Source organism: Streptomonospora alba, from assembly GCF_000826685.1.
GTDB lineage: Bacteria > Actinomycetota > Actinomycetes > Streptosporangiales > Streptosporangiaceae > Streptomonospora > Streptomonospora alba.
Genome location: NZ_JROO01000023.1, coordinates 57672 through 110667, shown reverse-complemented (window position 1 = coordinate 110667; position 52996 = coordinate 57672). Strand labels below are relative to the sequence as shown.

Annotated in this window: 42 protein-coding genes (1 of these 42 running past the window's edge); 15 read left to right on the top strand and 27 right to left on the bottom strand. The window is 72.7% G+C overall.

The window, feature by feature from the left end:
* Positions 1 to 358: 358 nt before the first annotated feature.
* Positions 359 to 2566: a S9 family peptidase gene (locus LP52_RS12830; RefSeq protein WP_084723154.1), complete on the bottom strand. Its 2208-nt coding sequence runs from the start codon at positions 2564 to 2566 to the stop codon at positions 359 to 361.
* Positions 2567 to 2882: 316 nt separating this feature from the next.
* On the opposite strand from LP52_RS12830, the gene LP52_RS12825 reads away from it, so the two are divergent.
* From LP52_RS12825 to miaB, 4 genes are all read left to right on the top strand, one after another.
* Positions 2883 to 3881, top strand: a complete 999-nt coding sequence (locus tag LP52_RS12825; RefSeq protein ID WP_052809785.1) for a TAXI family TRAP transporter solute-binding subunit — start codon at positions 2883 to 2885, stop codon at positions 3879 to 3881.
* Positions 3882 to 3927: 46 nt separating this feature from the next.
* Positions 3928 to 4455 carry a DUF1850 domain-containing protein gene (locus LP52_RS12820; RefSeq protein ID WP_238580892.1) on the top strand — a complete coding sequence of 176 codons (528 nt, stop codon included), beginning with the start codon at positions 3928 to 3930 and terminating at the stop codon, positions 4453 to 4455.
* A 58-nt stretch (positions 4456 to 4513) separates the two neighbouring features.
* On the top strand, positions 4514 to 6796 hold the full coding sequence (locus LP52_RS12815) for a TRAP transporter permease (protein ID WP_052809784.1): 2283 nt from the start codon (positions 4514 to 4516) through the stop codon (positions 6794 to 6796).
* 194 nt (positions 6797 to 6990) lie between these two features.
* The gene (gene miaB, locus LP52_RS12810; protein WP_274518810.1) at positions 6991 to 8460 is read left to right on the top strand and encodes a tRNA (N6-isopentenyl adenosine(37)-C2)-methylthiotransferase MiaB; all 1470 of its coding nucleotides are present in this window, start codon (positions 6991 to 6993) and stop codon (positions 8458 to 8460) included.
* Between the two features lie 63 nt (positions 8461 to 8523).
* On the opposite strand, the gene LP52_RS12805 is transcribed toward miaB, so the two are convergent.
* A complete protein-coding gene (locus LP52_RS12805; protein ID WP_052809783.1) occupies positions 8524 to 9813 on the bottom strand; it encodes a cytochrome P450 family protein in 1290 nt (429 codons plus the stop codon).
* A 21-nt stretch (positions 9814 to 9834) separates the two neighbouring features.
* A complete protein-coding gene (locus LP52_RS12800; RefSeq protein WP_040273562.1) occupies positions 9835 to 10587 on the bottom strand; it encodes a TetR/AcrR family transcriptional regulator in 753 nt (250 codons plus the stop codon).
* A 170-nt stretch (positions 10588 to 10757) separates the two neighbouring features.
* Here LP52_RS12800 and LP52_RS12795 point away from each other — a divergent pair, with 170 nt between their 5' ends.
* Positions 10758 to 11438, top strand: a complete 681-nt coding sequence (locus LP52_RS12795; protein WP_040273561.1) for a class III extradiol ring-cleavage dioxygenase family protein — start codon at positions 10758 to 10760, stop codon at positions 11436 to 11438.
* Positions 11439 to 11469: 31 nt separating this feature from the next.
* Here the strand turns inward: LP52_RS12795 and LP52_RS12790 are convergent, their stop codons facing one another.
* Together LP52_RS12790 and miaA are read right to left on the bottom strand one after the other, a co-directional pair.
* A complete protein-coding gene (locus LP52_RS12790; protein WP_040273558.1) occupies positions 11470 to 12219 on the bottom strand; it encodes a VOC family protein in 750 nt (249 codons plus the stop codon).
* Positions 12220 to 12312: 93 nt separating this feature from the next.
* Positions 12313 to 13242 (bottom strand): tRNA (adenosine(37)-N6)-dimethylallyltransferase MiaA, encoded by a 930-nt coding sequence (gene miaA, locus LP52_RS12785; RefSeq protein ID WP_040273599.1) that lies wholly within the window; start codon positions 13240 to 13242, stop codon positions 12313 to 12315.
* Positions 13243 to 13448: 206 nt separating this feature from the next.
* On the opposite strand from miaA, the gene dapF reads away from it, so the two are divergent.
* Complete coding sequence (gene dapF, locus LP52_RS12780; RefSeq protein WP_040273556.1) at positions 13449 to 14273, top strand: diaminopimelate epimerase; 825 nt, start codon at positions 13449 to 13451, stop codon at positions 14271 to 14273.
* A gap of 27 nt (positions 14274 to 14300) precedes the next feature.
* On the opposite strand, the gene LP52_RS27265 is transcribed toward dapF, so the two are convergent.
* From LP52_RS27265 to aceB, 5 genes are all read right to left on the bottom strand, one after another.
* Positions 14301 to 14468, bottom strand: coding sequence for a hypothetical protein (locus LP52_RS27265; RefSeq protein ID WP_157036311.1), 168 nt, complete (start codon positions 14466 to 14468; stop codon positions 14301 to 14303).
* 174 nt (positions 14469 to 14642) lie between these two features.
* Positions 14643 to 15971, bottom strand: a complete 1329-nt coding sequence (locus LP52_RS12775; RefSeq protein ID WP_040273554.1) for a (Fe-S)-binding protein — start codon at positions 15969 to 15971, stop codon at positions 14643 to 14645.
* 43 nt (positions 15972 to 16014) lie between these two features.
* Positions 16015 to 17265 (bottom strand): FAD-binding oxidoreductase, encoded by a 1251-nt coding sequence (locus tag LP52_RS12770; RefSeq protein WP_052809781.1) that lies wholly within the window; start codon positions 17263 to 17265, stop codon positions 16015 to 16017.
* A 121-nt stretch (positions 17266 to 17386) separates the two neighbouring features.
* On the bottom strand, positions 17387 to 18850 hold the full coding sequence (locus LP52_RS12765) for an FAD-linked oxidase C-terminal domain-containing protein (RefSeq protein ID WP_040273552.1): 1464 nt from the start codon (positions 18848 to 18850) through the stop codon (positions 17387 to 17389).
* A 137-nt stretch (positions 18851 to 18987) separates the two neighbouring features.
* Complete coding sequence (aceB, locus tag LP52_RS12760; protein ID WP_040273551.1) at positions 18988 to 20592, bottom strand: malate synthase A; 1605 nt, start codon at positions 20590 to 20592, stop codon at positions 18988 to 18990.
* 440 nt (positions 20593 to 21032) lie between these two features.
* On the opposite strand from aceB, the gene hflX reads away from it, so the two are divergent.
* Positions 21033 to 22523: a GTPase HflX gene (gene hflX, locus LP52_RS12755; protein ID WP_040273549.1), complete on the top strand. Its 1491-nt coding sequence runs from the start codon at positions 21033 to 21035 to the stop codon at positions 22521 to 22523.
* Between the two features lie 284 nt (positions 22524 to 22807).
* Positions 22808 to 24016, top strand: a complete 1209-nt coding sequence (hutI, locus tag LP52_RS12750) for an imidazolonepropionase (RefSeq protein WP_040273547.1) — start codon at positions 22808 to 22810, stop codon at positions 24014 to 24016.
* 82 nt (positions 24017 to 24098) lie between these two features.
* Here hutI and LP52_RS12745 read toward each other — a convergent pair whose 3' ends face one another.
* The 8 genes from LP52_RS12745 to LP52_RS12710 form a co-directional block, all read right to left on the bottom strand.
* The gene (locus tag LP52_RS12745; RefSeq protein WP_052809780.1) at positions 24099 to 24908 is read right to left on the bottom strand and encodes a GNAT family N-acetyltransferase; all 810 of its coding nucleotides are present in this window, start codon (positions 24906 to 24908) and stop codon (positions 24099 to 24101) included.
* Positions 24909 to 24980: 72 nt separating this feature from the next.
* The gene (gene holA, locus LP52_RS12740) at positions 24981 to 25949 is read right to left on the bottom strand and encodes a DNA polymerase III subunit delta (RefSeq protein WP_040273545.1); all 969 of its coding nucleotides are present in this window, start codon (positions 25947 to 25949) and stop codon (positions 24981 to 24983) included.
* Positions 25950 to 26008: 59 nt separating this feature from the next.
* Positions 26009 to 26893: an LLM class flavin-dependent oxidoreductase gene (locus LP52_RS12735; RefSeq protein ID WP_040273543.1), complete on the bottom strand. Its 885-nt coding sequence runs from the start codon at positions 26891 to 26893 to the stop codon at positions 26009 to 26011.
* A gap of 79 nt (positions 26894 to 26972) precedes the next feature.
* Complete coding sequence (locus LP52_RS12730; RefSeq protein ID WP_084723151.1) at positions 26973 to 29468, bottom strand: ComEC/Rec2 family competence protein; 2496 nt, start codon at positions 29466 to 29468, stop codon at positions 26973 to 26975.
* A gap of 64 nt (positions 29469 to 29532) precedes the next feature.
* Positions 29533 to 30249, bottom strand: coding sequence for a ComEA family DNA-binding protein (locus tag LP52_RS28365; protein WP_040273542.1), 717 nt, complete (start codon positions 30247 to 30249; stop codon positions 29533 to 29535).
* A 1179-nt stretch (positions 30250 to 31428) separates the two neighbouring features.
* Positions 31429 to 32439, bottom strand: coding sequence for a hypothetical protein (locus LP52_RS12720; protein WP_238580888.1), 1011 nt, complete (start codon positions 32437 to 32439; stop codon positions 31429 to 31431).
* 193 nt (positions 32440 to 32632) lie between these two features.
* Positions 32633 to 32905 carry a 30S ribosomal protein S20 gene (rpsT, locus tag LP52_RS12715; protein ID WP_040273541.1) on the bottom strand — a complete coding sequence of 91 codons (273 nt, stop codon included), beginning with the start codon at positions 32903 to 32905 and terminating at the stop codon, positions 32633 to 32635.
* Positions 32906 to 33113: 208 nt separating this feature from the next.
* Entirely contained in the window at positions 33114 to 34127 is a 1014-nt protein-coding gene (locus LP52_RS12710) for a hypothetical protein (RefSeq protein ID WP_238580887.1), read from the bottom strand.
* A gap of 186 nt (positions 34128 to 34313) precedes the next feature.
* Between LP52_RS12710 and lepA the strand changes: the two genes are divergently transcribed.
* Complete coding sequence (gene lepA, locus LP52_RS12705) at positions 34314 to 36161, top strand: translation elongation factor 4 (protein ID WP_040273539.1); 1848 nt, start codon at positions 34314 to 34316, stop codon at positions 36159 to 36161.
* A gap of 207 nt (positions 36162 to 36368) precedes the next feature.
* On the opposite strand, the gene LP52_RS12700 is transcribed toward lepA, so the two are convergent.
* The 5 genes from LP52_RS12700 to LP52_RS12680 all read right to left on the bottom strand — a co-directional run bounded on the left by LP52_RS12700 (position 36369) and on the right by LP52_RS12680 (position 42883).
* Positions 36369 to 36806: a nitroreductase/quinone reductase family protein gene (locus LP52_RS12700; protein ID WP_040273538.1), complete on the bottom strand. Its 438-nt coding sequence runs from the start codon at positions 36804 to 36806 to the stop codon at positions 36369 to 36371.
* A 414-nt stretch (positions 36807 to 37220) separates the two neighbouring features.
* A complete protein-coding gene (locus LP52_RS12695; protein ID WP_040273536.1) occupies positions 37221 to 38126 on the bottom strand; it encodes a sugar ABC transporter permease in 906 nt (301 codons plus the stop codon).
* Positions 38126 to 39742: an ABC transporter permease subunit gene (locus tag LP52_RS12690; protein ID WP_040273535.1), complete on the bottom strand. Its 1617-nt coding sequence runs from the start codon at positions 39740 to 39742 to the stop codon at positions 38126 to 38128. Before LP52_RS12690 ends, LP52_RS12695 begins: the two co-directional genes overlap by 1 nt.
* Positions 39743 to 39744: 2 nt before the next feature.
* Positions 39745 to 40977 carry a sugar ABC transporter substrate-binding protein gene (locus LP52_RS12685; protein WP_040273534.1) on the bottom strand — a complete coding sequence of 411 codons (1233 nt, stop codon included), beginning with the start codon at positions 40975 to 40977 and terminating at the stop codon, positions 39745 to 39747.
* Between the two features lie 253 nt (positions 40978 to 41230).
* The gene (locus LP52_RS12680; protein WP_040273533.1) at positions 41231 to 42883 is read right to left on the bottom strand and encodes a glycoside hydrolase family 13 protein; all 1653 of its coding nucleotides are present in this window, start codon (positions 42881 to 42883) and stop codon (positions 41231 to 41233) included.
* A gap of 111 nt (positions 42884 to 42994) precedes the next feature.
* On the opposite strand from LP52_RS12680, the gene LP52_RS12675 reads away from it, so the two are divergent.
* Genes LP52_RS12675 through hemW form a run of 3 tightly spaced genes read left to right on the top strand, consistent with a single transcriptional unit; the run spans position 42995 to position 46021 of the window.
* Positions 42995 to 44035: a LacI family DNA-binding transcriptional regulator gene (locus tag LP52_RS12675; RefSeq protein ID WP_084723150.1), complete on the top strand. Its 1041-nt coding sequence runs from the start codon at positions 42995 to 42997 to the stop codon at positions 44033 to 44035.
* A 35-nt stretch (positions 44036 to 44070) separates the two neighbouring features.
* Positions 44071 to 44730 carry an MOSC domain-containing protein gene (locus LP52_RS12670; RefSeq protein ID WP_040273531.1) on the top strand — a complete coding sequence of 220 codons (660 nt, stop codon included), beginning with the start codon at positions 44071 to 44073 and terminating at the stop codon, positions 44728 to 44730.
* A 58-nt stretch (positions 44731 to 44788) separates the two neighbouring features.
* Entirely contained in the window at positions 44789 to 46021 is a 1233-nt protein-coding gene (gene hemW, locus LP52_RS12665) for a radical SAM family heme chaperone HemW (RefSeq protein ID WP_040273529.1), read from the top strand.
* Between the two features lie 109 nt (positions 46022 to 46130).
* On the opposite strand, the gene LP52_RS12660 is transcribed toward hemW, so the two are convergent.
* The 3 genes from LP52_RS12660 to LP52_RS12645 all read right to left on the bottom strand — a co-directional run bounded on the left by LP52_RS12660 (position 46131) and on the right by LP52_RS12645 (position 48947).
* Positions 46131 to 46715 (bottom strand): DUF4870 domain-containing protein, encoded by a 585-nt coding sequence (locus LP52_RS12660; RefSeq protein ID WP_040273527.1) that lies wholly within the window; start codon positions 46713 to 46715, stop codon positions 46131 to 46133.
* Positions 46716 to 46938: 223 nt separating this feature from the next.
* Entirely contained in the window at positions 46939 to 48045 is a 1107-nt protein-coding gene (locus LP52_RS26555; protein ID WP_084723149.1) for a DUF4870 domain-containing protein, read from the bottom strand.
* A 98-nt stretch (positions 48046 to 48143) separates the two neighbouring features.
* Entirely contained in the window at positions 48144 to 48947 is an 804-nt protein-coding gene (locus LP52_RS12645; protein ID WP_040273526.1) for a DUF3097 domain-containing protein, read from the bottom strand.
* 215 nt (positions 48948 to 49162) lie between these two features.
* On the opposite strand from LP52_RS12645, the gene hrcA reads away from it, so the two are divergent.
* The 3 genes from hrcA to LP52_RS12630 all read left to right on the top strand — a co-directional run bounded on the left by hrcA (position 49163) and on the right by LP52_RS12630 (position 52249).
* Positions 49163 to 50176, top strand: coding sequence for a heat-inducible transcriptional repressor HrcA (gene hrcA / locus LP52_RS12640; RefSeq protein ID WP_040273524.1), 1014 nt, complete (start codon positions 49163 to 49165; stop codon positions 50174 to 50176).
* Entirely contained in the window at positions 50177 to 51328 is a 1152-nt protein-coding gene (gene dnaJ, locus LP52_RS12635; protein WP_040273523.1) for a molecular chaperone DnaJ, read from the top strand.
* 141 nt (positions 51329 to 51469) lie between these two features.
* Entirely contained in the window at positions 51470 to 52249 is a 780-nt protein-coding gene (locus tag LP52_RS12630; protein WP_040273521.1) for a 16S rRNA (uracil(1498)-N(3))-methyltransferase, read from the top strand.
* A 112-nt stretch (positions 52250 to 52361) separates the two neighbouring features.
* Here LP52_RS12630 and LP52_RS25765 read toward each other — a convergent pair whose 3' ends face one another.
* Positions 52362 to 52996, bottom strand: the 3' portion of a protein-coding gene (locus tag LP52_RS25765; RefSeq protein WP_052809777.1) for a hypothetical protein. The gene runs 100 nt beyond the window's last position; only the last 635 of its 735 coding nucleotides appear in the window; the start codon falls outside the window, past its right edge; it ends in the stop codon at positions 52362 to 52364.

The window sequence follows — 52996 nt, the reverse complement described above, 5'->3', positions numbered from 1 at the left end:
GGGCCGGTACCGCGTAATCCGTGCCGCCGTGCGCCGGCGAGGCGGCGGCAAAGGTGAGATTACGGCCGGGCGGCAGCGCCCACAAGATCTCGGGTGTGGCGGTGTCGGCGCGTGGTGGTTCCGGGGTTGACAGCGTTTTCCGTGAGACCGGGGGCCTGGCGGGGCGGGGCCGTACCGGTGTCCGGCGATGATGGGGATCGGGCGTTCTCGGGTGTTTGGGCGCTGGCTTCGGGGTCAGTGGATCTGGTTTGGGTTGTTCGGCCTGCGCGTCGGCCCGTGTGGCCGGATGCGGTCAGGGGTGCGGCGGTGGATCGGCCGCCCCGGCCCCGGGGCGCCGGGGCCGGGGCGGCAAGCCGGGTCATGCGCGGCGGGTCTGCTGCTCCTCGGCCCGCTCGCCTTCGGCCGCGCCGTGCCCGTCCAGCGGCGGCAGCGGTTCGGCGACCAGGTCGGTCTCGGACCTCCCGCCGGGTTCGCCGGGCTCCGGGGCCTCTTCGGACTCGGCGGCGTCGGAGGCCTCCGGTACCCGCTGCTCCTCGCCGGCCTCGGTCCCGGCGTTTTCGCCCGTGTATTCGGTGACCAGCGCGATCGGTTCCACGTCGGGCGGGGTGAAGCCGAACACCTCGCCGTAGAAGGCCAACTCGGCTTCCAGGGCGCGCTGCTGGTTGTCGGGCGAGCGCAGGCCGTGCCCCTCGCCCTCGAACTCCAGCAGCGCGTGTCGGATCGAGCGTTCGGCCAGGCTCGCCGCCAGTGCGCGGGCCTGGCTGGGCGGGACGACGGGGTCGTCGGTGCCTTGCAGGATCAGCACGGGCACCGCGAGGTCCTCGACGCGGTTGATGGGGGAGCGCTCGCGGTAGGCGGCGGCGTAGCCGGGAAGCGGGCCCACGAGCCCGTCCAGGTAGCGCGACTCGAAATCGTGGGTCTCGGCGGCGAGTCGCAGCAGGTCGGTCACGCCCCAGGAGGAGGTCCCGCAGGCGAAGGTGTCGCCGCACAGTGCGAGCAGGGTGGTCAGGCCTCCGGCGCTGCCGCCGCGCACGGCCAGCCGCTCGGGGTCGGCGGTGCCCTCCTCGACCAGGGCGCGGGCGACGGCGGTGGCGTCCTCCACGTCGACGACGCCCCATTGGCCCTGCAGCCGTTCGCGGTAGGCGCGTCCGAATCCGAGGGAGCCGCCGTGGTTGACGTCGACGACGCCGATTCCGCGGCTGGTGAAGTAGGCCTTGGCGAGGTCGAGGGCGCCCATCGCCTTGCCGACGGGGCCGCCGTGCACCCATACGACGTAGGGGGCGGGGCCTTCGGCTGCCGCGTCGGGGTTGGCGGGCGCGTACACGGTGGCGTGGACGGTGCCGCCGTAGCGGCCGCTGACGGTGGTGTGGCGCGGGGCGGGCAGGTGGTCGGCGCCGGGCAGGTCGTCGCGGGAGCGCCGCAGCACCTCGGTGCGGCCGGTGCCGACGTCGAGTCGGACCAGGCTCTGGGGGGTGCGGTGGCCCGCGGCCAGGCCGACGACGGTGGCGCCGTCGCTGGCGAGGGTGAACCAGGTGTCCAGTCCCGTGTCGAGCGGGGTGAATTCCGCGGTGGCGGGGTCGTAGACGCCGGGGGTGAGGTCGGTGTGGCCGTGCAGGGCGACCAGGTGGCCGTCGTCGAGGCGCCGGTAGGGCCGCAGGCCCAGGAAGAAGCCGTGGGTGAACTCCTCCTCGGCGGGGTAGAGCGCGATGGCCGGTCCGGTGAGTCCGATTTCGTAGAGGTTCCACCAGCCCGACCAGTCGGTGAGGAAGAGGATCGTGCTCTCGTCGCGCCAGGTGGGCGAGAGCACGGACTCGGACACGCCGCCTTTGAGCGTGTAGGCGTCGGTCACGGCGCCGGCTGCGGCGTCGAGCGAGCCCACGCGCAGCTCGGTGCCGTCCCAGGGCATGCGGGGGTGGTTCCAGCAGATCCAGGCCAGGTGGCGTCCGTCGGGTGCGGGGACGGGGGAGGCGTAGAAGTCGGCGCCGGAGACCAGTTCGGCCACTGCGGCGGGGTCGTCGGCGGCGCGGCCGGTAAGCGGGAGGGAGACGATCGAGCGGACGGGCCGGCGGTCGTCGGGGTTCTGTGTCGCCTCGCCGGGGGCGGGGTGGCTTTCCCGGACGCAGACGATGCTCTGGCCGTCGGGGCCGAGGGCGAGGTCGGCGTAGCGCAGGGCGCCGGGGTGCTCGGGCTCGGGGGTGAGGGGCACCGGCGCGGCGGCGTCCTTCTCCAGCAGGTAGAGGCGCTGGTCGCCGCGGTTGGAGAACACGATGCCGTGGCGGGTGGCGTCCTGGCCGTCGCGGCCGGGTACGGGCAGGTAGGAGCATCCGCCGTACTCGTGCACACGGGTGCCCGCGTCCCATTGGGGGCCGAGCAGTTCGGTCAGGGCGCCGTCGGCGCCGCGGTGCATCACGGTGGTGCGCCCGTCCTCCTCGGGACGGGACTCCTCCCACCAGATCTCGTCGCCGACGACGCTGGGATGGGCCATCCGCCGCTCTCCTCGGGCGACGTCACTGGCTGCGATCGGCGATGGCCAGGCGCCGTAGGGGGCCGTCACGCGGTCGGTCATGTGGACACTTCGCACTCGGTGGTCTGCCTGTGGATGACATGTCGACCTTAGTGGTATATGGCCAGTAGCGCAGTAGAAGCGGCACACCTTGAGCGGCTCACCGCCCGCGCGTGTGCGGTGTCGCACAACGGGCGGGCTCGGTTCGCCGGGCAGCCCATTCGTTCCCTAGTTGTAACCGGCCGAAAGCGACTGTGTATCTGCACGCTGTCTATAGTCCGGGCCAATGTTCAAGGCCGGTAACCGGACTAGACACTTCAGAGGCTCGCGCCGGTGCTACAGCACCGCCGCAGCGCACTCTTCAAGGAGGACTCGCGCAATGAGGACGAGACTTCGGACCGGGCGACTGGCGGGCGCCACCGCGGCTGCCGCCGCAGGGGTCATCGCGCTCGCGGGCTGCGGTGTCGGCGACTCCGGCGCCGGCGGTGCCGGCGGGGAGTTCACCATGGCCACGGGGAGTACAGGGGGGACCTACTATCCCCTCGGCAGTGAGATCGCCAAGATCTGGTCGGACAACATCGAGGGCGTCAACGTCAGCACCCAGTCCAGCGGTGCGTCGGTGGAGAACATGCGCCTGCTCGACCAGGGCGAGAACGAGTTGGTCATGGCGATCAACGGGGTGGCGGCCAACGCGGTCGAGGGCAGCGCGGACTTCGAGGACGAGCCGCTGTCCAACCCCGGCGAGGTGCGCACGCTGGGCAACGTCTACCCCGAGGTGCTGCAGATCGTGGCCACCGAGGAGTCGGGGATCGAGACGATCGAGGACCTCGAGGGCAAGCGGGTGGACATCGGCCCGCCCGGTAGCGGTACCGCGGTGGCGGCTCAGGCCGTCCTCGAGGCCTACGGGATGAGCACGGACGACGTCGAGACCTTCAACAGCACGTTCGAGGACGCCGCTTCCAAGCTCAGCGACGGCCAGACCGACGCGGCCTTCGCGATCCTGGCGCTGCCCGCGGGCAGCATCGAGCAGGTGGCCACCAGCACCGACGTCCGGTTGGTCGACATCACCGGCGACGGCCTGGACCAGCTCACCACCGACAACCCCAGCTACAGCCCGCTGACGATCGATGCGGGCACCTACAACGGCCAGGACGAGCCGGCCGAGACCGTCACCAACTGGGCGACGCTCTACGGCACGTCGGAGCTGGACGAGGACACGGCGTACAACCTGGTGAAGGAGATGTACGAGCGTGCCGACGAGATCGGGCACGACGTCGGCAGCCAGGTCAAGCTGGAGACCGCGACCGACGGCAGCGGGCCCATCGACTTCCACCCGGGTGCGCGCCGCTATTACGAGGAGGAGGGCGCCCTCGAGTAGCGGCGCCCGGCCGCCCGAGGAGCAGACGGCGGAGGCGCGCGGGCCGGTGCTCGCGCGCCGCCGCGCCCTTCGCGCGGGCGGCGGGTTACTCGCTGTGGGCCTGCTGGGCGGGCTCGCAGCCGCGGCGCAGCCGGGTGGACGCCGGCTGCGCTTCGTGGCCGCCGACGCCGGCAGCGGCCGCGTGGTGCTGTCGGTCCCGGTGGCCGCCGGTGAGCGTGTGACGCTGCGCTACACCCATTCGGTGAGCAAGCGCCCGGTCGAGGAGGAGTTCTCGATCAGCGCCACGGGCGGGCTGCTCATGCAGGAGATGCGGTTCGACACCTTCGGGGCGAACCTGCCGGCGGGTCCCGAGCACATCGGCTCGACGACCACCACGTTCCTGCGCGAGCGCGACGGCTACCGGGTGCTGCACCACGGGCGGCCGCTGGGCGACGTCCAGTTGATGGTCAACAGTTCCCGCTCGGGCCAGGTGCTCCTGCTGCCGGGCGGTGAGCGGGTGCGCCTGCTGGACGTGGCCGACTACGGCACACGGGTGGAGTTGAGCGTCCGGGGCGGGCCGAGGGCCTGGCCCTGACGCCGGCGGCGCGCACTGACGGGGAGCGCCGCCTGATCGACGAAGAAGGGGATGGGCGATGACGAGCGACTCGCGGCCGGCCGCGCCGCCGGGCGAGGGCGCCGACTTCGGCGACATCGAGGCGCAGAAGGAGGTCGCCGAGCTCGAGCAGTACAACGTCGCCGCCGAGACGGCGGGGACACGGCGCGACCTGCGCCCGCTGTGGCGCTGGGTGGTGTTCGGTGTAGGGCTCGCGCTGAGCCTGTTCCACCTCTACACCGGCTACTTCGGCACCCTCCCGGGCCTGCAGCAGCGCTCGTTCCACCTGGCGCTGGGGCTGGGGATGGTGTTCCTGCTCTACCCGAGCACGCGCCAGGAGACCCGCCCGCAGCGGTGGTACGGCTTGTCGCTGGCGGCCGGCGGGATCGGCATCATCGTCTACACGATCGTCGAGGGCATCGCCGAGTGGTACGTGCTGGCCCCCGCGGTCGCGGTGCTGGCTCTGGTGCAGGCGGCGCGCTATGTGCCGCTGCGGCCGCTGGGCATCCCGGCGGCCGATGTCGTGCTGGCGGTGCTGGGCGCGGGTTCGGGGCTGTACCTGTTCGTGAACTACGAGGACGTCGTCAGCACCCAGGGCATCATCGACCCCGCCCAGGTAGCGGTGGGCACGGTGGGGATCCTGCTGGTGCTGGTGGCGGCGCAGCGGACGCTGGGCCCGGCGCTGGTGGTGCTGTCGGGGCTGATGGTGGCCTACGCGTTCTACGGGCGGTGGCTGCCGGGCTTCCTGCACCACTCGGGCTACACCATCGACCGGATCGTGGTCGAGCTGTTCGTGGGCACCGAGGGGGTGTTCGGCACCCCGCTGGGGATCTCCTCGACGTTCATCTTCCTGTTCTTGATCTTCGCGGCGATGCTGACGCGCACGGGCATGGAGCGGTTCTTCACCGACCTGGCGCTGGGGCTGACCGGCGGCGCTACGGGCGGCACGGCCAAGGTCGGCATCGTCACCAGCGCGTTCTCGGGCACGATCACCGGAAGCTCGGTGGCCAACACCGTCAGCAACGGCGCCTTCACGATCCCGATGATGAAGCGGTCGGGCTATCCGGCCAACTACGCGGGCGCGGTGGAGGCGGCCTCCTCGACCGGCGGGCAGATCGCGCCGCCGATCATGGGTGCCGCGGCGTTCATCATGATCGAGTTCACCGGCATCCCCTACCTGCAGATCCTGCAGGCGGCGATCATCCCGGCGGTGCTGTTCTTCGTCGCGCAGTTCGTGGTGGTGCACTACGACGCCAAGCGGCTGGGCATCCGCGGGATGCCGCGCGGTGTGCTGCCGAACGTGCGTCTGCTGATGGCCACCCGGGGGTACCTGCTGGTGCCCATCATCGGGCTGTTCACGCTGCTGTCGATGGGCTATTCGCCGATCTTCTCGGCGATGGGCGCGATCGGGCTGACGGTGGCGGTCAACCTGCTCACGCAGATCGTGATGTTCGCGCTGCGGCGCTGGCACGGCATGGAGGACCGGCTCACGCTGTGGAGCCTGCTGGACGGCCTGGTGGACGCGGCGCGGGTGGCTCTGCCGATCATCGTGGCGTGCGCGGCGGCGGGCATGATCGCCGGCGTGATCACGCTGACGGGGCTGGGCCAGAAGCTCAGCGACGGCCTGGTGGGCGTGGCCGAGTCCGTGCTGGCTCCGGCGCTGCAGGTGGTCACCTTCGACCTGATGGCTCCGAACACGACGCTGCTGCTGTGCACGCTGGTGCTGACGATGGTGGCGTGCCTGATTCTGGGCATCGGGGTGCCGACCACGGCCAACTACGTCATCACCGCCACGCTGGCGGCTCCGGCGATCATGGCGATCCTGGAGCCGGACGCGGCTCAGAACACGGTCGCGGTGCTGCTGATGGCGCACATGTTCGTGTACTACTTCGGCGTCATGGCCGACATCACGCCGCCGGTGTGCCTGGCGGCCTATGCGGCCTCGGGCATCTCGGGCGGCAATCCGATCATGACGGGCGTGAACGCGGTGCGTATCGCGGTCTCCGGGTTCCTGGTGCCCTACATGTTCGTGTTCTCGCCGCAGTTGCTGCTGCAGGACGTGACGTGGCTGTCGGGTATCGGCGTGGTGGCCACCGCGCTGCTGGGTGTGTGGCTGGTGGGCATCGCCGTGGTGGGCTACGTGCGCACCGGGCTGCACTGGTCGCTGCGCCTGGTGGTCGGCGCGGCCGGGCTCGCGATGGTGAACGCGGGCTGGGAGAGCGATGTGGCGGGTTTGCTGGTCGCCGCGGCCGTGGTGGGCTGGCAGTACTGGACGGGCCGCGGAGCCCCCTCCGACACCCGCGAGGTCCCCGCGGTGCCCTGACAGCCGGGGCCGCCCCGTCCACGGCGGGGCGGCGGCCGTCGCCCCGCTTGGGCCTCACGCCGGTTCGGGGGCGCGGGACCGGGGCCGGTCCGCGCACGCGCGCGGGCCGGCCTCACTGCGCTTCGGCGGGCGGGTCGGTAGGAGCCCGCACAGGCACTAGCCTGGGGTGCGTGAGCCAGAGTCGTACCTACCAAGTGCGGACCTACGGCTGCCAGATGAACGTCCACGACTCCGAGCGCCTCTCCGGCCTGCTGGAGGACGCGGGCTACGAACGCGCAGCCGAGGACACCACCGCCGACGTCGTCGTGTTCAACACCTGCGCGGTCCGGGAGAACGCCGACAACCGCCTCTACGGCAACCTCGGGCACCTGCGCCCGGCCAAGGACGCCCACCCGGGTATGCAGATCGCGGTGGGCGGGTGCCTGGCGCAGAAGGACCGCGGCGAGATCGTGCGCCGCGCTCCGTGGGTGGACGTGGTCTTCGGCACGCACAACATCGGCTCGCTGCCCGTGCTGCTGGAGCGCGCCCGGGTGCAGCGCGAGGCGCAGGTCGAGATCGAGGAGTCGCTGGAGACCTTCCCCTCCACCCTGCCCAGCCGCCGCGAGTCGGCCTATGCCGCGTGGGTGTCGGTCTCGGTGGGCTGCAACAACACCTGCACGTTCTGCATCGTGCCTTCGCTGCGCGGCACGGAGAAGGACCGCCGCCCCGGCGACGTGCTGGCCGAGGTGCGGGCCCTGGTCGACGAGGGCGTGGCCGAGGTGACCCTGCTGGGGCAGAACGTCAACGCCTACGGCAGCGAGTTCGGCGACCGGCAGGCGTTCTCCAAGCTGCTGCGGGCCTGCGGCGAGGTCGAGGGATTGGAGCGTGTGCGGTTCACCTCGCCGCACCCGCGCGACTTCACCGACGACGTCATCGAGGCCATGGCCGAGACCCCCAACGTGATGCCGCAGCTGCACATGCCGCTGCAGTCGGGTTCCAGCCGCGTGCTCAAGGCGATGCGGCGCTCCTACCGCCAGGAGCGCTTCCTGAGCATCGTGGGCAAGGTGCGCGAGGCCATGCCCGAGGCCGCGATCAGCACCGACATCATCGTGGGCTTCCCCGGCGAGACCGAGGAGGACTTCGAGGAGACCCTGCACGTGGTGCGCGAAGCCCGCTTCGCCAGCGCGTTCACCTTCCAGTACTCCAAGCGGCCGGGCACCCCGGCCGCAGAGATGGAGGGCCACCTGCCCAAGGAGGTCGTCCAGGAGCGCTACGAGCGCCTGGTGCACCTGCAGGAGGAGATCTCCGCCGAGGAGAACCGCAGGCTGGTCGGCAGCGAACTCGAGTTGCTGGTGTCCGAGGGCGAGGGCCGCAAGAACGGCGAGCGGCGCCGGTTGTCGGGGCGCGCCCCCGACAACCGGCTGGTGCACTTCGCCGTCGACGACGACACGGCCGAGCGGCTGCGCCCGGGCGACTTCGCCACGGTCGAGGTCACCTACGGTGCGCCGCACCACCTCGTGGCCGACTCCGGAGTGCGTGCGGTGCGCCCCACGCGGGCGGGCGACGCCTGGGCGGCGCGCAACGGCCGCGAACCGGAGCAGCCGGGCGTACTGCTGGGCATGCCCACCGTCGGCGCGCCGGCTGAGCCCCAACCGGCCGCATCCGGGGGCTGCGGGATCGGTTGAGCCGGTACGCCGGGCCGCCGCCGCACCGGCGGCGGCCCCTGCCGTACCTCGCGCGGCGCCGCGTCAGTCTCTGCCCAGTCGCAGCGGCAGCCGGCGCAGCGCCCGCAGGCCCGGCCGCGGGATCCACTCCAGCTCGTCCCCGGCCGCGGCCAGGCTCAGACCGGGGTAGCGCTCGAAGAGCCGGGTGAAGGCCACCTCGCCTTCCTGGCGGGCCAAGGCGGCGCCCAGGCAGTAGTGCATGCCGTGGCCGAAGCCGGTGTGCTGCTCGCCGCGGGTCTCGTAGGTGCGGGTGATGTCGAGCCGGTCGGGGTCGTCGAAGCGCTCGGGGTCGCGGTTGGCGCCGACGATCATGGCCATGACCGGCTCGCCCTGAGGGATGCGCTGCCCGCCGAGGTCGATGTCCTCGGTGGCCCAGCGCGGCCGGGTGCCGAGGATGGGGCCGCACCAGCGCATCAGCTCGTGCACGGCGCGCGGCGCGAGTTCGGGGTCCCGGCGCAGCCGTTCAAGCTGGCCGGGGTGGGTGAGCAGGGCGGCGGTGCCGTTGCCGATGAGGTTGGCGGTGGTCTCGTGGCCGGCGATCACCAGAGTGAGCACCATCGTGATGAGCTCTTTCTCGGTCAGCCGGTCGCCGTCCTCCTCGCGGACCGCGATGAGGGCGTCGAGCAGGTCGTCGCCGGGAGTCTCGCGCCGCTGCGCGATCATGCCGCGGATGTGCTCGACCATCTCCACGAGCGCGCTGCGCATCCGGTCGGGCGCCTGCATCTGGACCAGTTCGGCTCCCCAGCGCCGCCACAGCGGCCGGTCCGCCTCGGGGACGCCGACCATCTCGCAGATCACGGTGATGGGCAGCGGGTAGGCGAAGTGCTCGATGAGGTCGACGGAGCCGTCGTCGCCGGCGTGGTCGGGCAGGGCGTCGAGCAGGTCGGCGGTGATCTGCTCGACGCGGGGCCGCAGTCCGCTGACGCGGCGCACGGTGAAGGCGCGCGAGACCAGTTTGCGCAGGCGGGTGTGGTCGGGCGGGTCGGTGTCCAGGACGGTGTCGGCGATGTAGGGCACGTACTCCTCGGACAGGCCCATGTTGACGAGCAGCTCGGCGCGCTTGTCGGAGTCGATGCCCGGTACGGAGAGCGGGTTGTTGGCGAAGCGGGGGTCGTCGAGGACGGCGCGGACCTCGTCGTGGCGCGTGACGACCCACATGGGCGAGCCGTCGAGGTTTCGGGCGCGGGCCACGGGCGCGGTCTCGCGGAGCCGGCCGAACCCGGTGTAGGGGTCGGCGATGAGTTCGGGGTCGGTCAGCTGGACGTCGTCGCGGCCGGTGGCGGCGGCCGGGTCGGGGCCGGTGGATGTGCTCATGGCTGGGCCCTCCTCGGGGTGTCAGGTCCGCTTCTGCTTGGCGATCTCTTCCCGTACACGGGTGAGCAGGCGTTCGAACTGGTCGACGACGGCGGGTGCGGCAGCGCGGGCGGGAGCGGGGTCGTCTCCGGGGGCCTCCAGGGAGGCGCGGACGATGTGGGCGATCATTTCGGCGTCGGTCCCGGTGTGGTCTCCGGTGACCCTGCGCACGGCCTCGGTGGCGGGTTCGGAGGCGATGTAGCCGAAGAACACGCGGAAGTAGGCCTGCATCTGCAGGTCCGGCGGCGTGTCGGGCTGCAGGAGGCCGTGTTCGTGCAGCGTGCGGAAGTACTCGGTCATCACGGCGATCCGGACCTGCATGAACTCGCCGAGTTCCCGGACGCCGCTGGTGATCAGCGATCCGAGGGTTTCGCTGTCGCCGAGGAGCATGGCGCGGGCGATGGGGTCCTCGGCGACCATGAGGTAGTTGGTGCGCGCGAGCGCGCTGGGCCGGATCTGCTGGGGATCGGCGCGGAAGGCGTGGATGAGCCGTTCCAGCATGGCCGCCTGGGCGCGCATCAGCACCGTCAGGAACAGCAGTTCCTTGGTGTGGAAGTGCAGGTAGACGGTGCCTTTGCCGACGTCGGCGCGCTTGGCGACGTCCTCGACGGTGACACGGCGGTACCCCCAGGAGACGAGTAGTTCGGCCGCGGCGTCGAGGATGCGCTCGGCGCGCGCGTCGCGTTCGGCGTCGGTGGCCTGCGGGCCGGTCGCGGTCCGGTCGGGCTGGGGCACGTCGTCCTGCTCCTGATCTCGTGTACGCCTGGGCCTGACCGTGTGACCACAATTGAAATCCGGTCACACGGTCATGCTCTTACCGTAGGCACCGCAGCTGCGGCGCACAAGGACGCCCGCCGCAAGGAATCCGCAAAGACCCGGGCCCGGCGGCCGGTAGCCTCGCGCGTGTGCTGATCGCCGCGGCCGTGTGCCCTCCTTCGCCACTGCTCGTTCCGCAGGTCGCTCAGGGCGCCGCCGGCGAGCTCGCCGGCCTGCGGGCGGCCTGCGAGAGGGCCGTGGACGGGCTGGCGGCGTCCGGTGCCGACACCGTCGCGGTCGTGGGGTGCGGAGGCGCCGACCGGGTGCACGGGCCCGACGCCGCCGGCGGCCTGGAGGCCTACGGTGTGCCCCTTCGAGTGGGGGAGGGCCCTCCGGTTCTCCCGCTGCCGCTGACGGTGGGGCGGTGGCTGTGCGAGCGGGTCGGCCTGCGCCCGGACCGGTACGTGGAGGTGGCGGCCGCGGCCGCGCCGCGGGAGTGCGCTGAGCGCGGCGCCGACCTCGCCGCGGCCGCCGACCGGGTGGCGCTGCTGGTCATGGGCGACGGCAGCGCCCGCAACGGCGAGTACGCGCCGGGCACCGCCGACGAGCGCGCCCCCGAATTCGACGCCGCGGTCGCCCGAGCGCTGGCCGGGGCGGACACGGCGGCGCTGGAGCGGGTGGAACCCGCCCTGGCGGAGGAGCTCATGTGCGGGGGCCGGGCGGCGTGGCAGGTACTGGCGGGCGCGGCCAAGGGGGCGGGGCTGTGCGGTGACCTGCTGGCGCACGAGGCGCCCTACGGCGTGGGTTATTTCGCGGCGCTGTGGCGCTGAGCCCGGCCTCGCCGTGCCGGGCCGGCCGCGGTCAGGCGGCCTCGGCAGGCTCCACGGCGGCCAGCCGCGCGCCGAAGGGGTCGGCGAGCAGGCACCAGCGTCCGTAGGGGGAGTGCGAGGCCGGGCGCACCACGCTGCCGCCCGCGCTCGCGGTGTACTCGGCCGCGGCGTCGGCGCTGCGCACCGAGAAGTAGGTGTGCCAGGCGGCGTGGCCCAGGCGGGGGCGGTCGTCGCCGCCGTAGACCCCCAGCACGGGCGTTCCGCCGCTGTAGAGGGTGACGAAGTCGAAGCCTGCCACCCGTTCGGGCTCGCAGCCGAAGACCCGCGTGAAGAACGCGCCGGTGGCCTGGACGTCGGAGCTGGCGATCTCGTTCCAGACCGGTGTTCCGGGCCCGGAGGCCTCGCAACCGGGCAGCGTGCCCGCCTCCCACAGGCCGAACTCCGCGCCGGTGGGGTCGCGGGCCAGAGCCATGGCGCCGAGGTCGCCGATGTCCTGGCGGGGACCGCAGCGGCGCCCGCCGGCCTCCGCGACGGTGCTCAGTGCCGAGTCGAGGTCGTGCGTGGCCACGAAGACCGTCCACGCGGCGGGGTCGGCGTCGGTGCCCCAGCGCTGGCTGATGCCGGCGACCCGGAGGCCGCCCAGCCGCGCCGTGGTGTAGGGCCGGTCGTCGAAGGCCCACCCGAACAGCCCGGCGTAGAACGCCGTGGCGCGGCCCAGATCGGGCACGGAGAGCTCCATCCAGCAGGGCGCCCCCGCCGGGTACTCCACCGCAGTCGTCATGGCGGGGTCGTACCCGTGTTCGCAAACCCGCATTCGGGCGGTTTCGGGCGGGCAGCGGCGGACGTGTGATCCGGTCGGCGCCGGGCGGGCGGATCAGCCGGTGCGCGGGGCGGCCTCGGCGGCGCGGATCAGCTCCAGCGCGTGTTCGACGAGCTCGGGGTCGTCGTGGTCGAGCCAGTGCACCCGCGGGTCGCGGCGGAACCAGGACTCCTGGCGACGGGCGAAGCGGCGGGTGGCGCGCACGGTCTCCGCGCGCGCCTGCTCCTCGTCCCACTCGCCCTCGAGGTAGCGCAGCACCTGGGCGTAGCCCAGCGCCCGCGAGGCGGTGCGGCCGTCGGCGAGCCCGCGCTCGCGCAGGGCGCGCACCTCCTCGACCAGTCCGGCGCGCCACATCCGCTCCACGCGCACTTCGATGCGGGCGTCGAGCTCGGGGCGCGGAACGCGCACGCCGATCTGCACGCAGGGGTAGCGCGAGGTGTGTTCGGGCAGCGTGGCGGTGAAGGGCCGCCCGGTCAGTTCGATGACCTCCAGCGCACGCACGATGCGTCGGCCGTTGCCGGGCAGGATGGCCTCCGCCGCGCGGGGATCGCGCTCGGCCAGCCGCGCGTGCAGGGGCGCGGGGCCGCGGTCGTCCAGCTCGGCCTCCAGGCGGGCGCGGATGGCCGGGTCGGTGCCGGGGAAGTCCAGCTCGTCCAGTGCCGCGCGCACGTACAGTCCGGATCCGCCCACCAGGACGGGCGCCGCACCGCGGCGCCGCAGTCCGTCGATGCGGGTGCGCGCCAGCTCCTGGTATTCGGCGACGTTGGCCGTGCGGGTGACGTCCCAGATGTCGAGCAGGTGGTGGGGCACTCCGCGGCGCTCGCCCGGGTCGAGTTTGGCGGTGCCGATGTCCATGCCGCGGTAGAGCTGCATGGAGTCGGCGTTGATGATCTCGGCGCCGCCGGAGGCCGCCCCCAGGCGCAGCGCCAGCTCCACGGCGAGGTCGGACTTTCCGGCGGCGGTGGCCCCGACCACGGCGATCACCGGGTTGCGGGCACCGTGTTGCCGCCCTTCCACCGCGTGTGCCTCCTCGTGTTCCGTCCGCTGCGCCGCCGGCCGCGCCGGCGCCTCCCGGTTCCAGTGTGGCAGCGGTGGCGGGCCGCGCGGTCCCCGCCCGGTGCCGGATGACCGGGAGGGCGCGGCAGCTCAGCGGCACCGGGCGGGTGCGCCACCGCCTTAGGATGAGGTCCATGCGATTCGCCAAGGGGCACGGCACCGAGAACGACTTCGTGATCATCCCCGACCCCGACGGGGCGCTGGACCTGCGCCCTGCCGCGGTGGCTGCGCTGTGCGACCGCCGCGCCGGTATCGGCGCCGACGGGGTGCTGCGCGTCGTGCGCACCGCCGCCCTGGGCGAGGCGCTGACCGGCCCGGCGGCCTCGGCCGCGGAGTGCGAGTGGTTCATGGACTACCGCAACGCCGACGGCAGTCTGGCGGAGATGTGCGGCAACGGGGTGCGGGTGTTCGCCCGCTACCTGGCCGACCGGGGCCTGGTCTCGGGCAAGGATCTGGCGGTGGGCACGCGGGCCGGGGCGCGCCGTGTCGTGCTGGAGGACGAAGGCGAGGTCACCGTGGACATGGGCCGCCCCGAGGTGGGCGGCGAGGCACGCGCGGTACTGGCCGGCGGAACCGTGACGGGCGCCCGCGTGCACGTGGGCAACCCGCACCTGGCCTGCCGTATAGAGGGCAGCCCTGCCGAGGTGGACCTGAGCGGGCGGCCGCAGCTGGACGCCGCGGAGTTCCCCGACGGCGCCAACGTCGAGGTGTTCACCGAGGCCGCCCCCGGGACGCTGGAGATGCGCGTCAACGAGCGCGGATCGGGCGAGACCCGCTCCTGCGGCACGGGCATCGTGGCGGTGGCGGCCGCGGCGACCGCGCCCGGCCAGGACGCCACCTGGCGGGTGCGCGTCCCCGGCGGCGAGTGCACCGTCGTCCTCGACGCAGACGGCGCCCGCCTGCGCGGCCCCGCCGTCATCGTCGCCGAGGGCGAGATCCTGATGGACCTGGGCGCGTAGCCGCACCCGGTCTGCGATATCGGGTTCTCAGGTGATGAGTCGGTCGGCGGTATCGGCGGAGCCGGCGGTGACTGCGCGCTGGAGCCAGGCAACGAGTGTGGTGGGGCGAGTGCAGGCGGTGATGTCGGCGCGGTCGTCCTCCGACGTGCTGATGCCGCGGGTGTCCAGTACGTGGAGGACGAGGTGACGGAGCACGCACGTGGCGCTACACAGGCGAGCGGGCGGCTGTCGGCCCACGGCTTCGGCGATGACCTGCGCGAACCGCTCGGGCAGTGCGCTGAGGAACCGCGCTGAAGCGCCGGGCGGGCGCGCGTGCCCGTGACCTCGGGACGGACCGAAAGCTGGGCCCGGAGCGTCGGCCGCCCCTGTTCAGCGGGAGAGCAGCGTGGCGGGGTCCAGGCCGCGGATGGAGGCGTCGAGGATCTGGGCGGTGTGGGCCACGGAGATCGGTGTGCCGGAGCGTTCCATGGCCGAGGCGATCTGCAGCGTGCAGCCGGGATTGCCCGCCACCAGCAGTTCGGCGCCGGTGGAGCGCACGTCCTCGCTCTTGCGGTCGCCCAGCTCGGCGGCCGGTTCGGGGCGCAGCAGGTTGTAGACGCCTGCCGATCCGCAGCAGATCTCCGGGTTGGGCAGGTCGGCGACCTCCAGTTCCGGGATCGCACGCAGCAGCTCGCGCGGCTGGGAGGTGACGCCTTGGCCGTGCGAGAGGTGGCAGGCGTCGTGGTAGGCCGCGCTCAGCGGCAGCGGGTGGCGTGGCGCCTGCGGGCCCAACCGGACCAGGTACTCCGACAGGTCCACCACGCGCCGCGACAGCTCCTCGGCGCGGCGGATCTCCTCGGCGCCGGCGCCGGCGTCCTCCAGCAGCCGCCCGTAGTGCTTCATGGTGCCGCCGCACCCGGCCGAGTTGACCACGACGGCGTCCACTCCGGCGTCGGCGAATACGGACACGGTGGCGCGGGCGAAGTCGGCGGCCTCCGCGGAGCGTCCGGCGTGGGAGGAGAGCGCTCCGCAGCATCCCTGGTCGCGGGGGATCACCACGTCGCAGCCCTCGCTGGCCAGCACGCGTGCTGTGGCGGTGTTGACCTGCGGGAAGAAGGCGCCCTGGACGCACCCGGTGAGCATGCCCACCACGGCTCGGCGCCGCCCGCGCGCCGGGACGACCTCGGGCAGTTGCGGAACGGGGCCGCTCAGCGGCGGTGCGACGCGCTCCATGGTCGCCAGGGAGGGCGAGATCCGCTCCAGCACCCCCGAGCGGCGGACCAGCCGGTCGAGCCCGCTGGCCTGGTAGGCCTTCAGCGGGCCGCGCATCAGCTCCAGCCGCTTGCGGTGGGGGAACAGCGAGAAGATCGCAGTCCGCAGCAGCCGCTCGGCGGGGGAGCGGCGGTGCTCCTGTTCGACGGTGGATCGGGTGGACTCGATCAGCGCGTCGTAGGCCACCCCCGAGGGGCAGGAGCTGACGCAGGCCAGGCAGCCCAGGCAGTTGTCGAAGGCGCTGACGGCGGCCTCGCTGAGCACGTCGTCCTCGCGCATCTGGCCCATCAGGTGGATGCGCCCGCGCGGGGAGTCCATCTCCTCGCCCCACAGCACGTAGGTGGGGCATGTGGGCAGGCAGAATCCGCAGTGCACACAGTCGCCGAGCAGGTCGTCGAAGGAGCGGGCGCCTTCGTGGGCGCCGGGGGCGGTCTCGCTGTCGGTCACGGCGTCGTCCTATCCTTCCGCGCGGTGTGGCCGGGTCAATGCCTCAGATCCCGCCGGCGAAGCGGCCGGGGGCCAGCAGGCGGTCGGGGTCGAACCGCTGCTTGACGGCGCGCATCAGTTCCAGTCCGGGCACGTCGCCCCAGCGGTCCAGCTCGGCGTCGGCGAGAGCGGGCGCGGTACGGGCGACGGTGACGCCGCCGTCCAGGGCCGTGCGCAGGCCGCGGGCCACGGCGTCGACGGCTGCGGCTCCGGCCGCGGTCGGCAGCGCGGCGAAGAGCACGCCCGCGCCCGCCGAGCCGCTGACGGCGGCGGTGGTGTTCTGCTGCCGGGCGGCCTCGTGCACGAGGTGCGCGGCCCGGGCGACCTGCCCGAGCGGCGTCGAGATCTTGAGCAACGTGTCGTCGGGGTTCCCGGGCAGCGTGCTCCACCGGGCGGGCGGCCCCTCGGCGACGGCCGCGCCGTCCATGAGTTCGGCCACGGCCTGGGCACGGGCGCCGATGCCGCCTTCGGCGCCTTCCAGCAGCACGCTCAGTGTCAGCGGGCCGGCCTGGTGCGAGTCGAGCTCCACGGCGGCGGGTACGGCCCCCGAGCCCAGGACGGCGTGGGTCCACCGCTGCGCCGTCTCGGCGTCGGGCGCTTCGGCGCTGACAATGCGCAGCGCCTCGGGCAGGGGGTGCAGCCGGAAGGTGACCGAGGTGGTCAGCCCCAGCGTGCCCAGGGCGCCGGTGTGCAGCTTGCCCAGGTCGTAACCCGCGACGTTCTTGACGACGCGGCCGCCGGAGGAGGCGGTGACGCCGTCGGCGCGCACGGTGGTCATGCCGATGATCAGGTCGCGCAGCGGACCGTGCAGCAGGCGGCGGGGTCCCGACAGGCCGGTGGCGACGGCGCCGCCGACCGTGCCGCCGGCCACGAGCGGGTCCAGGGTCAGCCGCTGCCCGGCCGCGGCCAGCCGAGTCTGCAGGTCGGCCAGCGGGGTCCCGGCGCCGACCTGGACGACGAGGTCGCCGGCGGCGTGCTCGACGCTTCGCAGCGCGGTGGTCTCCAGCACCAGGTCGACCCGGCTGGGCGGGGCACCCCAGTCGGAGGCGGTGCCGTTGCCGCGCATGACGGTGGCCAGGCCCAGGCGGTGGGCGGTGGCCAGCAGTTCCGCAGCCGCGGCGGTGTCGGGCGGGCGGGCGACGTAGCGGGGGACGCGCCCGCCGACGGCGTCGGCGGGGGTGGCCTCGCGTACCACCGCGCCGCCCGCGCTGAGGGCTTCGGCCGGAGGGGTCGTTGTCGTCTCGTCCTGTGTCACCGGTGTGCTCCCGCGTCGTGGGCCGCCGCACCGCACCGGCGCCGGGGCGCCCGTCGCGCGCGGGTGCCGCCTGCCGCCGCGGCCCCGGCGGCCTGGCGCCCGGACCGCGTGTGGGTGCGCATCAGAACTGCTCCGCCGTGCCCTCGGCGACCAGGGGGTGCACATCCTTGCGCACACCGGGTCGCTCGCCGCACAGGCGCGGCGTGGGCAGCAGCTTTTCGGGGTTGGCGATTCCGCCGGGGTCGAAGGCCGAGCGGAACAGGTCCATGGTCTCCAGGTCGGCGGGGGAGAACATCTCCGGCATCTGGCAGGCCTTGTCGACGCCGACCCCGTGTTCGCCGGTGATGGAGCCCCCGTGCTCGATGCACAGGTCCAGGATCTTTCCGGAGACCTCGGCGGCCTTTTCCGAGGCTTCGGGCGCGGAGTCGTCGAACAGCACCAGCGGGTGCAGGTTGCCGTCGCCGGCGTGGAAGACGTTGGCGACGCGGATGCCCGACTCGGCTGAAAGTTCGGCGATGCGGCGCAGCACCTCGGGCAGGGCGGTGCGCGGCACGACACCGTCCTGGACGATGTAGGCGGGGCTGATGCGGCCCACCGCGGCGAAGGCGGACTTGCGGCCCTTCCAGATGCGGGCGCGTTCGTCGGCGTCGGCGGCGGTGCGGATCTCGAAGGCGCCGGCGTCGCGGCACAGCTGCGTGGCGTGGTCGAACTGGGCGTCGACATCGGCGGCGGGGCCGTCGAGTTCCACGATGAGCACCGCGCCGGCGCCGGGCGGATAGTCGCAGGCCACCGCGGCCTCGGCGGCTTCGATGGACAGTGCGTCCATCATCTCCACGGCGGCGGGCAGCACGCCGGCGGAGATGATGGCGGAGACGGCGGCGCCGCCGGCGTCCATGGACTCGAATGCGGCCAGCAGGGTGCGGACCTTCTGGGGTGCGCGCAGCAGCCGCACGGTGATCTCGGTGGCGATGCCCAGCGTGCCCTCGGAGCCGACGAAGGCGCCGAGCAGGTCGTAGCCGGGCGCGTCGGCGGACTTGCCGCCCAGGCGCACGGTCTCGCCCTGCGGGGTGACGACCTCCAGGCCCGTGACGTGGTTGACGGTGAACCCGTACTTGAGGCAGTGGGCGCCGCCGGAGTTCTCGGCGATGTTGCCGCCCACCGAGCAGACCTGCTGGCTGGAGGGGTCGGGGGCGTAGTAGTAGCCGTGCGGGGCGGCGGCGCGGGTGACTTCGAGGTTGGCCACGCCGGGCTGGACGACGGCGCGCTCGTTGGCGATGTCGATCTCCAGGATGCGCCGCATCCGGGAGGTGACGATGAGAACGCCCTGGCTGTGGGGAAGCGCGCCCGCCGACAGGCCGGTGCCGGCGCCGCGCGGCACGAACGGTACGCCGGACTCCGAGCACAGCCGCACCACGGCGGCGACCTGCTCGGTGCTGGTGGGCAGCACGACCACCCCGGGCGTGCCGGCGTGGTAGGTGATTCCGTCGCTTTCGTAGGTGCGGCGGCGGTTGGGGTCGGTGATGACTCCGTCGTCGCCGCAGATCTCGCGCAGCCGCGGGATCAGCGCGGTGACCGGTAGCGGCATTGGGGTCGCCCTCCCCGTGCTCGAACGCCGCGGCGGGCCGCCGCGGTAGGTCCGTACTCTCCCCCACGTTCCCGCGCGGGAGCAAGGGGAACCGGGCGCGATGGCATACCGTGTGCCATCGCGCCCGGCCGCGGCGCCTAGGGCATGCGCTCGTAGGCGGGCAGCGTCAGGAAGTCGACGTACTCGCCTGCGAGTGCGACCTCCGTGAACAGTTCCCGGGCGCGGTCGAAAAGCTCGGCGTCGTAGGCGGCGCCGTGCTGTTCGCGGATGGCGGCCATCTCCTCGTCGACGAGCCGCAGCACCAGGTCGCGGGTGACCTTGGGGCCGTCGTCGAGGGTGACGTCGTTGTGCAGCCACTGCCAGACCTGGGAGCGGGAGATCTCGGCGGTGGCGGCGTCCTCCATCAGGTTGTGGATGGCCGCGGCGCCGTTGCCGCCGATCCAGGAGGCGAGGTACTGCAGGCCGACGTTGATGTTGGCGCGCAGGCCGGCTTCGGTGATGCCGCCTTCGGCGGAGTCGATGGCCAGCAGGTCGGCGGCCTTGACCGAGACGTCCTCGCGCTTACGATCGATCTGGTTGGGCTTGTCGCCCAGGACGTCGTCGAAGATCTCCTTGGCCACGGGGACCAGGTCGGGGTGGGCCACCCAGGAGCCGTCGAACCCGTCGCCGGACTCGCGCGACTTGTCGTCGCGGACCTTGGCCAGTGCGCGCTCGTTGACCTCGGGGTCGCGGCGGCTGGGGATGAACGCGGCCATGCCCCCGATGGCGTGGGCGCCGCGCCGGTGGCACGTGCGCACGAGCAGCTCGGTGTAGGCGCGCATGAACGGCGCGGTCATGGTCACCGCGTTGCGCTCGGGCATCAGGAAGCTGCGTCCGCGGGTGCGGTGGACCTTGATGATGCTGAAGAGGTAGTCCCAGCGGCCGGCGTTGAGGCCGGCGGAGTGCTCGCGCAGTTCGTAGAGGATCTCCTCCATCTCGAACGCGGCGGGGATGGTCTCGATCAGCACAGTGGCGCGGATGGTGCCGCGCGGGATGCCCAGGTGCTCCTGCGCGGCGACGAAGATGTCGTTCCACAGCCGCGCTTCGAGGTGGCTTTCGAGCTTGGGCAGGTAGAAGTAGGGGCCCTTGCCCTTGTCGAGCTGGCGCTGGGCGCAGTGGAAGAGGTAGAGCGCGAAGTCGACGATGCCGCCCGCGGTGCGGTCGCCGTCGACGAGGATGTGCTTCTCGTCCAGGTGCCAGCCGCGGGGGCGCACGACGATGGAGGCGAGTTCGGCGTCGTCCTTGAGCGCGTAGGACTTGCCCTCGGGTGTGGTGAAGTCGATCGTGCGGTCCAGCGCGTCGCGCAGGTTCAGGTGGCCGCCGATCATGTTCTCCCACAGCGGGGTGTTGGCGTCCTCGAAGTCGGCCAGCCACACCTTGGCTCCGGAGTTGAGCGCGTTGACCGTCATCTTGCGGTCGGTGGGGCCGGTGATCTCCATGCGCCGGTCGGTGATGCCGGGCGCGGGCGGAGCGACCTGCCAGGAGTCGTCCTCGCGGATGTGGCGGGTCTCGGGCAGGAAGTCCAGGTCGGCGCCCGCGGAGATCTGCTCCTGGCGGCGGGTGCGCGCGGTCAGCAGCTCCTGGCGGCGCCCCTCGAACCGCCGGTGCAGGTCGGCGATCAGTGCGAGTGCGTCCTCGGTGAGGATCTGGTCGAAGCGTTCGTGCATGGGGCCGGTGATCTCGACCCCGGTGGTGGCGGCCATCGGAATCCTTCCACGAAGCGGAACAAACTTCTGTTATGTGGAATTTACGTTACTGGTGGGTTCGATCCTGGTCAACGTCGGGCGCGTCGAGTGTGGGGGCACTCTTTCCGCAGGTGGAAAGGTCGATGCTTTTTGCCGACGGTTCCGCGTGCGGGGCGTCGGTGCCTCCACTGCCCACCCGACCGCCCTCGCCCCCACCCTCCACCGCCCGCACCGGAGACGCTACGGGCCGGGCCGCTGCCGCCCGCCTTCGTCGAGCGCGTCCGCACCGTGTCGCCGCCGCCCCTTCCCCCCCGGCGCCGCCGTGCCCTGCGCGCCGCGGGGCCGTCCGGCGCCGTGCGCCCCCGGCGAAAAGGGGGTGCCCACGCGCGCTGCGGCGTGCAACCATCGAGCAGCGGGAACAGGCTCCCGCGGCTCGGCGTTACACCCACCGGAGGGATATGAATACTTTCGTTGATCGCGGTTCGCTCGACTCCGCCGAGGAGATCTTCGCGGAGGCCGCCGACCGCACGGCCGCAGTCCGGCCGTACACCGCTGAGGACGCCGTCGAAGCCGGGTCGCCCGACCAGGGGGAGCTCGAACTCGCCGAACGCCACGCGCTCCGCCGCGTCGAAGGGCTCTCCACCGAGCTCACCGACGTCAGCGAGGTCGAGCAGCGCTCGCTGCGCCTGGAGCGCGTCGTGCTGATGGGTGTGTGGACCAGCGGTACCCAGCAGGACGCCGACAACTCGCTGATCGAGCTCAAGCACCTCGCCGAAACGGCCGGGGCGGCGGTACTCGAAGGAATGACGCAGCGGCGCCGCAAGCCGGACCCGGCCACCTACATCGGCCGCGGCAAGGCCGAGGAGCTGCGCGAGGCCGTCGAGAGCACCGGCGCCGACACCCTCGTCTGCGACGGTGAGCTGGCCCCCGGCCAGCTGCGCCAGCTCGAGGACATCGTCAAGGTCAAGGTCATCGACCGCACCGCGCTCATCCTGGACATCTTCGCCCAGCACGCGCGCAGCCGCGAAGGCAAGGCCCAGGTCGAGCTCGCCCAGCTGAGCTACCTGGTGACCCGTCTGCGCGGTTGGGGCACCACGCTCTCCCGCCAGGCCGGCGGCCGCGCCGGCGGCGGCAACGGCGGCGTGGGTCTGCGCGGACCCGGTGAGACCAAGATCGAGACCGACCGGCGCCGCATCAGCGCCCGCATGTCCAAGCTGCGCCGCCAGATCTCCCACATGGCGACCTCGCGCGACGTCAAGCGCGACAAGCGCCAGACCCGCCAGGTCCCGGCCGTGTCCATCTCGGGATACACCAACGCCGGCAAGTCCAGCCTGCTCAACCGGCTGACCAACGCCGGAGTGCTGGTCCACGACGAGCTGTTCGCCACCCTCGACCCCACCGTGCGGCAGGCGCGCACGCCCGACGGCCGGGCGTTCACGCTCAGCGACACCGTCGGGTTCGTCCGCCACCTGCCCCACGAGCTGGTCGAGGCGTTCCGCTCCACGCTGGAGGAGGTCGCCGACGCGGACCTCATCCTGCACGTCGTCGACGCCTCGCACCCCGACCCCGAGCAGCAGCTCTCCTCGGTGCGCGAGGTCTTCGCCGAGATCGGCGCCGAGGACGTGCCCGAGGTCGTGGTCCTCAACAAGACCGACGCCGCCGACCCGCTGGTGCTCAAGCAGCTGCGGGCCAAGGAGCCGCACGCCCTTGAGGTCTCCGCGCACACCGGCGCCGGGATCGAGGAACTGATCGCGGCCGTGGCCGACGCGCTGCCCGACCTCGACCGCGAGGTGCGGGTGATGCTGCCCTACGACCGGGGCGACCTGGTCTCGCGCGTGTACGAGGAGGGCCGCATCGTCGAGAAGGAGCACACCGGCGAAGGCACCCGGATGCACGCATACGTGCCCCGGCTGCTCGCCGGAAAGCTCGACGAGTACGCGGCTGTGTAGCGCCACCGCGCGAAAACCCGTCCACGACGGCGGAACCCCGCGACGGGGTTCCGCCGTTGTACTGCGCGAGGGGTGAATCGGCGGGCGGAGAGGTGTACACGGCGTCGGCGGATGAACTACGGTTTTACAACCACTGGCACCCAGCCCCGTGAGTGCCCGCCTTCCCGGCCGCACCACCTCCCCCGCCAGTTGAGTCGAGATCGAGGTCGCCTATGTCCGCTCGCGTGTTCCGGTCCGCACCCGCGATCCGGCGGCCATGACTACTGGGGCGGGCCGGTGAGACGATGACAGTACGACTGCTGACCAACATCGGGCGCCTGTGGACCGGTACCGATCTGCTCAGTAACGCGGCCATGCTCGTGCACCACGACCGCATCGCCTGGGTGGGGCCTGCCGCCAACCTCCCGCAGAGTCTGCCCGGGGTCATCGACGACATCGTCGACGTCGACGAGGTCGACAACCTCGGCGGCGGCCTGGTCACACCCGGCCTGATCGACGCCCACTGCCACCCCGTCTACGCCGGCAACCGCTACGCCGAGGTCGCCATGCGCGCCAGCGGCGCCTCCAAGTCCGAGATCACCGGCGCCGGCGGGGGCGTGGCCTCCACGGTCACCGTCACCCGCGGAACCGACCCCTGGACCCTGTGCAACGCGGTGCGCGAGCGGCTGCGCCACTGGGTCCTGTCCGGCTGCACCACGGTCGAGGCCAAGACCGGCTACCACCTCACCCGCGACGGCGAGCTCTCCGACGTGCGCCTGCTGCGCGCCCTGGAGGAGGAGCCGGGCATGCCGCGGCTGCAGGTGACCTTCTTCGCCGCCCACGCGGTTCCCCCCGAGTACTTCGGCCGCCCCCACGACTACGTCGACGCCGTGGCCTCCTGGTTGAGCGACGCCGCCCAGGCCGGTGCCCACGGGGTCGACGTCTACTGCGACAACCAGCAGTTCACCCCCGACGACGCCGCCCGGCTGCTGGCCACCGGGCGCGGGGTGGGCCTGGCCACCCACATGCACGCGTGCGCCAAGCCCCGCCACGGCGCGGTGCGCATGGGCGCCGACATGCAGTGCTCGTCGGTCGACCTGCTGCACGAGACCGACGAGGACGACGTCCTCGCGCTGGCCAAGACCTCCACGCCGGTGGTCGTGTGCCCCACCACCTCCCTGCACGAGCGCCGCACTCCACCCGTGCGCCAACTGCTGGACCACGGCGTCCCGGTCGGTCTGGGCACCGACCACAACCCGGGCCAGTCGGGCACCATGTCGCTGCCGCTGGCGATCAGCATGGCCGTGTCCATGTTCAACATGAGCGTCCTCGAAGCTCTGCGGGCGGCCACGGTCGGCAGCGCCTACGCCCTCGGTCTCACCGACCGCGGCTTTCTGGCCCCTGGCCACTACGCCGACATCGTCCAATGGGACGCCGACCACGAAGGCGCCTTCGCCTGGTCCTACGGCCTCAACACCATCCGCGTCTGGCGCGGCGGGGAGACCATCCGCTAGCGAAGCGCGCGCCCGGGCTTTCCCCCGTTGATCTTGTACCTACGGTCACATGTGATCGCTCACAATGACCGTAGGTACAAGATCAACGCTGATGCGCGGGGCCGGCGTCGGGAACGCGGTAGTGGTAGCCGCAGACCTCCGTGAAGCCGGCCCGCTGGTAGAGCCGCAGAGCCGCGGCGTTCGCGCGTTCCACCTGCAGGTACATGCGGTGCGCCCGCTGCGTCCGGGCCCACTCCGCGAGCGCGGCCAGGACGCAGCCGGCCGCGCCGTTGCCCCGCGCCTCAGGGAGGGTCGCCATGTTGAAGACCCCCGCCCAGCCGGTGTCGGCGGCGGCGCGGCCCACCGCTACCGTCACGCTTCCGGCGAGCGCGCGGGCGTAGGCGGACCGGCCCTGTACCCGGGCGAGCGTGGCTTTCTCGGGTCCGGCTCCATCAGGCGTCCGACTGTGCGCGGCGGTCCACGCGTCGAACCAGGGCTGTGTCGGGCGGCGGTCCACCCGCACGTGCAGTGGTGACGTCGGCGCCCGTCCGCGGACAGCGGAGGTCGGCGCCGTCTGCAGCGACAGTGAGCCGCGGCGGCTGTAGCCGCGCTCGGCCAGGACCCCGTCGAGCTCCACGGGGCAGGCACCCGGGCTGATCTGGAACAGAGCGGCCCCGCCGCGTCGGGAGTAGAAGTCCTCCGCCCGCGCGATCCTGTGCTCCAGTTCCTCTGCCCCGCCGGCCCCGGCCGGGCCGTGCGGCAGCACGGCTGAGAGCCACCAGTCGCAGCCGGGGGCGTGGCGCAACCACCATCCCCCGAGGGTCTCGACGTGCTCAGCGGGCTGGGCGCGGGCCGCGCGCTCCTGCAGGGCAGTCACCACGGCCGGGCCGCCGGCTTCATCCGGGAGCGGCATCGCATCTCCCATCCGCAGCGGACCCCCGCGCCGGCCGGGAGCGGACCGGCCCGCCGAGCCTCGCGGCCGTGCTCAGCGCTGGTTGCGGGCGTTGGCGATCTCGATGACCGCGCGTTCGAGTGCGTAGGCCGGGTCGCGGCCGGCGCCTTTGATGAGGGCGTCGGTCTCGGCGACCACCCCCATGGCGTGCGTCACCGCCTGCGGCGACCAGCCGCGGGCCTGCTGGCGCAGCGTCTTCATCTTCCACGGCGGGATCTTGGCCCGCTTGGCGAGATCGGCGTCGGCAGCACCGCGCTCCGGTTGCGCCACCACCGCCAGTCCGCGCACCGCGCCCGCCAGCGCGCTGTTGATGAGCACGGGAGCCGTGCCGATGGCCAGGCACCACCGCAACTGCTCCAGCGCCTCGGGCAGTTGGCCCTCCACGGCGCGGTCGGCCACGGCGAAGCCCGTGGCCTCGGCCTTGCCGCTGTGGTAGCGGGCCACGGCGGCGGCGTCGACGCGCCCGTCGGTGTCGGAGACCAGTTGGGTGCAGGCGGCGGCGAGATCGCGCAGGTCGTTGCCGACCGCGTCCAGCAGTGCCTGGGCGGCGTCGCCGGTGATCTGGCGCCCGGCTCGGGAGAACTCGCCCTTGATGAACTGGAGGCGCTCGTTGGCCTTGGTGGGCTTGGCGCAGTTGAACCTGTGGGCGCCGGCCTTCACCGCGGCGTCCAGAAGCGCCTTGCCCTTGTTGCCGCCGGCGTGGACCAGCACCAGCAGGACGTCGTCGGCCGGGTTCTGCAGCAGGTTCGTGACCTCGGTGGCCAGGTCCTTGGTCAGGTCCTGGGCCGAGCGCAGCACCACCACGCGCCGCTCGCCGAACAGGGAAGGCGAGGTGGCCTCGGCGAGCTTGCCCGACGTGACCTGTGCGGGCATCAGGTCGTGCACGTCGACGTCGGGTTCCTGCGCACGCGCCGCGGCGACGATCTCGGCGACGGCGCGATCGGCGAGCAGTTCCTCCTCGCCGACGACGACGGACAGAAGGGGCGCGGACGTTGAGGCCATAGCTGCAGGATGCCACGCCGCAGTGACCGTTCCGCCCGCCAGCCGGAGGCTCGGCGGTGTCAGCGTCCCGGCCGCAGTCGCGATGCGGCCTCGGCGAGGGAGGCCGCCTGCTCGGGCCAGGAGTCTCCGTCGAGGGGGAGTGTGACGGCGTGCGCGCCGGCGTCGGCGTAGTCCGCGAGGCGTTCCGCGACCCGGTCCGGGCCTCCGGTAACCGGGATGCGCGACGCCTCGTCCTCGGAGACCCCGTGCATCCGGCTCACGTTGTCGACGAACGCCTGCACGGTCTCCGTGGAGCCGTTGAGTACGCCGTGGCCGCCGACGCTGATCGCGGGGACCGGCCGGTCGAGCTCCGCGGCGATCGTCCGCAGCCGTTCCGCCTTCGCGGCCAGGTCGGCGGGGGTGATGAGGGAGGGCGCCCAACCGTCGCCGTAGAGGACGGCGCGGCGCATGGCGGCCTCGGAGTTCCCGCCGACGTAGATCGGCGGGGCGGTGGCAGCGGGGGCGAGGGTCCCGGTTTCGCCGTCCACGGCGGTGGGTTCGCCCCGGACGAGGCCCGGCAGGGCCGCGAGCGCGGCGTCGGCACGCCTGCCCCGCCCACCGAGGGGAGCGCCCGCGGCCCGCCAGAAGGGCGAGCCGGGGAAGCCGCCGAGGCCGGCGCCCAGGACGACGCGCTCGCCCGAAAGGTGCTGAAGCGTCTGGATCTGCGCGGCGACCGGTGCCACCGGGCGTAGCGGCAGGCTGAGGACCCCGAACTCCAGACTGATCCGGCTCGTGCGTTGCGCCGCGGCGGCGAGGGCGACCACGGGGTCGGCCCCCGGTGTCCCGTCGCCGAAGAGGAGGTCGGGCATGGAGACTCCGTCGAACCCGAGGTCCTCAAGGTGCTGTGCCATGGCGGTGTCGGGGACGCCGGTATGGGCGGTGGGCAGGGCGGTGCTGATGCGCATCCGGAGGCTCCCAGGGGTCGGTCGCGCGGTTAGGGGTCCGTTTCCGCTGATCACGCTAGAACCTCAACTTAAGTCGAGGTCAATCCCGCTCCGTGTTGAGTCGGCGCCGGGCCGCCGGCCGGGTCCGGATTCGGGCACGGCATCCCCGGACGGAGCGCCGCAGGCGGCGGCCTCCCGCGGCCCGGCGGAAGCGGCTCCGGCGCGGTCGGCGGCGGGCGCCGGGGTCCCGGCAGACGACCTCCGGGGCGGTGGGGCCTGGAACGACGGCGATGTCGCCGTGGACGTCGGTGCGATAGTTGGCCGGCGCAACCGATCGCAGCAGGGACCACGTCGCGGGTTCGGGATGGCCGTAGGTGTTGTCCGCGCCGACCGACGTGAGTGTGACGGCGGGGCGGGTGGCGGCGATGAACTCGGGGTCCTGGGAGCCCGCACCGTGGTGGGGGACCTTGAGGACGTCGACGCCGCGGACGGCGTGCGTGGTGCGCAGCAGGGTCCGCTGGGCGGACTCCTCGATGTCACCGGTCAGCAGCACCCGCATCCGGGCACCCGCCCGGCCCGGGGGCGGCGACCAGTGCGCCAGCAGCACGATGCTGCCGTCGTTTCCGCCCGTGGAGCCGGGCGGCGGCCAGACCACGTCCAGCGTCCACGGCGGAAGGCTCCACCGCTGGCCCGAGGAGCCGGTCCGGATCGGAACCGCGTCGCCGCGCAGCAGGCGCACGGTCGGAGGGTGGTCGAAGCCCGGAGGCAGCAGCGCGGCCTGCACGCTGCGGCCCGAGAGCGCCCCCGCGGTGCCGCCCGCGTGGTCGGCGTCGCCGTGCGTGATCACCAGCAGGGCGATCTCGCTGATGCGCAGATCGGTCAGACAGCGCGCCACCGCCACCGGGTCCGGCCCGGTGTCGACCACCACCGCCCGCCCGTCCTCGGCGCGCAGCACCAGCGCGTCGCCCTGCCCGATCCGGCACGCCACCAACGCCCAGCCGGCAGGAGGCCAGGCCGGTACGAGCCAGTGCAGGGTGAGGGCCGTCAGTGCCGCCGCCAGCCCCACCGCGCAGACCGCCGACCGGACCCGGCCGCGCAGCGCCAGCAGCAGTACCAGCAGGAGAGCCAGAACCACCGCTCCCGCAGCGGTGGCGGGCCAGGGCACGGCACGCCCCGGCAGCCGCGCCGCAGTCGAGGCCACCGCGGCGATCCACAGCACCGCGGCACCCGGGACCCAGGCCGCCGCTGCCGCCGACGCCGGCCACACCAGCGCGAGCCCGGCCACCGCGAACCCGCCGACCGTCGCAACGGGTACGGCCGGGGCCGCCAGGATGTTGGCGGGCACCGCTACCCAGCTGACCTCGGCCGAGATCACCGCGAGCAGGGGCAGGCAGGCGACGTGCGCCGCCAGCGCCACCGCCACGGCTTCGGCGGCCCAGCGCGGCATATGCGCCGACCAGCGGTCGCGCCACTTCGGCGCCAGCGCCATGATCCCGCCGGTGGACAGCACCGACAGCGCGAAGCCGTACGAGCGCGCGAGACCGGGATCGAACAGCAGCAGCCCCAGCGCCGAAGCCGCCAGTGCGGTCAGACCGATGCGCTGGCGCCCCGAGGCCAGGGCCGCCAGCGCGATGGCGGCCATGAAGGCGGCCCGCAGCACGCTCGGCTCCGCGCGCGCCAGCAGCACGAAGACCGCGATGGTTACGGCGCCGACCACGGCCGCGGTCCACCCCGGCCGACCGAGGCCCCGGCACACCGCCAGCGCCACCCCGGTCATGATCGCGAGGTTGGAGCCGCTGACCGCGAGCAGGTGCGTCAGACCGCTGTCCTCGAACGCGGCGACGGTCTGCGCACGCAGAGCGGAGGTGTCGCCTACGACGAGCGCGGGAAGCAGCCCCGCCGCCGGATCCGGCAGGTCGGACGACGCGCCGCGCAACCGGGCCCGCGCGTCTCCGGCCCAGCCCTGCCAGGGCGAAGGCGGCCGAACCCCCTCGGGCGGTCCCCGGACCACCAGCAGCGCGGCCGTCAGGCCGCGGCCTGCGGGAACGACGGTGCCCGACGTCCGCACGCGCTGGCTGGGCAGCAGGGAGCGCCATGCCTCCCCGGAGGCGAGCACGACGACGGGGACCCGCGTGCGGACGGGCGCGGCCGCCGTCGGCCCGCCCGCATCCCGTGCACGCACGGTCTCCGCGCGGGCCTCGACGACCAGTTCCGACCGGCCGGGCGCGGGCGGTCCGCTGCGTCGGCGGGGATCGGCCGTGACGACCAGCTCGACCTCGGCCCAGGCCCGATCCCGCGCCAGCTCGGGCAGCGGAGCCGACTCGACGGCGGCCAATCGTCCGCCCGTCGCCACCGCGCCCGCGGCCGAGCACGCCAGCACCGCGACGAGCAGCGTCCCCGTCGCGCCGGCCCGTCTCCGCACGAGAGCCCATGCCGCTCCCGCGCACACCGCCAGCACCACCGCCGTCGTCAGCGCCGTCCGGGACGTGCTTCCCAGCAGCACCGCCGCGCAGACCCAGGTACCGACCGCGGGCGGCACCAGCCGCAGGTCGGTGGCGTGGGAGTAGTCGGGGGCGTCGGTTCCCAGGTACGTCATGGGCGGCGGCCGGGGCGGCGCGCGGTGATCGGGCGGGCCGGCGCACCCGCCCGCTCCACCGGCGTCATCCTGTCGCTCCGGCGACCCGGACCTGTTCGGCGATGTCCGCGAAGCGCTGTTCGCCGATCCCGCTGACGTCGTGGAGCTGTTCGACCGAGGCGAAGCCGCCGTTCTCGGTGCGGAAGGCGATGATGCGCTGGGCGAGCACGGGTCCCACGCCCGGGAGTTCTTGGAGCTGCTCGGCCGTGGCGGTGTTGAGGTCGATCGGGGCCGCCGGAGCCGTGCCGCCGGGCGCGGCGCCCGGGGCCGCCGGCGGCGGTGTGGCCGGCGCCCCGACGAGGATCTGCTCCCCGTCCACCAGCGGCCGCGCAAGGTTGAGGGCCGAGGGGTCGGCGTCGGCCGTCGCACCGCCGGCCTTGTCGATCGCGTCGGCCACCCGCGACCCCGCCGGGAGGGTGAGGACTCCGGGGGAGCGCACGTCCCCGCCGACGTGCACCGTCACGTCCGCGGCCGGGGTGGAGGCCGCCGCGGAGGCAGGCGGAGCGGCCGCCGGTCCGCCGGTCGCGGGCACCGGTGAGGCCCCGGCCTGCAGGGCGAGCGGGGGTTCGGGCTCGGGGCGGGCCTGAAGCAGCAGCCACGCGGTCACGACCGCGGCCACCAGGCACACCGCGACGAGCGCACGCAGGCCGGGCCGCCCCAAACGGGGCTGCTCGGCAAGGCCCGGCACGAGGCGTTCGATACGGGCCGACCAGCGCTGCCGCCGAAGCAGGTCGGGCGTCACCTCCGCATAGCCGCGCGGGGGTTCCGAAACGGAGGGGCCGGTGTCGTCGCCGCGGCGCTCGTCCCGACTCGGCGGCGCGGGACCGGGGGACCGGTCGTGGTCGGCACACGGGACCTCGGAGTCGCGGGAGCCTTGTCGCGCCGTCGTGTCCTCCGCATGCGGCTCGGAGTGCTCAGCGGGGGTCGGCGGCGCTCCTGGCGGTTCGGGCGTCCGAGCGGGGGCGTCGGCGTGCGGGGGCCTCGCGTCTCGGCTCTCGCTGGGCGCGTGCTTTCCGCGCCGTGCAGGGCGACGCGGCCGTCGGCCCGGCTCGTCTGCCGCGGGTGAGCCGTCGGCGTCGGGCACACGACGGTGACGACCGACGCGCGCGTGCCGAGTGCGGGAAAGGGCGGAGTCACGCTCGGCGGCGCCGCGGGTACCCGCCGATCCGGGGGAGCGTAGGTCGGCGTCCCCGGCCGGCGCGGGAGGCGCGGTCTCGGGCGGGGCCGGTACGTGCCCTGTGCGGGGCAGCGGCTCTTCCGCCGACGGTGCCTGCGCGGCGGTCGGCTGATCGGCGCGCCGCGGTACCCCCTGGGCCTCGGAGGGGACGGCGTAGGGCGGTGGCGGCGGGTCGCCCGCCGGGTACGGGGCCTCCGCATGCGCTGGTGCAGGGGAAGGGGAACCGGTGCGGCCTGTGCCGTCGCCGGTCGCGTACGGGGGCGGTGGCAGGGCTTCTGCGTGGGGTGCGGTCTCCGGCGGCGGTTGCGAGGCGGCGGTATGCGCCGCTGCCTCGGGGAGGCCTGGGCCGCTCGGGGCGGCCGGGAGGGCCGGGTCGTGCGGCTGTGCGGGGGGCTGCGCGGTTTCCGGGGCGCCGGCTTCGTGAGCCGGGCCCCGGGAGCGGTCCGAGAGGGCCTGCAGACGGCGCAGGGCTCCGACGGCGTCCGGATCTGAGGCGGTCGAGGACGCGGTGGACGACGGCCGGGCGGGAGGGCGGCGGGAGCGAAGAACGGGCGACATGGCAATGAAGCTAAGTACCGCGACTCCCGACTGTCCTCCCGGATTTCGCGGCTGTGGATAACCACGTCGCCGTCGGACCGGTCAGCCTGTGGCGGGGATCGCCGCGAACCGCTGTGCGTTCCGGCGCTCCCGTCGGCCCGAGGAACCTCTCGGAACCGGCCCCGGACGGTTCCCGAGGGGGTTCCCTCATTGGACCGCGTCGCCGCCTTCGGCCTCCGCCGCCGCGATGTCGGTGATCAGCCTCCGCAGCAGCGCAGCGATCTCCTTCCGCTGGCCTGCGGCCACCGCGGAGCGCAGTTCGGGAAACGCGCGGCTCCAGGACAGGGAGCGGCTCAGGGCCGCCAGGCGCACGGCGGGGGGAACGGCGGCGCGCAGGGCCGAGGCCGGGTGCTCCGCGGTCCACGGCTCCAGGTAGGCGTCGCGCAGGCGCTGCTCGGTGCGGGCGTCGGCGCCGAGCTCGCGTACGGCGATGCGCAGCGGCGCGAGCAGGCTGAAGAACGGGTGGCTGACCACGGCGTCGCCCCAGTCGGCGAATCGGTAGCGGCCGTCGAGCACGAAGACGTTGCCCACGTGCAGATCGGAGTGGTCCAGCGAGGCCGGGACGCCGGAGTCGTCGAGCGCCTTGCACTCGGCGTCGAAAGCCGACCGGTGGCTGATCAGCAGGTCGACGGTGTCGCCGAGCGCCTCGGCCAACTCCGGATCGGCGAGGAAACCGTCCAGCAGGCTTCCCAGAGCCGCCGGACGCAGGTCGGGCACGTCCAAAGCGAGCAGGTCGCCGACGCGCCCGACCAGCGTGTGCTGAGCCTCGCTGTAGGCGCCGAGGACGGCCTCCCACACCGCGAAGTCGTCGATCGATGCCATCTGCTCGCGCACCGTGCTGCCGGCGTCGGGCAGCAGCGACCATCCGCGCTTGACGTCCACCCCCAGCGGGGTGAGCACCCTGCCGGGAAGCCAGGCGTGCAGGGCGCCGTTCAGCGCCGCCTCGAACTCGGCCCCCGGAGTGTCGGCCTTGAACCAGACGGGCCCCTCGGTCGAGGCGAAGCGCGCCGTCGTCGACCACGGTCGCACCCGCACCCGCGGCGGGTCGGCCAGCAGCCGCCCGCCGCGCTCGGCGAGGCGGGCCTCGACCCAGGAGTGCACCGCTTCGCGCTGGTCTGGGTCGTCCCACAAGCTCAGTCGGAGGTCGGTGAAGTCCACGCCTCCTACGCTAATGACAGCGTGGCGGCAGGCGGACACCGCCTCGGGCCGGGCCCGCAGCGCCCGGCGAAGGCGAAACGTCCGACACCTCGGACCGGGCCCACCGCGGAGACGACGAAGGACCGCCTCCCGCTGTGCGGAAGACGGTCCTTGCGCGGCTGTGCGCAGCCGGACCGGGAATGCCCGGTCAGGCTCAGCTCGCGCCCTGCAGGTTCTCCAGCCGCTTTGCGATGGCGCTCTTGCGGTTGGCCGCCTGGTTCTTGTGGATGACGCCCTTGCTCGCCGCCTTGTCGAGCTGGCGCGCAGCCGCCCGCTGCAGCACGACGGCCTGCTCGACGTTCCCGGATTGGGCGGCCACCCGGAACTTGCGGATCGCCGTCTTCAGCGAGGACCGCACCGCCTGGTTGCGAACGCGGCGCTCCTCGTTCTGCCGGATGCGCTTCTCCTGCGACTTGATGTTCGCCATGCGAAAACGTGCTCCAGTTGCTTCTGGTCTGCGGCTCGGGCGCGCGTGTCCCCTCCGCGGGCAGCCGTTCCGCGGGAAGGCCGGTCGCGCGCCGACGCCAGGTGTGTGAGTCCGAAGGGCTCAAACTGAACGTGGAAAATCCGAGACACGGGACTACCATTATGCCTTGTCCACGGCAGTGCTTGCGACCGGCGTGTCCGCCTCCGGCTCAGCCGCCCTGCGCCTGCTCCCCGTCCGGGCGGGCCCAGCCGTCCATGTAGGACCGCCACTGGCCGTCGGTCGCCGAGAAGTCGGCGTAGAGGGCGGTGCCGAACCGCTCGCGCCGCTGGCCGCCGTCGGACAGCCCGAGCCGGATGCCGCGCAGCGCCACCGCCGTGGTCTCCGCCTCCGGATTGCGCGCGGCGTGGTCGTCAGCGTATGCGGGCACGCCCATCAGCAGGTGCACGTCCGCGGGAACCGCGTCCAACGCCACGCGTGTCTGGCGCGCGGTGAACCCTCCGTAGAGGCCTTCGGTGGGCATCCCCGTGTCGTAGGACATCACGGCCACCTGGTCCAGGTGCTCGGCCACGCGGCCCAGGTAGCCGCTGGACCAGAACGGGTCCTTGGGCAGCACCAGCCCGAGCGTGAACGCCAGCCCGCCCAGCGGTTCCACCGTGGGCACCGAGCTGGAGAGCAGCGCGTCCTCGGGCAGCCGGTCGCGGGTGAGCTGGAGCAGCTCGATCAAGCCCGGGTCGTTGTTGGGCACGGGCTCGAAGTTGTAGTGGACGCCGTCGACTCCGGCCTCCACCAGCCGGGTGCTCGCCTCGACCACGCGCTCGCGGACCGCCTCGTCGCCGAGGTCCAGCTCTCCCTCCTCCACGCGCTGGCCCACCCACGCCGACACCCGCACGTCCGGCAGCTCGTTGCGGAACATGCGCAGGAACCCCTCCAGCCGGGGGTGCTTGGCCGGATCGAGCCGCCCGTCGAACTCCAACGGCCCCACGTGCACGTAGACGTCGCCGATGCCGCCCTGCTCGATGCGCGGCTTCAGCTTCTCCAGCTCCGCTTCGCCGTTGCGGCCGTCCACCCAGGCGTGGCCCATCCACAGCGCGTCGGAGCCGTCGGAAACCGCCCAGGCGGCGGGGTCGCCGGTGAACTGCACCCGCACCAGAAGTGCCGCCCCCAACGCCACGACCAGCACCGCGGCGAGTGCTGCGAGCACACGCTGCAGGAACCATTTCACGGGACTCCTCCGATCTCGCATAACCTGATGTATGCCGCGTGAGCCATTCTCGCCCCGACGCACCCGGCCGGTGACGCCGCGGGCGGGTGGGACCATGGACGGCACGACCGCGCAGCATCGCCGCCACGCCGCGGCGTCGCGCCCCGCCATACCGGCCGACCTGCGAGCTATTTCGAACGGAGCACGGTGCCTCAGCCGAACCGGACCGATCCCGCGCTGATCCGCAACTTCTGCATCATCGCGCACATCGACCATGGCAAGTCGACGCTGGCCGACCGCATGCTTCAGCTGACCGGCATCGTCGAGAACCGCCAGATGCGCGCGCAGTACCTCGACCGCATGGACATCGAGCGCGAACGCGGTATCACCATCAAGTCCCAGGCGGTGCGGCTGCCGTTCACCGCGCTGGACGACACCACCTACGTCCTCAACCTCATCGACACCCCGGGCCACGTCGACTTCACCTACGAGGTGTCGCGCTCCCTGGCCGCCTGCGAAGGCGCGATCCTGCTGGTCGACGCCGCCCAGGGCATCGAGGCGCAGACGCTGGCCAACCTCTACCTGGCGCTCGAGCACGACCTCACGATCATCCCGGTGCTGAACAAGATCGACCTGCCGGCGGCCATGCCCGACAAGTACGCCGCCGAGCTGGCCGGAATCATCGGCTGCGACCCCTCCGAGGTGCTGCGGGTCAGCGCCAAGTCGGGCATGGGCGTGGAGGATCTGCTCAACGAGATCGTGGGCCAGGTCCCGCCGCCGGTCGGCGACGCGGACGCCCCGCCGCGCGCGATGATCTTCGACTCGGTCTACGACACCTACCGCGGCGTGATCACCTACGTCCGGGTGGTCGACGGCCACCTGGGCACCCGCCAGCGCATCCAGATGATGTCCTCCGGCGCCAACCACGAGATGCTGGAGGTCGGCGTCATCTCGCCCGAGCCCACCAAGGTCGAGGGCCTGAGCGTGGGCGAGGTCGGCTACCTGATCACCGGTGTGAAGGACGTGCGCCAGTCGCGGGTCGGTGACACCGTGACCTCGGTGGCCAAGGGCGCCTCGGAGATGCTGCCGGGTTACCGGGACCCCAAGCCCATGGTGTTCTCCGGGCTGTTTCCGATCGACGGCAGCGACTACCCGGTGCTGCGCGACGCGCTGGAGAAGCTGCAGCTCAACGACGCCGCCCTGGCCTTCGAGCCGGAGAACTCCGGTGCGCTGGGGTTCGGGTTCCGCTGCGGGTTCCTGGGACTGCTGCACCTGGAGATCACCCGCGCCCGCCTGGAGCGGGAGTACGGCCTGGACCTGATCTCCACGGCGCCCAACGTGATCTACCGGGTGTTCCTGGAGGACGCCACCGAGTACGAGGTGACCAACCCCAGCGAGTTCCCCGAAGGCAAGGTCGCCGAGGTGCACGAGCCCATCGTCAAGGGCACGCTGCTGGCCCCCTCGGAGTTCGTGGGGCCGATCATGGAGCTGTGCCAGGCCCGCCGCGGATCCCTGCAGGGGATGGACTACCTGTCCGAGGACCGCGTCGAGATGCGCTACGTCCTGCCGCTGGCCGAGATCGTGTTCGACTTCTTCGACCAGCTCAAGTCGCGCACGAAGGGCTTCGCCTCGCTGGACTACGAGCCTTCCGGGGAACAGGCGGCCGACCTGGTCAAGGTCGACATCCTGTTGCAGGGTGAAATGGTCGACGCGTTCTCGGCGATCGTGCACCGCGACAAGGCCTACGCCTACGGCGTGGAGATGACCAAGAAGCTGCGCGAGCTCATCCCGCGCCAGCAGTTCGAGGTGCCGGTGCAGGCCGCGATCGGTTCGCGGGTGATCGCGCGCGAGAACATCCGCGCCATCCGCAAGGACGTGCTCTCCAAGTGCTACGGCGGCGACATCAGCCGCAAGCGCAAGCTGCTGGAGAAGCAGAAGGAGGGCAAGCGCAAGATGAAGACGGTGGGCCGCGTGGAGGTCCCCCAGGAGGCGTTCATCTCCGCGCTGTCCACCGACGACGCCTCGGCCACCGAGAAGGACGCCAAGAAGCGCTGAGGGCGGTGCGGCCCGGCCCGCCGGCTCTGCCGGTGGGGTGGGCCGCACCTGAACGAGGGGTTTCCCCGCCGCGTGTACCGGCACGCCGCCTGCCGCGGTGACCTCGACGGCAACGGGTTCCGCCCCGCCTGCGCGGTACTACCCGGCGCTGATCGCGTGCCGCAGCCGTCGCCGAGGAGGCGGCCGGTGCGTCCGGACGGCGATGGATCAGTGAGGCGGGTCCGGGGTGAGCAGGACCAGCGGGATCTCCCGGGAGGTGCGCTTCTGGTAGCCCGCGTAGTTGCGGTGTTGGGCCGTGATGAGCGGCCACATCCGCGCCCGCTCGTCGGATGTGGCGACACGAGCGACCATCGGGCGGCGGGGCCCGCCCTGCAGCGCCACTTCGATCCGGGGTTCGTCTCGCAGGTTGAGAAACCATGCCGGGTGCCGGTCGTCCCCTCCGCGAGAGGCCACCACTACGTAGGAGTCCCCGTCCTGTAGCGGCGAGTAGAGCATGACCGAGTGCGGCTTACCGCTGCGGCGGCCCGTGGTGGTGAGCTCGAGTGCCGGCGTCCTACTCGTGCCCCAGCCGAGGCGTCTGCCGCTCGCTCGTTGAACGACCCGGTGCAGGGCGTTCAGAGCCTTGAATGTCGTATCGGATGGCATGCCCCGAACGTAGCGCCTGCAACGCGGTCGGGCGCCACGGCGGCCCGTCTGGGCCGGCAACCGGGATGTGGCCGTCGACGTCGTCGCGCGTGCCCGTCGATCCCCTTAGCGGCGTCGGCGGACAGGCGTCCCGCCGGTTCGGTGGGCGGACGCGGTTTCCGCGCCGGCGGTGCCTGCTGGAGCCGGTGGAGCACGGGAGGTGCTTCTATCAGCGGTCGTGCGGTGCCTTCGGTCCCGGCGACACCACCCCGGATCATGGGTGACAGGGGAACGCTCATGCCGGGGCCGAAGGCCGGGTGTTCCCGTGCGGAACTGCTCTCGACGGTAAGGAACCGCGGCGCCGCCGCGCCCCCGCCTGCGTGTGGCCCGCGCGGGGCGGCCGCTCTGCCGCGGCGCCGCCCTCGCGCGGCGCCGTCAGCCCTTGACCGCTCCGCTGGTCAGGCCCTCGGCGATGTAGCGCTGCAGGAACCAGAACACGGCCAGCACCGGGATCGCCAACAGCAGCGTGCCCGCGGAGAACAGGCCGAAGTTGGCGTCGCGCTGGTCGGCGACCATGCCGTACAGCCCCACCGCCACGGTCTTGGCCTCGGGGTCGCGCAGGAACACGCTCGCGAGCAGGAACTCGTTGACGGTGGCGATGAACACCAGCAGTGCCACCACCGCCAGCACCGGCGTCACCAGCGGCAGCATGATCCGGAAGAACGCCTGGGCGTGCGTGGCGCCGTCGACCTTGGCCGACTCGTCCAGCGCCGGCGGGATGGTGTCGAAGAACCCCTTCATCAGCCAGGTGTTGATGCTCAGCGCCCCGCCCAGGTAGACGAGCATCAGCCCCCAGGGCGTGTTGAACCCGAGGACGGGCCAGTAGTCGCTGACCGTGCTGAACATCAGGTAGATCGCGACGATGGCGAGGAACTGCGGGAACATCTGGATCACCAGCAGGCCGTAGAGCCCCAGGCGGCGCCCGCGGAAGCGGAACCGGCTGAAGACGTAGGCCGCCATCGCCGACAGGAGCACCGTGGCCGCGGCGTTGGTCAGCGCGAGCAGCAGCGTGTTGCCGTACCACCGTCCGAAGCGGGTGCTCTCGAGCAGCTCCGCGAAGTTCTGCAGCCCTGCGGCCCGCGGTATGAGCGTGGAGCTGCTGAGTGTGCCCAGGGGGTTCAGCGCCGCCGAGACCACGAACAGGATCGGGAAGAGCGCGAAGACGAGGAAGACCAGCATCACCAGGTGCCGCCACCCGGTGCGCTGGAACCACAGTACGGCGCGGCGCGGCGCGCTGCGGCGGCGCGTGGACGCCCGCTGGGGCGCGGCGGTTGCGGTCATCACCGGTGAATCTCCTCCAGGGACGCGCTTCTGCGCAGGCTGACCACCGACATCACCGTCACGATCAGGAAGATGAACACCGACAGCGCGGCCGCGTAGCCGTACTGGGCGCCGCTGACGCCGAACGCCAGCCGGTAGGTGTAGGTGATGAGCAGGTCGGTCGCGCCCGCCAGTGGGCTGTCGGTCGGGAAGGGCCCGCCTTCGGTGGTCAGCCACACCGCGTTGAAGTTGTTGAAGTTGAACGCGAAGGTGGCGACCAGGATCGGCGCCATGGACACCATCAGCAGAGGCAGGGTGACCCGGCGGAGGGCCTGCCACGCGCCGGCGCCGTCGATGCGGGCGGCCTGCACCAGCTCGCGCGGAATCGACTGCAGTGCGCCGGTGGCCACCAGGAACATGTAGGGAAAGCCCAGCCAGATGTTGACGATCAGCACCGCGGCTCGGGCGGACCACGGGTGGCCGAACCAGTCGAGGTCCAGTCCCAGGAGCCGGTTCACCAGCCCGAAGTCGGCGTTGAACATCGACTTCCACAGCAGGAACATCGCGAAGGAGGGCATGGCGTAGGGCAGCACGACCAGCAGCCGGTAGGCGGTGCGCCCGGCGAGCGGCTCCCGGGTGTGCAGCGTCAGCGCCACGCCCAGCCCGAGCACGAACACCATCGCCGTCGTTCCCGCGGCGAAGGCGACGTTCCAGGTGAGGATGCTCAGGAAGGACGAGCGGGTCTCGGGGTCGCCCACGAAGCGCGCGAAGTTGGCCATGCCGACGTCGACCTGCCAGCCCTGCGGAAGCCGGTCGCCGTCCTCGGCGACGAACGCGCCGCGCTCGTCGTCGGCGGTGTAGACGCGGCCGCTCTCGGCGTCGGTGACGCAGTCGCAGCCGGCGTCGTAGGCGAGTCGGGAGCGTCCTTCGAAGGCGCTGGAGAATCCGCTGGAGCGGATGCCGGTCCCCGATCCGGTGGGCACGGCGAACTCGGTGATCTCCTCGCTGCGGGCGTTGGCCTCACTGGGTGGGACCACGGTGTAACCGGGCGCGTCGGCGACCTTTCCGGAGGGGTCCACGGAGGCGCCGGTGAGCGGCTGCAGCCCGTCGGTGTCGCCGGCGTAGGCGTCGCCGTCGGGGTCGGTGAGCAGGAACACCAGCTCGCCCTCAGAGGAGGAGCCGCGCGCTGCCACCGTCAGCGTGTAGGGGGTGGAGTCGGGGGTCCGCTCGACCGAGGAGGCCTCGATCTGGTCGATCGCCTGCTCCTTGGTGCCCCGGTGGCCGTCGCTGTAGTTGGTCATCGAGGTGCTGATCGTGTAGAGCACCGGGATGATCTGGAAGGCGATGAGGAACAGCGTTCCCGGGACCAGGTACTTGGCGGGTACGGCGCGTTTGGACAGGTACACGTAGAAGATGAGGGCCGTGACGGCCACCACGGCCGCGACCCCGGTCCACTGCCGTGCGGCGTAGAGGGGGAACACCGCCCACAGTGCGATGGCCGCGGCCAGTCCGAGTACGGCGATCTTGGCCAGCTGCCCTGTCGCGGAGCCGCGCGGGGCCAGGGATCCGCCGGGCAGTCGCGGGCGTGCGGGCGCCCCGCCGGGGGCGCCCGCAGAGTCGGAACGATCCGCAGCCACGGTCAGCCGATCTCTTCGCTGATCGTCTCGGCGGCCGAGTCCACGGCCTTTTCGGGATCGGCGCCGCCGATCACCGCGGCCTGGGCCTTGCCGAAGGGGTCCCAGATCGCGTCCATCTCGGGGATGGCCGGCATGGGCTTGCCGTCGGCGCCGGCCTCGATGAACTTGCCGACATCGGGGTCGTCCTTGCTGACCTGCGTGGAGACCTCGGTCAGCGCGGGCGGGCGCGGGTCGGCTTCGTACAGCGCTGTGGACAGCTCGGGATCGGCGACGTAGTTGGTGACGAACTCCTCGGCCAGCACCTTGTTCTCGCTGCCGGAGGCGACGAAGAAGGCCTGCACGCCGACGAAGGGCACCGCGTCCCCGCCGTCCTCGAATCCGGGGACGGGTGAGATGTCGTAGTCGACGCCGGCCTCCTGCACCGATGCCAGCGACCAGGGGCCGGTGACGAAGTAGGGGGTCTTGCCCTGGTTGAACAGGTTTCCGACGTTGTCGGAGTCGATGGAGCGCTTGAACGCGCCCTTGCCCTCCTCGCCGAACTCGGCGATCTTCTCGAAGGCCTCGACGGACTCGGGCGTTCCCACGCCCAGGTCGGAGGGGTCGGCGTTGCCCTGGTCGTCGGTGCCGAAGAGGTAGCCGCCGGCCGAGCTGTAGAAGGGCTGCATGTGGTAGGGGTCGCCCGTCTGGCTGACCTGCAGGCCGAGGATCTCCTCGACCTCGCCGTCCTCCTGGAGCCGCTGCCCCGTCTCGACGAGGTCCTCGACGGTCTCGGGAGCCTCGGGGGCGAGTTCGGTGTTGCGGATCAGCGCCAGGTTCTCCATGGCATAGGGGACGCCGTAGAGCTGGCCCTCGTAGGTGGTGGCCTCGACGGCGACCTCGTTGAGGGCGTCGACCTTGTCCTGGGGGAGCTGGACGGGGTCGATGGCGCCGTTCTGCACCAGGTTGCCGATCCAGTCGTGGGCGCCGACGACGACGTCGGGCCCCGAACCGCCCTCGTGAGCGGTGACGAAGTCGGACTGGATGGTGTCGGTGGCGACCTCGCGGACCTCCACCTCGACTCCGTTGGCTTCGCCGAAGTCGTCGGCGAAGGACTGGAGGGCGTCGGTGCGTTCGGGGTCGGCCCAGATGACCATGCTGCCCTGGGGCTGCTCGGCTCCTTCGCCGCCGCCTCCGCACGCTGCCGTGAGCGCGAGGGCGGCGGTTCCGGCGGCGAGGCCGGCGCTGCGGATTCTCATGTGACTCCCAAGTCGGGCGTGTCGCCGCGGACGGTCCCCCGATCTGTCCCGGCTCGTCGGTTGTAGAGGTGAGGTGACGTTAGCAATTCATTGCAAGAACTGAAAGGTTTTGCAGACAAATCCGGTCACGATGTGGAAACGCCGCGGAAACCCCCGAAACACACGTCCGCCGCGACACCTCGCGGATGCGGCTCCGGGCACGCATACGGGGCGGTCCGGCACGGAGGCCGGACCGCCCGCGTCCGCGGCCTGCTCATCCTCCCCGGGGCGCCAGCCACACCGCGGTGTCGGCGGGTAGCACCAGCGTGCCGTCCTCCCTGCGGAGGGGGCCGCTGGCCAGCAGCTCCCGCGCCGCGGGCGCGAGCACGTCCGCGGGGATCTCCACGGCCTCGGCGCCGAGGTTGACCGCGCATGCGAAGTCCGAGCCCCGGCGAAACGCCAGCACGTCGGCACCGGCGTCCACCCAGGCCAGGTCGGCGTCCTGGTCGATCGCCGAGCGCCGCAGCTCCAGCGCAGCCGTGTACAGCTCCAGCGTGGAGCCGGGGTCGCGCCGCTGGAGCTCGCGGCGGTAGCGCGCCCACTCGGCCGGCATCGGCAGCCAGGGCCGGCTCTCCTGCGGACCGAACCCGAAGGGCGCCTGCTCGCCCTCCCAGGGCAGCGGCACACGGCACCCGTCGCGCCCGCGCTCGGTGTATCCGGAGCGCTCCCACGTGGGATCCTGCAGCGCGTCCTCGGGCAGGTCGGTGACCTCGGGAAGCCCCAGCTCCTCGCCCTGGTAGAGGTAGGTCGAGCCCGGCAGCGCCAGTGTGAGCAGCGCGGCCGCGCGCGCCCGCCGCAGCCCGCGCTCGCCGCCGCCGAAGCGGGTGGGGTGGCGGACCACGTCGTGGTTGGACAGCACCCACGTCGTGGGCGCGCCCACCGCACCGTTGGCGGCCAGCGACCCGCCGATCACGCGCCGCAGCACGGCGGCGTCCCATCCCGCGGTCAGGAACTCGAAGTTGAACGCCTGGTGCAGCTCGTCCGGGCGCAGGTAGCGCGCCACCCGGTCGGCGTCCTCCACCCAGGCCTCGGCCACCAGGGCGCGGTCGCCGGGGTAGGAGGCCGCGATGCCGTGCCAGCGGCGGTAGATGTCGTGCACGCCCTCCTGGTCGAAGTAGGGCAGCTCGGTGGAGCCGTCGAGCAGGTCGGCCTTCTGCCCCTCGGGCAGGTCGGGCAGGTCGGGGTCCTTGACCATGCCGTGCGCCACGTCGATGCGGAACCCGTCGACCCCGCGCTCCAGCCAGAAGTGCAGCACGTCCTCGAACTCCGCGTGCACCTCGGGGTTGCTCCAGTCAAGGTCGGGCTGCTCGGGGTCGAACAGGTGCAGGTACCACTCCTCGGGCGTCCCGTCGGGCCGCTTCAGCCGGGTCCAGGCCGGGCCGCCGAAGATCGACTTCCAGTTGTTGGGCGGTGTGTCGCCGCCGGGGCCGCGCCCGGGCCGGAAGATGTAGCGCTTGCGCGACGGGTCGCCGGGCTCGGCGGCCACGGCTTCGCGGAACCAGGCGTGCGCCGAGGAGGTGTGGTTGGGCACGATGTCGATGATGATGCGCAGGCCCAGGTCGTGGGCCCGGGCGATAAGGGAGTCGAAGTCGGCCAGCGTGCCGAAACGGGGGTCGACGTCGCGGTAGTCGGCCACGTCGTAGCCGCCGTCGGCCAGCGGCGACACGTAGAAGGGGGTCAGCCAGACCGCGTCGACGCCCAGCGAGGCGAGCTCGGGCAGCCGGCCGCGCACGCCCAGCAGGTCGCCCTCGCCGTCGCCGTCGGAGTCGGCGAAGCTGCGGACGTAGATCTGGTAGATCACGGCGTCGCGCCACCACTCCCTGGTTGCGGGGGGTCGGGCGGTCCCGTTCTCCGGCGGGTTGGGCATAGGGGTCGTTCCCTCCGTGCGGCTGGATGGGCGGAGCTCCGGTGCAAACTATTGCGCAAGATTACCTATCGGTTGCAAGAGGCGAGGGGCAAACTGCATTAGAGTGCGGGCATGGGTCCACGTTTGGCCGACATAGCGCGCCACGCCGACGTCAGCGAGGCGACGGTCTCCCGAGTACTGAACAACAAGCCCGGTGTGGGCTCCGACACCCGGGCGGCCGTCCTCACCGCCCTGGACGTCCTGGGATACGAGCGCCCCGAACGCCTGCGACGGCGCTCCGCCGGACTGGTCGGCATGGTCGTCCCCGAGCTGGAGAACCCCGTCTTCCCCATGTTCGCCCAGGCGGCCGAGGGCGCGCTGGCCCGGCAGGGCTACACCCCCGTGCTGTGCACCCGCCCGCCCGGCGGCATCGTCGAGGACGAATACGTCGAACTGCTGCTGGAGCGCAACGTCTCCGGGATCATCTTCGTCTCCGGCCTGCACGCCGACGCCACCGCGGATCACGGCCGCTACCATCGCCTGATCGCCCAGAACCTGCCGATCGTGCTGGTCAACGGCTACGCCGAGGAGGTGCCCGCCGCCTTCGTCTCCTGCGACGACCGCGAGGCCGGGCAACTGGCGGTCAATCACCTGGCCGAACTCGGTCACACCCGCATCGGGTTCACCAGCGGGCCCGACCGCTACATGCCGGTGCGGCGCAAGCTCATCGGGTACCGCGCGGCCATGGCCGAACACGGCCTCGACTCCGAAGGCCTGGTCGAGCTGTCGCTGTTCGGCGTCGAAGGCGGCCACGCGGCGGCGTCGCGGCTGCTGCAGCGCGGCGTCACCGCCATGGTCTGCGGCTCCGACCTCATGGCGCTGGGCGCGGTACGCGCCGCCCGCCAGCGCGGGCTGTCGGTGCCCGGCGACTTCTCCGTCGTCGGCTACGACGACTCCCAGCTCATCGCCTTCACCGACCCGCCCCTTACCACGGTGCGCCAGCCGATACACGCCATGGCGATGGCCACGGTGCGGACCCTCTGCGACGAGGTCGCCGGCCACAGCGTCTCCCGCACCGAGTACCTCTTCGACCCCGAGCTGGTGGTGCGCGGCTCGACGGCGGCCGCTCCGGAGTCCGCAGCCGCCCGCTCGCGGCCCGTCCGGGTCTCCTGAAGACCCGCGCGGCCACCCCGGCTAGCCTTGCCGCCATGCCCCATATCGCCTCTGTCAGCACCGGCCGCGCCGTCGGCGCCGCGTGGGCCGGCCGCCTCAAGCGCACCGCCATCGACAAGCGCCCCGTCGCGGGCCCGGTGGCCGTGCGCACGCACGGCCTCGACGGCGACGAGCAGGCCGACCGCGCCAACCACGGCGGCGCCGACAAGGCCGTCTACGCCTATGCCCGCGAGGATCTGGACCTGTGGCAGGAGCGGCTGGGCCGGCCGCTGGCCGACGGCGTCTTCGGCGAGAACCTCACCACGCGCGGCATCGACCTCACCGCCGCCCTCATCGGCGAGCGCTGGCGCGTGGGTCCGGTGCTGCTGGAGGCCGCCCTTCCGCGCACCCCTTGCGGGGTGTTCCGGTCGTGGATGGAGGAGGTCGGCTGGGTCAAGCGCTTCACTCAGGAAGGACGCACCGGCGTCTACCTGCGCGTCCTGGCCGAGGGCGAGATCAGCGCGGGCGAGGAGATCGCGGTGGAGCACCGGCCCGCCCACGGGATCGCCGTAGCCGCCGCCTTCCGCGCGCGCTACGAACGCGACGGCGAACTGCTGCGCCGCGTCCTGGACATCCCGGGGCGCTCGGCGGTGTGGGAGGAGGCGGCCGCCGACGTCGGCGTGCACGTCGCCGGAGGTGAGCGGGCACCGGGCTGAGGCGGGGCGGCGAGCGGCGGCGGATCGTCCGGTCGCCGCCATCGCCGACACTGGAGGCATGCCTTCCGTGTCTCTCGACGGCGATCCCGTACCCGCCGACGGCGCCCTGCCCACCGGCGCCGTCGCCGGCGCGGGCACGCGCCCCTTCGGCGTCTACGTCCACGTGCCCTTCTGCGCCACCCGCTGCGGCTACTGCGACTTCAACACCTACACCGCCGCCGAACTGGTCTCGCGCGACGGCGAGCACACCGCCACCCGCGAAGGCTACGCCGACCGGGCCGTCGCCGAGATCCGCCTGGCCCGCCGTGTCCTGGGTGCCGCGGAGATCCCCGTCAGCACCGTCTTCTTCGGCGGCGGCACCCCCACCCTGCTGCCCCCCGAGGACCTGGGGCGCATCCTCGCCGCCGTCGACGCCGAGTTCGGCCTGGAATCCGGCGCCGAGGTCACCACCGAAGCCAACCCCGAGACCGTCGATCCGGGCGTGCTGGCCCGGCTGCGCGAGCAGGGCTTCACCCGCGTCTCGTTCGGCATGCAGAGCGCAGCCCCGCACGTGCTGGCCGTGCTGGACCGCGCCCACACTCCGGGACGCCCGCAGCAGTGCGCCCAGTGGGCGCGCGAGGCCGGGTTCGACCACGTCAACCTGGACCTGATCTACGGCACGCCCGGCGAGACCGACGCCGACTGGAAGGAGTCGCTGCGGGCGGCGGTCGAGGCGGGCGTGGACCACGTCTCGGCCTACTCGCTGATCGTCGAGAACGGCACCCGCCTGGCGGCGCGCGTGCGCCGCGGTGAACTGAGCGAACCCGACGAAGACGTGCTGGCCGACCGCTACACCATGGCCGACGACGCGCTGAGCGCCGCGGGCCTGCACGCCTACGAGGTCTCCAACTGGGCCCGCGGGACGGCGGCGCGCAGCCTCCACAACCGCCTCTACTGGACCGGCGGCGACTGGTGGGGTGTGGGGCCCGGCGCCCACAGCCACGTCGGCGGCACCCGCTGGTGGAACGTCAAGCACCCGGCCGCCTACGCCGCCCGCCTGGCCGAAGGCCGCTCGCCCGGCCACGCCCGCGAGGTCCTCGACGCCGCGGACCGCCGCTTCGAGCGCATCATGTTGGAACTGCGCCTCGCCGAGGGCTGCCCGCTGGAGCTGCTCGACGAGCCGGGGCGCGCCGCTGCGGGGCGCCTCGTGGACGACGGGCTCCTGGACGCCTCAGCGCACGCCGACGATCGCGCCGTCCTCACGCGGCGCGGTCGCCTGCTGGCCGACGCCGTGGTGCGCGACCTCACCTGACCGAGCGCGCCCGGGGCGCGCTCCCGGGCCGGGACCGGCCGCCGGCCCCTGCCGCCTCGCCGATTCGGCCCGGTGCCGGTGCGGTGCCGGGCCGAAGCCGGGAGGGTCCTCAGGTCATCATCGGGATGGTCATCGGGTACTTGTACCACTCGCCCTTGTTGGAGGCCACGGCGGCGATGATGGCGAAGATGATCGCGCAGGCGATCACCGCGAAGATGGTGATGAAGCCGATGATCAGGAACATCAGGATGTAGGACACGATCTGCCCGATGAACATGGTCATCTGGAAGTTGAACGCCTGCGCCGCCTGGTGGCGCACGTAGGGCGACTCGTCCTTCTTCACCAGGTAGATGACCAGCGGAAGGATCCACGAGGTGAAGATGCCGCCGAGGTGGGCCACCAGCGCCAGGGTGCGGTCGTCGGAGGACGGCATGTACTGGCCGCCTCCCTGCCCGTAGCCCTGCGGGTAGGCGGGCACCGGTTGACCGGGCTGGGGCTGGCCGGGGTAGCCCTGGCCGTAACCGGGCTGGGGCTGGCCGGGGTAGCCCTGGCCGTAGCCCGGCTGGGGGCCGTAACCGGGCTGGGGGCCCGACTGGGGGCCGTGGTTGGGGTCTACGCCGGGCGGCGGGTTGTAGCCGCCGGGGTAGTCGGGCTGGCCGCCGTAGGGCTGGTCGGGCTGGGGTGGGTAGCTCATGGTGCTCTGGTCTCCTCTGTCGGATCGCCCCCGGCTGGCTCCGGAGGCGCTGCGCGTGCACCGTGTGCGGCGGCGCACGGGCGGGGAAGCAGGGCGGTGGACCGGTGTCCCGGCCGAACGCCCGGCCGCGGAAAGCTCCCTGTGGGTCAGACTCCGGCGCGGAGCGCGGGGTTCCCGCCGGGGCGGAGGCGTATTGCTGTGCGTCGCCTCCGCCCGCGCCCGGTCATTTCACCATGCGGATCGAAACCGGGTAGCGGTACCGGTTGCCGCGGTTCGCGCTGAGCGCGGCGAGCACGCCCAGAGTGATCGAGGCCACCCAGATCACCGCGACGAGCACGGAGCCGATCCAGGAGATCGGCGGCGCGAACACGCCGAGCCCGATGTAGACGACCCAGGCGACGAGGTAGGGGATCAGCAGCGTGAGCTGGAAGTTCAGCGCCTCGCTGGCCTGATGGCGCACGAACGGGGAGTCGTCGCGCTTGACCATGTAGATGACAAGGGCGGGCAGCCAGCCGAAGCAGGCGAGGATGACGCCGGAGAGGTGGGCGATCATCGCCCAGGTGGCGTCGTCGGAGGCGCCCTGCTGGGGAGCGTACCCCTGCTGGGGGTATCCGGGCTGCTGGGGATGGCCGGGCGCATGCGGGGCGCCGGGGAAGGCCCCGGGCTGCTGCTCGTACCCCTGAGGCGGCTGGGGTCCGTAGCCCGGCTGGGGGTACTGCTGGTAGCCGGGCGCCGGCTGCTGATAAGGCGGCTGGCCCGGTTGGGGGTACCCGCCCTGGCCCTGATCGGGCGCGTAGCCGGGCTGGGGCTGCTGGTAGGGCTGCTCGCCGTAGCCGGGCTGGCCGTAAGCGGGCTGGCCCCCGCTCGGATAGCCGTAGCCGGGCTGGGCGTAGCCGGGTTGGCCGCCACTCGGATAGCCGTATCCCGGTTGGCCCCCGCTCGGCTGGCCGTAGCCGGGCGGGGCCCACCCCGGCTGGTCGCCGCTCGGCTGCTCATAGCCGGGCTGGGGGTATCCGGGCTGCCCGCCGCCGGGGTAGCCGTAGCCGGGCTGGGGCTGCTGGTAGGGCTGCTCGCCGTATCCCGGCTGGCCGTAGCCGGGCTGGCCCCCGCTCGGCTGGCCGTAGCCGGGCTGGCCCCCGCTCGGCTGGCCGTAGGCAGGCTGGCCCCCGCTCGGGTAGCCGTACTCCTGCTGCTGGTAGTCGGGCTGCTGGTCGCCGGTGCCCGCCTGTCCCTGGCCGGGCTGCCCGTCAGAGGGAGCGCGGCCTGGTGCCGGGTGGTCACCGGAGGGCCCCTCCTGGGGCTGTGGTCGGTTGGGCGGGGTCTCGCTCATCTTGTCCCTTGGCTGTGCCGATTGCGTTGGGCCGATAGTGCCATCCGGTGTCCCGGCAGGCCACCGCGCGCTCGCGGCGCGCGGGGCTCCGGCCTCGTCTAGTCTGGCACCCCCTGTGCCGCGGTGACGAAGTCGATGAGCTCCTCGACGCGCCCCAGCAGTTCGGGTTCGAGGTCGGCGTAGGTCCGTACCGACCCCAGGATGCGACGCCACGCTTCGCCGGGCTCCTCGCTGCTGCCCAGCGCCCGCAGAACGCCCTCTTTCCACGGTATGCCGCGGGGTACTTCCGGCCACGCGGAGATTCCCAGCACCGACGGCTTGACCGCCTGCCAGATGTCGACGAAGGGGTGGCCCGTCACCAGCACGCCGGGCGAGGAGACCTGTTCGGCGATCCGGCTCTCCTTGGAGCCCGGGACCAGGTGGTCGACGAGGACGCCCAGGCGGCGCTGCGGACCCGGGCCGAACTCGGCCACGATCGCGGGCAGGTGGTCGACGCCTTCCAGGTACTCGACGACCACGCCCTCCACGCGCAGGTCGTGGCCCCAGACCTTTTCGACGAGTTCGGCGTCGTGCACACCCTCGACGTAGATCCGGCTCTCCCGAGCCACACGCGAGCGCGCCCCCTGCACCGCGATCGACCCGGAGGCGCTGCGGGCGGGGCCCGAGGCTTCCGCGGCCGGGCGTACCGCGGTGACCGGCCGGCCGTCGACGAGGAACGCCGCGGGCTCCAGGTCGAAGACACGGTGGCGGCCGTCGCGGTCCTCCAGGGTCACCGTCCGCTTGTCCCAGCCGACGACGGCGCCGCAGAAACCCTCGTCGGCCGACTCCAGCACGAGGCCGTGCTCCAGGGCGACTTCGGCGACGGCGCCCTTGCGCGGGCGGCGCCAGTCCCCGGACAACACGTCCTCGCCGTACCTCGTGTTCTCGTTCGGTCCCCGGCTCGTGTGCACGGCGGGATTGTACCGGTAGCCCCGCGGCCGGCGCCGGGCGGCGTGCGCGCCTGCGGGGGGCCGGCGAGACGGCGCGCAGGTGCGATCGGACGGCCCGTGATCGATCCGTTCTTGCGGTACGGCTTAGAATTAGCACTTAGAACCATGGAGTGCCAGGAGGTGAGCACGTGCTCGACGACCGGAAGCTTGCGGTGCTGCGGGCGATCGTCGAGGATTACGTGTCCACGAACGAGCCCGTGGGGTCCAAGGCGCTCGCCGACCGCCACGCCCTCGGCGTGTCTCCAGCCACCGTCCGCAACGACATGGTGTCGCTGGAGGAGGAGGGCTACATCACACAGCCGCACACGAGTGCCGGCCGTGTCCCCACCGACAAGGGGTACCGGCTCTTCGTGGACCGGCTGTCGACGGTGAAACCGCTCTCCGCAGCCGAGCGGCGCGCAATCGAGAGTTTCCTCGGCGGCGCCGTCGACCTCGATGAGATCGTGGGGCGGACGGTGCGTCTGCTGGCCCAGCTCACCCGGCAGGTCGCGGTGGTCCAATACCCGTCGCTCACCCGCTCCTCGGTGCAGCACGTGGAACTGGTCCCGCTGGGCCAGCAGCGCGTGATGATGGTGCTCATCACCGACACCGGCCGCGTCGAGCAGCGGGTCATCGACAACCTGGGGGCGGTCAGCGAGGACGCTGTCGACAGCCTCCGCCAGATGCTCAACCGGGCCTTGGTGGGTACGTGGCTCACCGAGGTCCCCAACGCCGTGGAGGATCTGCCCAGCCAGCTTCCGCCGGACGAGCGCGCCATGGCGGCGGCCGTGCTGTCGGTGCTGCTGGAGAGTCTGGTCGAACGCCACGACGAGAAGATCGTCCTCGGTGGTACGGCGAATCTCGCCGCGATGGATTTCTCGGCTAGCCTGCGGGAGGTACTGGAGGCATTGGAAGAAAACGTCGTCCTGCTCCGTTTGCTGGGGGAGATGAGCGACCCTTCCATGCTGACGGTACGCATCGGCGCCGAGAACTCTCACGAGGGTCTGAGATCCACGTCGATCGTCTCCGCCGGTTACGGCATCGGCGACCAGCCGCTTGCCAAGATCGGTGTGGTCGGTCCGACCCGAATGGACTATCCAGGAACGATGGGAGCGGTACGCGCAGTGGCTCGGTACCTCGGACAGATACTTGCGGGGCAGTAAGTGGCGAGAGACTACTACGAGATCCTCGGGGTGCGGCGTGACGCATCCCAGGATGAGATCAAGAAGGCGTATCGGCGGCTCGCCCGCGAACTCCACCCGGACGTCAACCCGGACCCGGCCACGCAGGATCGCTTCAAGGAAGTGACCCAGGCCTACGAGGTCCTCTCCGACGACAGCAAGCGCCGGATGCACGACATGGGCGGCGACCCGTTCGCGCCCTCCGGTGGCGGCGGCGGAGCAGGAGCCGGGGGCTTCGGCGGAGGCGGATTCCCCTTCGACGACATCATGAACGCGTTCTTCGGCGGCGGCCAGGCCGGCGGCGGGCGCAGCACGCGCGAGCGGGCGCGCCGCGGGCGCAGCATCAAGGTCCGCATCGACCTGGACCTGGCCGAGACCGCCTTCGGCGTCACCAGGGACGTCACCTTCCCCACGGCGGTGCTGTGCAACACCTGCCAGGGCGAGGGCACGGCCAAGGGCTCCCACCGCCACACCTGTGACATGTGCCAGGGGCGCGGCGAGGTCTCGCAGGTCGCGCGCTCCTTCCTGGGGCAGGTCATGACCACGCGCCCGTGCCCGCAGTGCTCGGGGCAGGGCACGATCATCACCGACCCCTGCGCCGACTGCGCCGGCGAGGGCCGGGTGCGCGAAAAGGTCACCCGCAAGGTGCAGATCCCCGCCGGTGTCGAGGACGGCACCCAGATCCAGCTGGCCGGCGAGGGTGAGGTCGGACCCAACGGCGGGCCGCGCGGCGACATCTTCCTGGAGATCGTGCAGCGCCCCCACCCGACCTTCGAACGGCGGGGAGACGATCTGCACTGCACCATAACGGTGCCGATGACCGCCGCCGCGCTGGGCGCCTCGTTCACCTTCGACACGCTCGACGGCACCGAGGAGATCGACCTGCGTCCCGGTACCAGCTCCGGGCACGTCATCACCCTGTCCGGCCGCGGCACCCGCCACCTCGACGGCGCGGGGCGCGGCGACCTGATGATCCAGGTCGACGTCGAGACCCCCGCCAAGCTGGACGAGGAGCAGGAGGCGCTGCTTCGCAAGTTCGCCGAGCTGCGCGGCGAGGACCAGCCTCCGGGCAAGTTCAGCCCGGGCCACGGCGGCCTGTTCTCCCGGCTGCGTGACGCCTTCGGCGCGCGCTGACGCCTCCGGGGCCGCCATGCGGAAGGTGTGCCGGAAACTCCGGCGCGACGGGCCGGCACCGCGCACGGCGTGGTGCCGGCCCGCGTGTGTGCCGGGTCGTCATGCCGGGCGGAGGGGCCCGGCCGTGGGATGGGGGCAGGTGTGACAGCTCCGGTCTTCCTCAGCGAGCCGGGTGAACTGGACGGCGACACCGCCGTGCTCTCCGGAGCCGAGGGCCGCCACGCCGCCGCGGTGCGGCGAATCGCCGTCGGCGAGACCGTCCATCTGGTGGACGGCGCCGGTACCCGGGCGCGCTGCCGGGTGGCCGAGGTCGGCAAGGACCGTGTCGTCTGCGCGGTCGAGGAGCGCGTCGCCGAAGCGGCGCCGCGCCCGCGGCTGACCGTGGTCCAGGCGCTGCCCAAGGGCGACCGCGGCGAGCTGGCGGTCGAGGTGATGACCGAGGCGGGAGTCGACCGCATCGTGCCGTGGGCGGCCGAGCGCTGCATCACGCGCTGGCGGCCCGAGCGGGCGGCCAAGTCGCTGGCCAAGTGGCGCTCCACCGCCCGCGAGGCCGCGAAGCAGTCGCGGCGCAGCCGGATCCCCGAAGTGGCCGAGCTCGCCGGCATCGGCGACGTGTGCGCGCGGGTGGCGGCCGCCGGCGCGGGGATCCTCCTGCACGAGGACGCCGACTCGCGGTTGTCGTCGCTTCCGCTGCCCGGGCCGCTGCTGTCGGGGGATGCCCCCGGCGCAGGTGAGGAGGCAGAGGATACCGGCGGGATCGTCGTCGTGGTCGGACCCGAGGGCGGGTTCGCCGACGGCGAGTTGCGGGCGCTGGAGACCGCGGGCGCGGTGCGTGCCCTGCTGGGGCCCACGGTGCTGCGCACGTCCACGGCGGGCGTGGCCGCCCTGGCCGTGCTGCAGGCGCGCTGCGGACGGTGGTGAGCCCGGCCCGCGACCGCCGGATCGTCCACCGGCTCGACGACGAATCGCCGCGGTGGCCGATCCGGGGCGGGACCGGCGTCGAGGGGCCCGGCCCCGCACCGCTCGCCGGCCGTCAGGCGACCCCGGCCATCGCGGTGTCTCCCTCTCCGCTGCCCGAGGTCGTGTCATCCGGGGGGGTGGTCGACGTGCCGTCGTCCACCCCGCCGTCGCCGCCGCCCGCGCCGTCGTCGGGCGGCGAGCTGGAGTCGCCTTCCGAGCCGTCGCCGGGATCGTCGGGCGGAGGCTCCTGGGTGGGGTCGGAGGGCTCCTCGGTGGAGCCGCAGCCGGTGCCCGACGTGCCGTCCGCGGAGTCCCCCGTTCCGTCGGGCGAGGCGCTGGGCCGCGGGGCCGGGGAGCCGGCGGTGCAGGGGTCGTCGGTGCCGAGGGGCGTGGAATCGCCCTCGGTCGGACCCGGGGAGGGGCTCCCCGGCGGGGGGACCGCGCCCTCGCTCGGGAGCTCGGCGGGTCCGGGTGTGGACGGGGCCTCGCTGGGGGCTCCGTCACCGGAGGGGTCGTCCCGGGGACTGGTCCCGGACTCCGAGGCCGGGGTGGTCAGCGACTGCGGCAGGATCTGATCGCGCACCTGCGGGGTTCCCAGCAGCACCGAACCGACGATCAGCGCCGCGGCTCCCACCGCCAACGAGGGCCGCAGCCACGAGGCGTTGAGCAGGACCGTAGCCCAGCTCGTGCGCTGGGTGCGGGACCGGA

Excerpts from the sequence above, each read along its gene's own strand:
- LP52_RS12830 (WP_084723154.1), bottom strand. The coding sequence starts at position 2,566 with ATGACCGACCGCGTGACGGCCCCCTACGGCGCCTGGCCATCGCCGATC.
- LP52_RS12825 (WP_052809785.1), top strand. The coding sequence starts at position 2,883 with ATGAGGACGAGACTTCGGACCGGGCGACTGGCGGGCGCCACCGCGGCT.
- LP52_RS12815 (WP_052809784.1), top strand. The coding sequence starts at position 4,514 with ATGACGAGCGACTCGCGGCCGGCCGCGCCGCCGGGCGAGGGCGCCGAC.
- LP52_RS12805 (WP_052809783.1), bottom strand. The coding sequence starts at position 9,813 with ATGAGCACATCCACCGGCCCCGACCCGGCCGCCGCCACCGGCCGCGAC.
- LP52_RS12790 (WP_040273558.1), bottom strand. The coding sequence starts at position 12,219 with ATGACGACTGCGGTGGAGTACCCGGCGGGGGCGCCCTGCTGGATGGAG.
- dapF (WP_040273556.1), top strand. The coding sequence starts at position 13,449 with ATGCGATTCGCCAAGGGGCACGGCACCGAGAACGACTTCGTGATCATC.
- LP52_RS12765 (WP_040273552.1), bottom strand. The coding sequence starts at position 18,850 with ATGCCGCTACCGGTCACCGCGCTGATCCCGCGGCTGCGCGAGATCTGC.
- aceB (WP_040273551.1), bottom strand. The coding sequence starts at position 20,592 with ATGGCCGCCACCACCGGGGTCGAGATCACCGGCCCCATGCACGAACGC.
- hflX (WP_040273549.1), top strand. The coding sequence starts at position 21,033 with ATGAATACTTTCGTTGATCGCGGTTCGCTCGACTCCGCCGAGGAGATC.
- hutI (WP_040273547.1), top strand. The coding sequence starts at position 22,808 with ATGACAGTACGACTGCTGACCAACATCGGGCGCCTGTGGACCGGTACC.
- LP52_RS12745 (WP_052809780.1), bottom strand. The coding sequence starts at position 24,908 with ATGCCGCTCCCGGATGAAGCCGGCGGCCCGGCCGTGGTGACTGCCCTG.
- holA (WP_040273545.1), bottom strand. The coding sequence starts at position 25,949 with ATGGCCTCAACGTCCGCGCCCCTTCTGTCCGTCGTCGTCGGCGAGGAG.
- LP52_RS12735 (WP_040273543.1), bottom strand. The coding sequence starts at position 26,893 with ATGCGCATCAGCACCGCCCTGCCCACCGCCCATACCGGCGTCCCCGAC.
- LP52_RS12730 (WP_084723151.1), bottom strand. The coding sequence starts at position 29,468 with ATGACGTACCTGGGAACCGACGCCCCCGACTACTCCCACGCCACCGAC.
- rpsT (WP_040273541.1), bottom strand. The coding sequence starts at position 32,905 with ATGGCGAACATCAAGTCGCAGGAGAAGCGCATCCGGCAGAACGAGGAG.
- LP52_RS12700 (WP_040273538.1), bottom strand. The coding sequence starts at position 36,806 with ATGCCATCCGATACGACATTCAAGGCTCTGAACGCCCTGCACCGGGTC.
- LP52_RS12695 (WP_040273536.1), bottom strand. The coding sequence starts at position 38,126 with ATGACCGCAACCGCCGCGCCCCAGCGGGCGTCCACGCGCCGCCGCAGC.
- LP52_RS12685 (WP_040273534.1), bottom strand. The coding sequence starts at position 40,977 with ATGAGAATCCGCAGCGCCGGCCTCGCCGCCGGAACCGCCGCCCTCGCG.
- LP52_RS12680 (WP_040273533.1), bottom strand. The coding sequence starts at position 42,883 with ATGCCCAACCCGCCGGAGAACGGGACCGCCCGACCCCCCGCAACCAGG.
- LP52_RS12675 (WP_084723150.1), top strand. The coding sequence starts at position 42,995 with ATGGGTCCACGTTTGGCCGACATAGCGCGCCACGCCGACGTCAGCGAG.
- LP52_RS12670 (WP_040273531.1), top strand. The coding sequence starts at position 44,071 with ATGCCCCATATCGCCTCTGTCAGCACCGGCCGCGCCGTCGGCGCCGCG.
- hemW (WP_040273529.1), top strand. The coding sequence starts at position 44,789 with ATGCCTTCCGTGTCTCTCGACGGCGATCCCGTACCCGCCGACGGCGCC.
- LP52_RS12660 (WP_040273527.1), bottom strand. The coding sequence starts at position 46,715 with ATGAGCTACCCACCCCAGCCCGACCAGCCCTACGGCGGCCAGCCCGAC.
- LP52_RS26555 (WP_084723149.1), bottom strand. The coding sequence starts at position 48,045 with ATGAGCGAGACCCCGCCCAACCGACCACAGCCCCAGGAGGGGCCCTCC.